The organism is Brevibacterium sp. LAARM2_SD2, assembly GCF_057364785.1.
The window spans coordinates 1-54,014 of the sequence record NZ_JBNFOM010000010.1 but is presented as its reverse complement, the minus strand read 5'-3'; the positions used below and the strand labels follow the sequence as shown (position 1 = coordinate 54,014).

Below are 54,014 nucleotides of genomic sequence, written 5' to 3'. Positions count from 1 at the left end.
CGAGGAGATCAAGGTCCTCGTCGAGGCGGGGAAGTCGGTGGCGGTCCTCGTGAACTCGGCTCCACGCCCGCCTTTGAGCGGCGCGGCGCTCGACGAGCGCCGGCGGCTCAATGCCTACCTGGACGAGCTACGTAAGTCGGCCCTCGTCTTCGAGTACGGCAACGACGGGGCACTCATCGGTCACCTCAACAACTTCCTCAGTCGAGCGACGGCGCAGTTCCAGCAGTCGGTCGAGTCCATGAAGGACGCACCGCCGGAGGGGCCGGACCCCTCTGAAGGCGTTTGGCCGCGCGCCGAGGTGCGCGAGAGCGTGAAGACCGACAGCAAGGGTCGCGTCAACACCAAGCGGAACTGGTCACTCGTGCTCCACAACACTTCCCGCGGGCCAGCCGCCGACGTCGACTTCGAGTTCGTGGACCTGCCGGAGAACGCGCTGTTCCGCGTGCATCGTGAGGACGGTCCACTCGGAACCATCCCGCCCGGCCAGGAAGCGCGGTTTCCCCTGTTGCTCGCCGCGGGGTCGCCGGATGCGGTCGATTGTGTGGTCACGTGGACCGACGCCTCGGGAAACGCCCGGGAGACGAGGGCGACAGTCCGAACCTGACGTTCCTAACCGTGGCGACGTGGTGGAGTTCCGGTTCAACCTGTGACCGATCGACCTCGATCAGAAGTTCGAACGCCTCGGACTCTCGCTGCGAGGTTAGGGCTTTCGAGCTTCGGTGCAGGTGATCATTCAGGAGACGACTCGAGCAGATTGTAGCGTCGGATGGAATAGGGTCTGTTGTCATGGTCATCCCATCCCGTGTTGCTGCCCGAGTGATCGTTCTCGACCATTCGGACCGAGTGCTGCTTTTCGAAGGTCGGGATCTTTCTGACAGGAGCGACTCTGTGCGCTTCTGGTTCACGGTAGGCGGTGGCGTCGATGTGGGCGAATCACTTCTGCACGCTGCTGAAAGAGAGTTGGCGGAAGAGACCGCCATGACTGAGATTGCGATCGTCGGCCCCTTCCACCGCAGGGCCTTTGATTTTCTCGATCACGGCGAACCTCTCCATCAGATCGAGCACTTCTTTGCGGCAAGAGTTCCCGCCCCATCGAAACTGAACTGCGATGGCTGGACGGACTTGGAACGAACGGCGGTGACTCGGTCACGTTGGTGGTCGGCTGAGGATTTGAGAGTTGCTGACGTGACCTACTTTCCCGAGGATCTGCCTGACCTCATTGAGAGAGCAGCAGAGCTCGTCTAGGACCCTCCCTGCGAGGTCGAAGGTCGACCTTGTGCGGCCTGATTGCTTACGGAAATCCTGTGCTGCCGGCTCATCGTGGCTGGCATTGGTGCCATCTTTCGGGGGAGGGCAGTGCGATGTCGTGGATCGTCGACCGCGGGCTGGACAAGTCTGGCAAGGCCCGGCTTGCCGCTCGTGCGAAACAGCACCGCCGTTCAAAGGATGCTGGGGTCCGTGGGATCCAGACCAAGGACGTGTCTCGGCCGGGCGGGTGGTTGGCACTCCTGCGGATAGGGCAGTCGGTCGGAGTTGTCGACGAGTCGTCGATTCCGGCAGGAGAGAATATCGCTCGGGTCGCTGAGTTGTCGTGGCCATCACCGCAGTCACCCTTTGCCGAGCTCTTGGCGGGTCGTGCGTCGCATCCGGATGGCAAGTGGAAGTGGCTGCGCAGGACGGCGAATATGGGTGGGGAGGGATGCTCGACGGAGATCGTTTCCCCGATCGTGACAGCGAGGTCTGGATCGCTGTCAGACTGAGACTCCGCGGCGAAAGCATCCCAGAACCGGTAGTAGTCGGTGACCAGGAGCTCGGCAGTGCATCTCCAACGCCGCTCACAGGGTTACGGACGGACAAGGACCTTCAGACTCCGTCGCTCGTCCATGTCTCGGTATCCGCCCGGGACACCGTCGAGATCCGTCTCGACATCGAAGACCTTGCCGGGGACGATGGTGCCGTCGAGGATGTCAGGCATGAGTTCCTCGATGTAAGCGCGGACCGGAGCGGGTCCGCCGGCGAGGCGGATGTTGTGCCGGAACAAGCTGCCGAATCCGATCGGGGCGTTTTCGTACTGCGGGACACCGACTCGGCTGATCACACCGCCTGGGCGGACGACGCCGAGCGCCTGCTCGTAAGCCGGCAAATGGCCGACGGCCTCGAGCACGGCGTGGGCGCCGTGGCCGGCGGTGAGGTCTCGGACCTTCGCGATGCCCTCCTCGCCGCGCTCGGCGACGATGTCGGTGGCCCCGAACTCGCGTCCGAGGCTAGTGCGGCCAGTGTGACGACCCATCAGGATGATCTGTTCTGCGCCGAGTCGCTTGGCGGACAGTACTGCCATGAGGCCGACCGCGCCGTCGCCGATCACCGTCACGCGCTGACCGGGCGTGACTCCGGCCATCTTCGCGGCGTGGTGACCGGTGCCGAGCACGTCGGCCAGGGTCAGCAGCGAGGGGACGAGCGCTGAGCCTTCGGCGACGGGCAGCTTCACCAGGGTGCCGTCCGCGAGCGGAATGCGGATGGCTTCGGCCTGGCCGCCCTCGTCGGCGATGCCGTCGAGGAAAGTCGCCTCGTGGTGGATGCAGGAGGTCTGGAGACTCTCACGGCAGAACTCGCACACGTTGTCCGAGATAGCGAACGGGGAGACGACCAAATCGCCCTTCTTCAGAGTGGTGACCTCGCTGCCGAGATCTTCGATTACGCCGATGAGCTCGTGGCCCATGCGGGCAGGGCCGTTCTCATGGGTCATCTGGTGGTAGGGGTGCAGGTCTGAGCCACAGATGCAGGACGCGGTGACACGCACCAGAGCGTCTGTCGGATGCTTGATGATCGAGTCGGGGACATCCTCGATCCGGACGTCGCCTGCTTTGTACATGAGCGTTGCGCGCATGGTGTGTTCTCCTTCGTGGGGTGATGTTGAGTGGTCAAACGGACCGGGTTGGCTCGGCGATGCTTCTGCGTGTCATGACCGCGAGGACGAATGCCGGAATCAGGGACAGCGCGACGATCACCGTGCCCACGACCGGGGGACCGGACAGGCCCAGCGAAGTGGTCAGGGTGGCTCCGGCGATGGTGGTGCCGATGGCGGTACCGGCGTTGAATGCTGCGACAGCGAGTCCTGAGCCGAGAGTGGCCGCGCGGCCGGCGTAGCCGACGGCGAGGTGGATGAGCACACTGTTGGCGCTGAGTCCGAATGCCCCCAGCAGCACGACGAGCACGACGGTGGTCCAGGTCGACCCAGGCAGCAGGGGCATCGCCAGCAGCAGGAGCGTCGTCAGCGCGGGGGCCGCGATCGTCACGGCGTGGGCATGCTTGTCGCCCAGTCGTCCGCCGAGCAGGGTGCCGAGGAAGGAGCAGATGCCGAAACCTGCCAGCACCAGCGGCACGAGACCAGCAGAAACTCCGGCCTGGATGGTGAGAATCGGTGCGATGAACGAGTACGTGGCGAGCACGCCGCCCGTGGTGGTCAGGCAGGCGGCCAACACCAGCCAGAGGCGCGGTGTTCGCAGGTCCGCGAGCCCGGACAGCATTGAAGACCCCTGGAGATGTGAGTCGTCCGCCGGGACCAGCCGGGCGACGAACACCACGGCGACCGTCGCGGCGATCCCGAGCGTCCAGAAGGTGCCCCGCCAGCCCACATGTTGGGCGAGGTAGGCTCCGATCGGGACACCGAGCACTGTGGCCAGCGACCCTCCGGCGGCGACGACTCCCACCGCGGAGGACTTCAACGACGAGCCGACGACGTTCGAGGCCACGACTGCGGAGACGGCCCAGAAGGCGCCGGTGGCGAGTGCGGTGACGAAGCGCGCGCCGGTGAGGACTGTGAGGTCCTCGGCGAGCGCGACGACCAGATGCCCGGCGACGAACACGATCAGTGCGATGAGGAGCGTGAGCTTCTTCGACAGCCGCATTGTCACCATAGTCAGCAGCGGTGCGCCGATGACCATGCCGGTTGCGAACACTGTGATCAATGACCCGGCTTGGCCGAGCGAGATGTCCAGGTCGCCGGCGATCTCGGGCAGGATGCCCGCGATCACGAACTCGGTCGTGAGCATCAGGAACGTGCCCAGCGCCAGGACGTAGACGACGAGCGGAAGGCGGAGTTTGGGCGTGTCGTCACTGGGTGCGGTTTGCGTCGGGATGAAAGCCGTGGCGGCTTCGTTGTGCATGGATACCTCGTTGACGGTTGGACGATGTTTGCTCGATATCCATTTGGCATCCGTTCGCGCAGGCGGGGAAGGTCGAGTTCATAGGGGGTAGAAGATCGACCCCTTTCGCGCATGGGAATCCTTCTACTCTTGAACCATGGACAATCGCGACGACATCAAAGGCTTCCTCGCCAGCCGCCGCGCGAAGCTGACGCCCGATATGGTCGGGCTTCCTACCGGCACTCGCCGGCGGGTGCCGGGACTGCGCCGCGAAGAGGTCGCTGTCCTCGCTGGGGTGAGTACCGAGTGGTACACCCGCCTGGAGAAGGGCCACATCGGCGAAGTGTCTGCCGAGGTCCTCGACGCGGTCGCCGAAGCGCTGCGACTCGATGACGACGAACGCACCTACCTGAACGACCTCGCCCGCGCCGCCAAGCCCACCCATCGGAGGTCTGTCCGTCGCCGCGACGTCCCGATCGCGCCACAGGTGCAGTGGATGCTCGACTCGATCACCGGCTCCGCCGCTTTCGTGCGCAATGGACGCCTCGACGTCATCGGCTCCAATGCCCTCGGCCGCGCTCTGCACTCACCGATGTTCGCCAGCCCTACCTCTATGGATGGGACAGCGAACTTCGCCCGCTACCACTTCCTCGACGAAGGATCCAAGGACTTCTTCATCGACTGGGAGTCAGGAGCCGCCGCAACTGTGGCGCTCCTGCGGGCCGAGGCCGGGCGCGATCCTTACGATAAGATCCTGCGCGAGCTCATCGGCGAGCTGTCCACGGCAAGTGAGGCGTTCTCCGCCTACTGGGCCTCCCACGACATCCGCATCCGACACGAAGGCACTAAGCGCCTGCAGCACCCCGAGGTTGGCGAGATCGAATTGACATACCAGTCAGTCGGTCTCCCCACAGGCAAGCGCGCCAGGCATGACCTGTCGATCTACACGGCTGAACCCGGCTCGCCGCACGAGGAAAGCTTGAAGCTGCTGTCGAGCTTGGCGGCTCCGAGCGAGGGAGCGCACCCGACGACGCGCTGACGGCTGACGCGCGTCCGCCAAGCTGCAGAGGTTGGAATGTGCCGGAACTCGGTAAATCCGGTTTGACGTCTAGCGTTATTGACGGAACCCGTCATACACTGGAGTCGTGATCAGACCGTTCGGCGACAAGGAGACCGAGCGGCTGTGGCACCGTGAACGCGTGCGCTCGATCGATCCGCGGATCCTCCGAGTCGCGTTGCGCAAGCTGCGTCAGCTGGGTTCTGCGGAGGCTCTCGAAGATCTCCGTGTCCCGCCCGGCAATCGGCTCGAGGCACTCAAGGGTGATCGGGCCGGTCAGCACAGCATCAGGATCAACGACCAGTGGCGGATCTGTTTCGTGTGGACCGACGCCGGACCAGAGGAGGTGGAGATTGTTGACTACCACTGACAAGATCGAGCCGATCCACCCAGGGGAGGTCCTCATGGAGGACTTCATCGAGGGATTCGGTATCACCCAGAACAAACTCGCCGTGTCGATCGGCGTCCCTCCCAGGCGGATCAATGAGATCGTGCACGGCAAGCGCGGGATCACCGCAGACACAGCACTGCGTCTCGCGAGGTACTTCGGCACGTCTGCGGAGTTCTGGATCAACCTGCAGAGTCACTACGAGCTCGACCGTGCGGAAGAACTCGCGGGGGAGCAGATCGCTTCGATCACTCCATTGAGCGTCGCGTAATGGGCGAAGCGACGAGGAACTCCGCCCCCGACACGTCCGGCTTCACTCTGCAGGTCTACGTACCTGCTGATCAAGTCGCATCGGCGCGGCCGTTCTATGCCCGTCTCTTCGGCCGAGATCCCGACTTCGAACCACACGACGACTTCCTTGAGTGGGCACCGATCGCCGGGCAGGAATGCTTTTTCCAGGTGGCGGGCCGGTCGCCGGCATCCGCTCTGGGAAACCGAGTGCGGTTCCGTGTGCGCGATCTTGCGGCAGCTGTCGTGCTCTTGGACGAGTGCGGCATTGCGCATTCAGTTCCGTCTCGGTTGCCGGATGTGGTCGCCTTTCTCAACTTTGCCGATCCATGGGGCAATCAGCTCGGCTACTACGAGGACCTTGTGCCGACAGAACAGCAACGGACGTACCCGGGTACTTCGGTATCCGACGAATCACAGTTCGAAGACCATCAAGTCTGAGGGTCGTCTGGCGTCATTGACAAGCGAAAGCTCTTGCATGCCGAGGGCACCGCGAGACTGCCCAATGCCGAGGAAACGGGACTGTGCTCCGGGCTTCCGTGCATGTCGGTGTGGTCATCCGCAGGCTGTGACACTCACACTCCGCTGGCATTTGCAGTGGCAAGCGGGCAACACGTTCGCTTGCCATCGGGCGCGGATCCGTCGGCACAAGCACATCCCTCAAGCACGCCTATGAATGCGATGATGGTGAGCCGATATTCGGCCCGACCATCCATCGCTCCGAAGGGATCGAATGACGATGACATCCAATCGCGAGAGGAATGTGCGCCGACTTGTCGCCGTCAGCATCACCATTTCCGGGTGGGCGATCGCACTTCTCGTCGTCCGCGTGGGGTTGGATTGGTCAGATTCGCAGCCGTATGCGCCCTGGGTTGAGACGTACCACATCGTTCTTGCCATCACGGCTGTGCTTCTCGCTGTCGTGGCAACCGTCACCGGAGGACTGCTGTGGCATCGAGCCCGACGTCGCCCTGAGTGAACCGAGACACCCGACGGAGGTGAATCGGTCGCCTGAGACGCGTGACGGTCATCGTTGACCGGCGCGATGCCCGACCGGGAGCGCACGTTTCCTTGCCGATTCCGACGCAACCGTTTTCTGTGCACTCCTCATCGCTTCTTGAGCATGTCCCCTTGACTGGGAGCGGTCGGGTCTACTGAGTCGAGGCCGGAGAGACCTGGCTGATGAGACGCTCACTGTGCTGCGGCCCGTGGGCACCAGATGGTGAACGTCGATTAGACTGAACTCGGTGACGCTCAGCGTCACCTCCTGCACTTCCACGTGAGGACCACGTGAATCATCGCGGAGAGACTTGAATTCCTCAGGACAAGTCCGGATGGGGTGCGGCGCGTCACCGCGCCGACTGCTGCCCGCCGATGCTCGACATCGGCCGATGAAAGGACAAGACATGTCATCGAAGGATGAGAAGAACCTCAGCCAGGTCATCGACAAGATCGCAGGCATGGATGAGCCGAGGCGCTCGATCATGCGACAGGTGCACGACCTCATCGTGGCGACCGCACCGGAGCTCAAACCCCGGATCTGGTACGGGATGCCTGCTTACGCCGCCTCCGCGAGCACTCCGGCACTGATCACCCTGCGCAACGACGAACGGCTGAACCTCGCACTCACCGAGAAAGCTCCGTTCCACCCCGCCGGTGGTGGGGACGGCTCGCTCATGCCTGCGGCTTGGTACTTCGAGACCGTCGATGCCGCCACGGAGAAGCGGATCGCGGAAATCGTTCGCTCAGTAGCTGGCTGACAGCATCGCACGGCGCTCTTCCCGGCGATGGACCCTCGCCGGGAAGAGCACGGGTCGGAGCCGGCGTTCACCTGAGCAGACCTGGTCAGCCGATACGGGCATGTGGCAATATGGCTTTCCTCGGATGCAGCACCGGGGTCGGAGAGTGCGGTGACTCGAACGGCGGCTGAACGCCGTGCCCGCTCGATCCGAGAATTCCGTATTCCTCGAAGGAGAGTGTGCGATGTCAGAGTCAACGGTTCGCTTCAGCCCGGACAACAGCAATGTGCTCTCGTGCCTGGGCGGTCTGCAGGAACTCGCAGGCTCCTGGCGCGGACACGGATTCAACCTGATCTCCCGACCCGACTACTCCGGGCGCGCGAATCTCTATCTCCAGCTCAACCAGACCGAGGAAACCTACGACGTCACGCCGATCGGCTCACCGGTGCCCAACCGTGCCTGCGGCGGAGACGGCGTCGATCTCCACGGCCTCACGTACCTGCACAAGGTCAGCGACAAGGACACCCACAGCGCGCTGCACATCGAACCCGGCATGTGGATGATCCAACCGCCGGCCGAGTATCCGCCCCTGCGCAATCCCTCCAACGGACAGATCGTCTACCGCATGTCGTCGATCCCGCACGGCAACACCCTCAACGCCCAGGGAACGGTCGTGCCGTTCTCCGGTGCGCCACCCGTGCTTCCGATCCGCGACCAGCCCTACGGATACTCGGATTTCCTCTCCTTCAACAGCACCCCGATCACCGGGGTGACACCTCCTGATGAGGCGATCATGAACGCAGCCGGCAGCTCGGAGGCTGGGACCTCACGCACCGATCACCTCAAACCGTTCCAGCAGTTCGACCTCAGCGTCGCCGAGGGCCCGGAGAATCCCCGCACTCCCTACAACACGCACCCGCCGGAGCCACCGCTTCCCGACCACATCCTCGGCGTGCCCATGCAGGATGTCGTCAACGATCCCATTCGCCTTCTCCAAGCCGATATCCATGACAAAGTGGAGGCCGGTTACTCGATCGACGGGGTCGCGATCAACGTGATGACGCAGGCCAAGGTCGGCTTCCGCAGACACCGGAACGATCCGTACGGTCCGCACGTCACCATCGAACCGCAACTCGCTGACGGTGGCCTGACGAACTCGCCCTTTCTGCTCGGGGGAGTGCCGACGGGAGACAAAGGGCCGAACGCGCAGACCACGCTCGTCTACGCGACCATGTGGGTCGAGAGGCTCACCCATCCGGACCAGCCGACGATCATGCAGATCCAATACGCGCAGATGTGCGTCCTCAACTTCCGCATCCTGCTCATGCCGGACCAGGGCATCGTCGGCTGGCCGCACATCTCGGTGGCCACGCTTCGCAAGACCTTCGGCTGATTGTGCAACGCCGTGAACGAGCGCCCTACGGCATGAACGAGCGCCAGCGGCCCTTCCGTCGCTCGAAGGCGAAGCGCTCCGAGCGCAGCCGACGGATGCGAGTGACGACATCCGGGGCGTAGCCGAACGCCGCGTCGGTGTCAGCGAGTCCTTCGAGGACAGCAGAATACCTCTCGACGGCCAGTTCGATGCGACGGCACAGAACCACGCGATTGTCCGCCGTTGACGGTGACCGCTCGAAGTCGAGGATCATCCGATCATGCGCGGAGAGTTCGTTGACGGTGCCTGGAACCACTCGTCCCTTTCTGTGTCTGTCTAGCGTCGGGTCGATGACGCAGAGTACTCGCGACGAAATCTAGCCATCAGCAGACAGGAACATTTGGCGCAGAACTTCGTCGATTGCTGATGACGATCGATCCCATACTCTGTCAACTGAGTTTGATGAAACCGTGGAGCCTTGGCGCGGTATCGTCAAAATCTGCGAACCCCAGGGATCGGTAGAAGTCGTGTTGCCTCGGTTCATCATCTGTGACGAGAACCTTCTGGCGCACGTCCTCGAACTTCTCGAACACCGTGGAAACCAGTGATCTGCCGATTCCTTGCCGCTGGAAGTCAGGCGCGACGAGGACGTCTTGGAGATACGCAATCGTCGCGCCGTCTCCGACCATACGGGCCAATCCGCACAGCTGACCGTCGATCCGGGCGGTGACGACACACCTCGATCCGTGTATCGCTGCGACAAGACGATCCGGATCGGTGGTGTAATTCGACCAGCCAACCGATTCGTAAAGCGCGAGCAGTTCATCCCGCGCGGGACGGTCGTCCAGCTGATAATCCACTGTCATGCTGCCATGCTAGCGATGTGTCCATCGCTCAGGGGAGATTCCGCGGCCCTCGAAACGCGATCGAGAACGCCCCGAGTGTTTCAGCAATCGAACTGTTCGACGACCACGATCCAGCCGCCGCACCGCCGGCGACACATATCTTCGACATCGCGCCCGCAACCTGACTGACCCGACCTGGACGACCGGTAGGTTCAGTGCCCCTTCGCCTCGTACTTCTTCGGCTCGGGGAGTCCGCGCTCGGCCCGCACCCGGCGGGAGACGGATTCGACCGCGCGCAGGGCGTCGACGACCATCTCCGGGGTCACCGGGAACGGCATATTGTGGATCGTCTCCTCCCGCACGGTCGCCGCCTTCGCCACCGCCTCGAGCTCCTTCGCGTCATCAGGACTCAGCCCCACCTCGGTGAGGGTGTTGGGCAGACCGACACGGGTCGTGAACTCGATGAAGTCCTCGATCTCCTCGGCATCGGCGCCTTCCATGATCAGCTGCGCGAGAGTGCCGACGTTGACCTTCTGCCCGTGGGCGAGACCGTGGGTCTGCGGAGCCGCCGTCAGCCCGTCGTGGATCGCATGGGCAGCCGCCAGGCCGCCGGCTTCGAAGCCGAGTCCGGAGAGCAGGGTGTTCGCCTCGACGACGGCCTCGAGGGCCGGGGTGACGGTCTTCGCGTTGACCGCGTCGATCGCTGCGAGGGCGTTTTCGTGGAGGATCTCCCAGCTCAGATGCGCCAGCGCGGTGCCCGCCTGGGTCGGGCGCCCACCGGACATCGTCTCACCGGTGCCGCGTGCCGTGGCCCGCGCTTCGATCCAGGTCGCGAGCGCATCGCCGATGCCGGCGATGAGGAAGTTCACCGGTGCGTTGGCCACGAGCTGGGTGTCGATGAGGACGAGGTCGGGGTTCTTGTGGAAGAAGCGGTACTCGAGGAACTCGCCGTCAGCGGTGTAGACGACCGACAGCCCCGAGGTGGGGGCATCCGAGGACGCCGCGGTGGGAATCGATGCCCACTTGATGCCGGCTTTGTGCCCGGCGGCCTTGGCCGAATCGATCGCCGACCCTCCGCCGAGGCCGACGATGACATCGTGACCGCCTGACCGGATTCGCTCGACCAGTCCGTCGATCGTCTCGGGGGTGGCGAAGCCGCTGAACGACTCGCGGACGACGTCGATGCCCGCGTCGGTGAAGCTCTTCTCGATCGGGGCTTCGACGAGACCCCACACGGTGTCGTCGGCGATGAGCAGAGGGGTGGTGCCGAGGGGTGCGAGATGGTCGGCGAGGTCGGCGATGACGTTCTTCCCCTGGACGTAGTGCGAGGGGCTGGAGAATGCGTACATGGGGTCTGTCCTTCCTGCGTGCGGCTTCCCGAGCCGACGCGGCGAGCCGTGGATGAGACCCGTCGGTCAGCCGATGGGGATCGCTCCTGTGCCGGAGCGCGCGGCCAGTCTATGCCCGTCGCCGAGGCGTCTCCACCTGACAAGGTGACTGTTCGATCACGTCAGCGACGTCCGGCACTGCGTGGACCCCCATGGCCGGCGGCTTCGCCGCCGTCCTCCGCCTCGGCGTCGTCGAGGAGTCCGATGAGAGCGCCGAGGGCGGGAGGCTGCCACCGGCGGGCATGGCAGATGAGCGAGACGGTCCACGTCAGGTCGGCGTCGCTGAGGGCGAGGGTGACGATTCCGGGCTGATCGCCGACAGCGGATTCGGGGAGCAGGGCGATGCCGAGGCCGTTGCGGACGAACGCGAGGATCATCGCCGCCGTCGATGATTCGACCATGACCGAGCGGCGCAGCCCGGCCGCGCGGAAGGCCTCGTCGGCGATCGCGCGGAGCCCGAATCCCGGTGGGAAGTCGATGAACGGCTCGGCCGCGATGTCGGCGAGCGCCGCGGAGCGCCGGGACACCAGCTCATGGTCGCCTGCGACGACGAGGACGACCGGAGTGCGCGCGATCTCGCGCACCGACAGCGCCGGATGGGGCGCGGAATCCGAGGAGAACGCCGCATCGAGCTGGTTGTTGACGACGTCCTGGCGCATCCCCACCGACCCGGTCGGTGAGGAGATCAGCTGCAGCTCGACCGCCGGGTAGCGCTGCCGGAAGCGGGCGAGGAGTTCGGGGAGATCGAACGGAGGCTCGAACGTCGGCGCACCGAGGCGGAGCCGACCGCTGACGACCCCGTCGACCTGCCGGACGGCCGCGAGCGCGGCCTGCTCGTCGGCGAGAAGCCCCTGCCCGCGGACGAGGAGTTCCTGTCCTGCGGGGGAGAGATGGAACTGCCTCGTCGTCCTGATGATGAGCGGCACGCCCACCTCCCGTTCGAGGGCCTTGATCCCCGCCGAGACGGTCGACTGCGAGACGTGGAGGGACTCGGCGGCACGGGTGAAGCTCTGCGCATTCGCGACGGCGACGAAGTACTCGAGCTGGCGAAGATCCATCCGCCAATTATCGCACGAGGCGATTTCTCATATCCGAATTATTCGTTGGACACGATGGCCGAGCGGGTGGACAGTGGAAGAAGCGCCCCTCCAATGGGCGCCCCTGACGACCGAGAGGCACGACCCCGCATGACGACGACACTGCACAGCACGCCCACGACGACGAGCACCCGACATGGCCTCGGCTTCTGGCTCGTCGCCGCCGCCTTCCTCATCGGCATGGCCTACTCGACGCTGCCGACCCCGCTCTACCCGCTCTACGCCGAGCGGGACGGCTTCTCGACATTCGTCGTCACCATCGTCTTCTCCGTCTATGCCGTCGGCGTCGTCATCAGCCTCATCCTCGTCGGCCACATCTCCGACTGGGTGGGACGCAAGCGCATCATCATCCCCGCGCTCGCCCTCGAGGCCGCCTCGGCGGTCATCTTCCTCCTCTGGCCGGATCTGCCCGGGCTCATCGCCGCCCGGTTCATCTCGGGACTGGGCATCGGCATGCTCACCGCCACGGCGACGGCGCACCTCCACGAACTCCACAGCCGCCACCGCCCGCATGCGACCGACTCCGCCCGCTCCGAGGTCGTCTCGATCGCTGCGAACATCGGCGGGCTCGGACTCGGCCCGCTGATCGCCGGCTTCCTCGCCCAATACGTCACCGGCCCCCTCGTCGTGCCCTACCTCGTGTTCCTCGTCCTCCTCATCGCGTCGATCGTCGCCGTCGCCCTTGCCCCCGAGACCGTCGACGTGCAGCCGTCGCGTCCGAGCTACCGGCCCCAGCTTCCCGGCGGGGCCGGGGGCGGCTTCTGGCAGGCCGCCGTCGCGGCACTGGCGGCCTTCTCCGTCTTCGGTGTCTTCACCTCGGTGACCCCGGAGTTCCTCGCCGAGGCGCTCCACGAACCCAGCAGACTCATCGCCGGTGCGGTGACGTTCGTCGTCTTCGCCGCCGCCGCGCTCGCCCAGACCGCGACCCAGCGGATGGCACCCCCGGTGCGGCTGAGGGTCGGAGTGCTTGCCGAGATCCTCGGCTTCGGCTTCCTCGTCGCCGGCACGGTCTCGGCCAGCCTCGTGCTCTTCCTCGTCGGAGGAGCGGTCGCGCGCGCGCGGCTTCCTCTTCAAGGGCGCGGTCGGCACGATCCTCGCGACCACCTCGGCGGACCGTCGCGGAGCGGCCCTGGCCGGTCTCTTCCTCGTCGCCTACCTCGGTCTCATCGTCCCCGTCGTCGGCCTGGGCCTGGCGGTCACCGTCCTGCCGTCGACGACGGCGATGATCGGATTGAGCGCCATCCTCGTCATCGTGCTCGCCGGGCTCGGTCTCAGCACCGTCCTCGGCGCGGGACGGTCGGGGACTGTGCGCGGATGAGCGCCCGTGGTCGACTAAGGTGGTCGCCATGGCCGACTCCCTGCTCATCCGCCCGGCACGAGGCGCCGAGGACTACCCGCGGCTCGTCGACATCTGGCGTTCGTCGGTGCTCGCGACGCACGATTTCCTCGCCGACGACCACCGCGACGCCATCGAGGAGCGGCTGGCCTCGGACTACTTCCCGCATGTCCGTCTCACCGTCGCCGAGCGCGGCGGAGTCGCCGTCGGCTTCGCCGGCACCGCCGATGGAAGCCTCGAGATGCTCTTCATCGACGCCGACCACCGAGGCGAGGGAGTCGGGACGAGGCTTCTCGACCATGTCATCTCCGCCGACGATGTGACGGCCGTCGACGTCAACGAGCAGAATGAGCAGGCCTACGGGTTCTATCTGAGTCGAGGCTTCACCGTCACCGGACGCAGCCCCGTCGACGCCGCCGGACTGCCGTATCCGCTGCTTCACATGACATTGGCCCGGGACGGAGTGACGCGGGACTAAGTGCCCCGGGACAGCGTGCCCCGCAACTGAGCGCCCCGCGCCAACGCGCCCCGCGGCTGAGCGCCCCGGCACTGGCGACGGCGCCCGACCGGGGTCAGTTCCCGAACTGCTCGAGCAGCGCCTGCGCGGAGTCCTTTCCGAGCTGGTTCGCCGCGAGGGGGCTGTCGCCGGTGAGGAGGTTGCGGTCGCGCGTCGTCGCTCCGGTCATGTCCTTGTTCGCGATCTCGATGCCCGCCTTCGTCAGCGCCTTCCCCAGCGCCCACGGCATCTTGCCCGGCAGGTAGCCGATCTCGATGTTCGCGCCCTCGTCGAGGGTGTCCGGGAAGGCGACGATCCGGTATCCGGCGAAGGGGTTCTCATCGCGGCCGACACCGGAGGCCAGCAGTGCGGCCGGGCCATGGCAGAGGGTGATGATGAGCCGGTCGTTGTCGAGGAAGTAGTCGAGGGTCTCGCCGAGGACGGCGCTGAAGGGGATGCCGTTCATCGCACCATGACCGCCGGGGATGAAGATCGCCGCATAGTCGTCGAGACCCTGTTCGAGCACCTCGGTGAGCTTCTTCGGCGCCTTGAACGCCTCCTTCGTCGCCTCCCACTCCGCGGTGACGGCCTCGTCGTCCTTCGGGTAGGCCCACCATTCGAACTTGCCCGGTTCGCCGTCGAGGGTCGCGATGTCGATCGCGTAGCCGGCCTGGGCGATGTGGTACATCGGCAGGAGCGTTTCGACGGGGTGGTTGCCGGTGGAGAAGAACGTCTCGTTCTGCATGAGCATGTAGCGCTCGTCGGTGGCGATGACGAGCACCTTCCACTTGCCGCCCGTGTACGTCTCGTCGGTGCCGAGGCCGTCGAAATCGGTCGTCGGCGCCGTGTACTGCGACAGCGAGTACGGCGACGGGAAGTAGGCGTTGTTCTCCGCCGGGTCCGGGGTGGGCTGGCGGTCCTGTGCTGAGTTGGCCATGGGATTCCTTCCGCAGAGTGTCGCCGAGGTTGTCCCCGGCTGGCAGCAGATGTGCAAGGCATCTTGCTGCTCGGTACGGCTTCAACCTAGTTGACCGTGAGTGCGTACACAAGGGACCGGCGGCGCCCCGGGGGCCGGGAATCGGCTGTGAGCCCAGCGGATGTGACACGATGAGCCCATGTCACCGGCGACAACGATGCTCCCGACCCCGACGCTCACCACGGACCGTCTTCGCCTGCGGCCGTTCGCTGATGCCGACGCCGAGGCGCTCTATGAGTTGCAGTCGAATGCGCGGGTGCTCGAGTACTGGGATTCACCGCCGTGGACCGACCGGACGATGATCGCGCGCTTCATGGCCGGCTGCCGGAGCATGGCGGAGAACGGGACCGGTGCACGGGTGGCCGTCGAGCGGAACGAAGACGCCGCGTTCATCGGCTGGGTCACGTTCAACAGCTGGAACCCCGATTTCCGGAGCGGATCCCTGGGATTCTGCTTCGCCGAGGAGGTCTGGGGACGCGGTTACGCGACCGAGGCGGCCCGGGCTCTGCTGGCATGGGCGTTCGACGCCCTCGACCTCAATCGCGTGCAGGCCGAAGCCGACACGCGCAACATCGGTTCGGCCCGCGTGCTCGAGAAGCTCGGCTTTCGCCGGGAGGGGACCCTGCGCGAGGACTGCATCGTAGCTGGTGTGGTCTCCGATTCCTGGGTCTACGGTCTGCTGCGGAGGGAGTGGGAGCATGACCCGGATTGAGCTGCGTCCGCTGCGCGTCGAGGACGCCGAGGTGATGGCCGCAGTCCTCGCCGATCCCGCGCTCTACGAGTTCACCGGCGGCCGCCCGCCGACCCGCGAGGCCCTGGTGAAGCAGTACGCCGCCCAAGTGCGCGGACGCTCATCGGATGGCAGCGAAGAGTGGATCAACCTCATCATCGAATGGGGTGTGCAGCGTCAGCCCGTCGGCTATGTTCAGGCGACCGTGACCGAGGCCGGCGGCACAGCGGAGATCGCCTGGGTGGTCGGAACCCCGTGGCAGCGGCAGGGCATCGCCACGCAGGCGGCGACGAGGCTGATGACCGACCTCGTCGATGACGGAGTCGGTGAGATCATCGCCCACATCCACCCCGCCCACACGGCCTCGCAGCGGATCGCGGAGAGCCTCGGCATGAACGCCACCGACACCGTCGTCGACGGGGAGGTGCGATGGATGCGGACGGCCGAGCCGCCGCTCCGTCCTGGCCGTGGACGACGTTCAATTTCGCTGGCGAGTGATGATGGTTGACTACCATCCGTGGATCGTCGAGCTCTATGACAGCGACAATCCCGGCGGCGCCGACCACGAGCACTTCCGTGCGCTCGCTCACCGAATGGGTGCCCGACGGATCCTCGACCTCGGCTGCGGGACGGGATTGCTCACGCGCTCACTCGCCGTGGACGGACGCCGAGTCGTCGGAATCGATCCGTCGGCCGCGATGATCGACTTCGCGGCGAGTCGAGATGAAGGACAGCGCGTCGAATGGATCAACGGCGATTCGACTGCGGTCCCGGCCGAGCGCTTCGACCTCGTCATCATGTCGGGAAACGTCGCCCAGCACATCAGCGACCCCGACTGGCAGGGCACTCTCCTCGACGTCCGCGCTGCACTGCGCACAAATGGAGTCCTGGCCTTCGAGAGCCGCAATCCGAGTGCCCGCGCGTGGGAGACGTGGTCGCAGCCCGAGGCGACGACGCGGATGACCGGACACGGGCCGCTGGAGGAATGGGCCGATGTCGACGACCTCGGCGAAGGTCGCATCCACGTCCGGTTCTCGAATCGTTTCGCCGACACCGATGAGGTCCTCGTCGAGGACGAGACCTTCGTCTTCCGCAGCAGGGAAACGCTGGAAGCACAGCTGACCGTAGCCGGGTTCACCGTCACCGAGGTGTGGGGTTCTTGGTCACGCCGACCATTCGTCGGAACCGAACCGCTCATCATCATCGAGGCGCAAGCAGTGTGATCGGCGCGTAGACTGCGTCGGGTCAGCCGTCCGCGCAGAAGGGGGTCTGCCGTGTTCACCGCGCCGCCGCTCGTCATCGCCGTCGTCCTGCTCCTGGTGCGCGGTCTGCTCGCCTTCACGTTCTTCCACGAATCACTGCTCAAGCTCAAGGACGTGCGCCGCTTCGCGAAGAACGACGGCCTGCCCCTGCCGCTGGCCTGGTTCGTGCCGATCGCGGAGTTCGCCGCCGCCCTGTCCTTCGCCACCGGTGTGCTCGCCCAATTCGCCGGCATCGGCGTCGTCGTGCTCATGCTCATCACGATCTCGATGCAGAACTTCCGGTGGCACAGCAAGTACTGGGCCGCCGACAACGGGTGGGAGTACGACCTCTTCCTCCTCACGCTCGCCGCGGTGATCGCGGTCTTCGGTGCCGGTCCGATCGCGATCCCGACGCTCGTCGGATTGGCGTAGAGGGATCAGCAGAGGTCAGCGCGGCATCCCGGCGGCATAGGCCGCCTGCCCGGCGTGCTGGGCGGCATCGTCGACGATCGAGACGAGACGGACGCCGCGGGTCACCGGGGGAGTCCAGTGCTCGTCGATGACGGCGTCGAAGTCCTCCGCGCTCAGCCGGTTCGCGTAGTCGATGAGGGCGCTCAGCGCAGCAGTGGCGTAGTCGACGAGGAGTCCCTGGTCGTTGACGACGATCTCCGAGGCCTGCTCGGGTGTGTGCCCGTAGCCGATGGTGTCGCCGATCGGACCGAGGTCGAAGCGGTCGCGGAACCGCTCCCACACCTGATCCTCCCCGGTGAGGCCGGCGAGCTGGACATCGACCTCGCGCCCGATGTGCCACAGCAGCCACGCGACCGAATTGGGATGGGACCCGGGGTGAGCGTTGAGCTCCTCGGGAGTGAGAGTCGGCAGGTTCTCGATCGTCTCGAGGGGACGCTTGGCGACATCGGCAAAGAGCTCAGTGATCGTCATGCCTCCCATTGTGCTCCGGCAGGGCCGGTTCGAGAGGCGCCGCGCACAGAATTCTTCAGACCGTCCCTTCCCCGGGATGACAGCGATCGCACGCGATCGGCACCAAACGCCGGGCCGCCTCGGCGGAATAAATCATCGCCGGTCGCGGCTGTTGTGGGCACCACCCATCGTCAACGAAGGAGCAAGCACATGTCTGACTCAGGTCGCGTCGTCATCCTCGGCGGACACGGGAAGGTCGCCCTGCTGGCGGCCCCGAAGCTCACGGCCGCCGGCTTCACCGTCGACTCGGTCATCCGCAACCCCGACCAGGCCGGTGACGTCGAAGCCGCCGGGGCGAATCCGGTCGTCCTCGACATCGAAACCGCGGACACCGATGCCCTCGCCGAGGTGTTCGCCGGTGCCGCGGCGATCGTCTTCTCCGCAGGGGCCGGCGGTGGCAGCCCCGAGCGGACCAAGGCCGTCGACCTCGAGGCCGCCAAACGCGCGATCGACGCCGCCGAACAGGCCGGAGTCAAGCGCTTCGTCATGGTCTCCTTTGCCAGTGCGAGCGTCGACCGCGACCGCGTCGATCCGTCGAACGCGTTCTACCCGTACGTCGAGGCCAAGCACGGCGCGGACGCCTACCTGCGTGAGAGCCCGCTCGACTACACGATCCTCGGGCCGGGTCATCTCACCCTCGATCCCTCGCCGGGCGCCGTCGTCATCGCCGATGAACGCGGTGACATCGACGGCCGCACCCCCGGTGAGGGGCAGGCGGAGACGTCGCGTGAGCTCGTCGCCGATGTCATCACCTACGTCATCGCCAATGACGCCGACGTGCGGGAGACCGTGAACTTCTACGACGGTGCGACCCCGCTCGCCGAGGCGCTCAGCTGAGCCGATTCCACAGCCGGTGAGTCAGCCCGCTCGGCGTGCTCACGACTCGAGTGCGAAGCGCTCGTCGAGCACGCCGGGATCGTCCCACAGGTGCACCCTGGTGCCGAGGACGACCGGCACCGTGATCGTGTGCATGAAGTCGACGAGGTCGGCGTCGAGGAACTGCCTGATCGTCGACGGGCCGCCGCCGAGCCGGACATCGCGTCCGCCCGCGGCGGCCCTCGCCGTCTCCAGGGCCGTGGCGGGGTAGGCGTCGATGAAGTGGAAGACGGTGCCGTTGGCGAATTCGATGGGCGGCCGGGGATGGTGGGTGAGGATGAAGCACGGAGTCGCGAACGGCGGCGCATCATCCCACCACCCCTGCCAGCCGTCGTCGGGCCACGGCCCGGTCTGGGGGCCGAACTTCTTGCGGCCCATGATCTCGGCGCCGATGCCCTGCCCCCACATGCTGAAGAGCGCACGGTCGACGGTGATCGGAGCATCAGCGCGATCGATGCCCATGATGACGCGACCGTCGAAGCGGGAGAAGAGCGCCGCCGCGTCGCCGATGGGCTCATCGAAGGTGACGTGATCGCCCGCGGCGAAGCCGTCGAGGGAGACGAAGAGATTGTGAATGCGCGTGCGGAACATCGTTGGCCTCCGGAGCAGGTCGATTGTCGGTGACAATGGAACCCAGCGTAGGATGATGCACTTGCAGAACACAATCACTTGAAGGAGGATGCGTGGCTGGGCAACCGAGGTCGGGCTGTGCGATCAATGCCGCCGTCGAGGTGCTCGGCGATTCGTGGAGCCTCATCATCCTCCGCGACATCGTCTTCGGCGGTCGCCGCCACTTCCGGGAGCTGCTCACGCAGAACAACGAGGGCATCGCCTCGAACATGCTCGCCAGCCGACTGAGGAAACTGGTGGACGAAGGGCTCCTGACCAAGGCGGAGGCGGTCCGCGGTCAGAAGGCGAAATACTCGCTCACCGAGGCGGGGATCCAGACCCTGCCGGTCATGGTTGCACTCGGAACCTGGGGGATGACCCACCGCGAGACCTCACCGGAGCTGACGATCCGATCCAGACTCATGACCGACGACCCCCAGCTCGTCTCCGGCCTCATGGAGGAGCTGAGGGAGACTCACCTCGGCGTTCCGCGTCCCGATCCGGCTTCACCGCGCGCTTCAGAACGGCTGCAGGCTGCTGTCAAAGCGGAGATCGCCGGAAGCTGAGTCGGTCGTCGAACCTGGTTGCGGCCGGCACCGGTGATCGGGGATTGCCGTGCTGAGGTCGCTGGGACGATTCTGTTGTCCGATCCTTCAAGGTGTGGTTCCATGGAATAAGCAGTTGCATAATGCAATCGCTTTGATCCCGATACTGATCCCGAAGGAGCGATCATGGTGAGCGGACTCATGGCCGACATCAGAGTCGGCAGCGAGGAGCAAGCGACCGAATGGCATTCCCGGCTCTTCGTGCCGCATTCTCCCGAGCGCCGGTCCGGACGGAAACCAGGTGGTGGTCTTCGGTGAGTGAGCTCGCAGACGCTCAGGGAGCACCTGTGGCCGCGACGATCAGCCTCGGTGCTGATATCGAACACCCGGTCTCGACAGTGTGGGCCGCCTTCGCCGATACAGATCAGCGTGTGCAGTGGGGAGTCCCCGAAGGGGAGGAGATGGTCTGCGACATCGACGAATTCCGCCCCGGTGGATCGATCAGCGCCCGTTGCGGGGCGCCTGGAGCACTGGAGTTCGCATCGACTGGGCAGTACTGCGCTGTCTTGCCGCAGCGTTACATCGTGACCACCGAGACTCTCACCAAAGACGATGAGATCCTCTCGACCGCCATCATCACCTGGACCCTGACAGCCACCTCAGCGGGCACCAGAGTCGAGCTCGTCGACCAGGTCGTCTCCTTCGTCGGTCAGGGAATGATCGACGGCCACCGGAACGGCCACGACATCTGCCTGCGACAGCTCGCCGAATTCCTCAGTTCGTGAGATCCGCAGCCCACGGAAGATCGGCGCCGGTACGGCCGACGGTGATCCCGGCCAACGCCGACGCCCTGTCGCCCAATGACGTCAGCTCCGCAGTGCCGAGGTCGGACACCGCTGACGTCGCGGCATGCAGATCGTGGATGAGGGAGACCATGAACGTGTCCCCTGCGCCGATCGTATCCGCGACGTCGACCGGAGCCGAAGCCACCGTCACCCGCGCCGAGGCGGTCGCCAGGACTGCGCCCTCACCTCCGCGCGTCATCGCCACCAGGTCCGGACCAAGGCCGAGCAGACGATCGACCTGCGCTTCTTCAGCGAGGTCGGGATAGAGCCACTCGGCATCGACATCGCTGAGCTTGAGGACGTCGACGCGTGCGGCGAGCTCCTCGAATCGGGCCAGTGCCGCCGTCCGCTCGCCGATGATCGTCGGGCGGATGTTCGGGTCGAACGTCACCAGTCGAGTGGATGGGTGACGGTTGTCGAGCAGGGCGTCGATCGTCTCCGCGCCGGGTGGGAGGAATGCCGCGATCGAGCCGATGTGGATGGCCTCCCACGGCTCCTCTGCGACCGGTGTCGGATCGGGATTCCAGCGCAGGTGGAAGTCGTATTCGGCCGACCCGTCGGCGGAGAGGGTCGCGCGCGCCGTCGAGGTCGCACCCTGAGGGGTCGCATGGACGGTGACGTTCGAGGCCCGCAGGTGGGAGAGGACGAATCCGCCGTGGAAGTCATCTCCGAGGTCCGTGAGCAGGGCGACCTCGTCACCGAGGCGACCGAGGCCGAGCGCGACATTGGCCGGCGCGCCTCCAGGGGCGTACCTGTCGGGTGCGTCGGGAGTCGAGACGATGTCGATGAGGGCCTCACCGATGACGAGAGTGGTCATCACCCCAGTCTATGGAGCGGCGGTGGTCGTCGACGCCGGTTCCTCCGATCGCGCGGGGACCGCGCCCGATGCGCTGTCCGGGGCAGCGGCCGGTGCGGGCGTCTCGAGCAATCGCACATCGGGGAAGGAGAATCGCACGCGACTCGAAACTCTCTGTGGCCTGAATCTCTCTCATGTCAGTGCCGGATGGCACCGTGAGGTCATGGACAACATCACGGAGAACCCAGAGATCAGGCAGGTCATCGACACGGCGTCGGCTCGCATCCTCAATCCCCGACCAGGCGAATGTCTCGTGTGCTACGTCTTCCGACAGCTCGGGGAGTTCGGCTGCAACGGCACGCACCGCTTCGCCGAGAGCTTCCGCGACAGCACGGCACCACGGGCGACGGCTCTCCTCGCACGTCTGGGCAGCATGGGCGCATGCTGCTGTGACTGCGAGATGTTCCTCAATGCGTATGCGTTCGCACAGCGACCGCTGCTCATGCGCGGGCCTCTGGCCGAGGCCATCGGCACGCGCATGAGCGTTGAGGAGCTCGAGGCCGCAGGTGCGCTGCCGATGGATCCGGCTCGTGCTGACACCACGGGCGGGCAGAATGCACCCTCCGACATCTACCTCTGCTGTCAGTTCGTGCGGCGCGGATCCACGCAGCCGTGCGGAAACTGGAGGAGACAACGCCGATGGTGAGGCGAACCCCCGGGGGACCGCGCAGGCAATGCGGCACCGGGGTGTGCAGAGAGGCTGCGCGGACAGGCTGCGCGGAGTCCCTCAGCAGCCGGTCCGAAAGAATGCTCACTTCTGCCGATCCGGCAGAATGAACATATGACTCTGCTGCTCTTCCTCGACTGCGACCCGGGCATCGACGACGCGATCGCGCTCGCCTACCTCCTGTGCCAGGACGACGTCGATGTCGTCGGCATCGCCGCCTCGGGCGGGAACGTTCCCACTGCGCAGGTCGTCGAGAACACGCGGAGATGGCTCACGCTCGCCGGAGCCGACGACCTCCCCGTCCACGCGGGCCATGCCCTGCCGCTGGCTCGCCGGAGATCAGCAGCCGCACAGATGCCATCCGGACCGGTCGTGGGGGAGCCCGACACCGTCGACATCGAGTACGCCGACCTCACCCACGGCCAGACCGGTGCCGGCTACGCCACCCTGCCGGAACCGACGGTGCCGCTCAGCCCCACCTCGGCGGCACAGGCGTGGGTCGACGCCGCCCGCGCGCACCCCGGCGAGCTCATCGGCATCGTCATCGGGCCGTCGACGAACCTCGCGCTCGCCCTGGAGATCGAACCCCGGCTGCCCCACCTGCTCCGCCGCCTCTTCATCATGGGCGGGGCCTTCAACTACCGCGGCAACACGCACCCGACGACGGAATGGAACGTCACCTTCGACCCCGAATCGACCGCCGCCGTCCTCGCGGCCTTCGACCGGGCCCGTCACGAGCACCCCGACATCGCTCTGCCCGTCATCGCCCCGATCGAAGCCACCGAAGCCGTGGCAATGACCCCCGAACGCTGGGCGGCCATCCTCTCAGGCGATGCGGACGACCGGTGGCACACAGTGCTCCGTGAACTCGGCGCGGCCCTGCGCTTCTACTTCGAGTTCCACGAATGGGACGGACTCGGCTACCTCGCCCACATCCACGACCCCTTCGTCGTTGCCTGCGCCCTCGCATGGGCCCGCGATCCTGACCGGTCGGAGAGCACCCTGCCCTGGTCGCAGACTGCCACAGCACCGGTCGACGTCGAACTCACCGGTACACTCACACGAGGCGAAACCGTCGCCGACTGGCTGGGGCGGTGGGGGAGAGAACCCAACGCAGAGATCATCCGCTCGATCGATGCCGAACTCTTCCTCGACCACCTCGGCGCCACACTGAAGAAGGGACCACACCATGGTTAGAGACACGACCACCCGCACTCTGTCTGGGCAGGGGCCAGCCGCACCGACTGGTCCCGGACAAACCCCCATCACTCTCACCCTCACCGTCCTCGGCACCGCCGTCATCCTCGCGACCTACCTCGTCGTCCTCCTCACCCAGCCCGCCAACCTCGGCACCGACCTCGGCCACACCACCCTGTGGGTCATGGTCGGGTACCTCGCCGGCGGCATCCTCCTGGCGGCCGGCACCCTGCCGCTCATTCCGCGCAGCATCATCGCGCTCATCCCCGTGGCCATCGCCCTCAACATCGTCATCGGCCAGGTCGTCGGCACGCTCACCCCGATCCCGCTCTACCTCGACTCCATCGGCACCGTGATGATCGGCGTTCTCGCCGGACCGGCAGCCGGAGCGTTCACCGGCATCATCTCGAACCTCATCTGGGGAGTGACCCTCAACCCCAGCGTCATCGCCTTCACCACCGGCGCTGCCTTCATCGGCGCCGCCGCCGGATGGGCCGCCCGCCTCGGCGCCTTCCGCACCCCCTGGTTCGCGGTGCTCGCCGGTGCGCTCGCGGGAATCCCCGCCGCGGCTCTCGGCGCCCCGGTGGCCGCCTACGTCTTCGGCGGCGGACTCGGGGCCGGCACCGGCGGCATCGTCGCGATCCTCCAAGCGGCCGGGCAGGAGATGCTCGCCGCGACTCTCGCCCAGAGCATCGTCTCCGACATCATCGACAAGGCGCTGATCTTCGGCCTCGCCTATCTCGTGCTCCGCACCCTGCCCCGCCGGATCCTCGACAGGTACCCGTTCACCGAACACAGCCGTCCCCCGCAGGCGCGCGCCCAGCGTCTGAGCTGAATGACGACAGCGATCCCGGAATCCCGAACCCGCTGGCACCCGGCCACCGACCTCATCGTCATGGCCTGCGCCCTCTTCCTCGTGTTCGGGATTCCGTCACCGGTCGTCCCCGCCGCCGTCATCCTCGGCACGCTCATCGCAGCGGTGGCGACAAGGCGGGTCTCGCTCACCCGGTGGGCGCTGACGGTGGCGGGCCTGAGCCTGCCGCTGCTCATCGTCGTCGGCCTCGTGCAGGGCCTCTTCTACCCCGGGACGGCGGTGACCGTGCTCTGGCAGTCCGGGGCCGTTCGCGTCACCGTCGAAGGCCTCGCGATCGCGGCCCAGATCTGGCTGCGGGTCACCGCGCTCATCGCCCTCGGTGCGCTGCTCGGGCTCGGCAACGACTCCGCGCAGCTCTTCGACGGCCTCATCGCACTCCGCCTGCCCGCAGCGGTGGCCTACATCTGCGCCTCCGCGCTCAGCCTCATCCCGTTGGTGCGCCGACGCACCACCGACGTCCTCGACGCCCTCGCCGCCCGCGGATGGCCGACACACCGGTGGGGAACGCGCATCCGGCTTCTCCCGCGCATCGTCGCAGGCCTCTTCACCTCCCTGCTCGTCGGCGTCGACCAACGCCACGAGGTCCTCGACCAGCGTGGCTTCGCCCGCTCCGACCACGCCGTTGACCTGCAGGATCACCGCGACGACCGGGTGCAGTCCCTCATCCGCCGAGGCGGTCCCCTCCTCACCGTCGCCCTCATCGTCACCTCGGTGGCCGGCTTCCTGCCCCTGCCGAGTGCCGACACGATCCTCGGAGGTCGAGGATGAGCGCCGTGCTCGACCTCGCCGGGGTCGACGTCACGTACCGGGCTGCGCAGGCGCCGGTGCTCACCGACATCAGCCTGCGGCTCGATCCCGGACGGATGCACGCGGTGCTCGGTCCGCAGCGGTCGGGGATCTCGGCACTGGCCCGGCTCACCGTCGGACTCCTCGCCGAGCAGGCGACCGTGACCGGCCACGCGGTCGTCACCGACAGCGCCGTCATGCTCGGAGACGATCCCGAGGCGCAGCTGTCGGGGATGACGAGCATCGTCGGCGACGAAGTGCAGCTGCCGAGCCGACTCCACGGCGTGACCGCCGACCGCTCGCGGGTGGCGGCGGCCGCCGCGCTCAGCACTTTCGGTCTCGGCGAACTGTGGGACCGACGCCTCGACACGCTCTCCGGTGGACAGCGGCAGCTCGTCGCGCTCGCCGGTCTCCTCGCCCTCGACCCCGTGCTCCTCGTCCTCGACGAGCCCGCGCTCTCGCTCGACCCGCGGATGCGCCGGAGTCTCATCGCCGGGCTGCGCGCCCACACGGACTCCGGGGGCGCGGTCCTCCTCACCGGCCACCAGTTCGACGACGTCGCCGAGGCCTGCGACGCCGTCAGCTTCCTCTCCTCGGGCACGCTGGGCGCCGCGGTGGAACCGGCCTCGCTCGAGGACGCCGCGATCGCCGGGCACGGCGTGTGGACATCGGTGCCGGCGCGTGCGTCCGCCCGGTCCCGAGACGCGGCGGCCCTCGCCTCCGAATCCGATGAGCCGAAGCCTGCTCTTCCCGACGACGGACAGCAGACCCCGCGACCGGCGCCGTGCTCACGATCGATGGCCTGCGGGTGGAACGGGGTGAGGCGGTGATCCTCGACGGCGTCGATCTCCGGCTGAATCCGGGAGAGCTCCTCGCGCTCACCGGTGCGAACGGTGCCGGGAAGTCGACGCTGCTGCGCGCTCTCCTCGGCCTCCTCGACCGCGGCGCCACGGTGACGGGTGCGATGACGGTGCACCGCCTCGGCGAGGACATCGTGCTGCCGGGCATGCCCGCGTGCCGGCGAGCCGCGCACCTCGGGTGGGTCGGTCAGGATCCGGGCACCCAGCTCTCGGCCTCGACGGTCGCCAGCGAGCTGCGGCGAGCCGCACCCCTGCCCCGACATCGGAGGCGTGAGCGTGAGGCCGTCGTCGCGGAGCGGGCAGCGGCGGTCGCCTCGGCGATGGCGACGCTGGGCCTCGCCGAGGCGGCCGAGTCCCATCCCTTCGACCTCGGGACTGCGCGGCGGAAGGACGTCGTCATCGCCTCGGCGCTCATCACGGAACCGACGGTCCTTCTGCTCGACGAACCGACACAGGGCAGGGACGCGGCGGCGATGGCGAGGCTCAACGATGTCGTCGCGGACTTCTGCGGGCGAGGCGGCGCCGTCATCGCGGTCACCCACGACCGGCGGTGGGCGGGATCGGCCGCCGATCGGATCGTCACTCTCGACAGGGGTCGCCTCGGCGCGACGGGCGCCGACGTCTGAGCGCGGCTGGCGCCGACGCCTGAGCGTGGGCGGTGTCGCGAGACCAGTGGTGGGTGGTCGGTGTCGAGTGGTCGGTGGTGCGTGGCCGGCGGTGGCTCAGTAGTCGTAGGACGATTCGGTCGTCAGCGTGCCCGGGGTGCGGAATTTCTGCAGGTGGATGTGGCGGGCGAAGCGGATGACCGGGCGGATGAGCATCTCGATGCTGCCGAGGACGAAGAGGCACGTGCCGGCGAACATGAGCGAGTCGGAGAAGAACATGAAGCTGCCGATGAGGAACCACAGGCCGATGAGGACATCGTTGGCGATGCTGATCATCTGGTAGCGCTGGCGGATGACGATCTCGTCGTGTCCGATGTGCATGATGAGGTCGTGTTCCTGCGTGGTCAAGCAGTCCTCCAGAGGGTGGGTGGGAAAAGGGCCGTTGCGATTTTATGCGGGGCTGCGGTGCGCGCGCCATCTGAGATAGAGCTCGGCGGTGGACTCGCAGGAAGACTCAGCTCGCGCGGAGACTCGATGGTTGTCGGTGGTTTGCCGGTGGTTCGCCGGTCGTCGGCGCAGACGCCGGACATGCGGCTCTTCCGACCGGGCTGTTCGGCAGCGACAGCGGGAGAGCGGTGCGACGCTTCGGGACCGTGGGCGTCGGATTCTGCGGCACATGACCGTCACGCATGCGTCACCCGTGGGACGCGTCGACGCTGCCGTGTCAGTGGCGTCGGCTACAGTCGGCATCACCGACACTCACCACGCGCCAGACTCTCGATGAGGAGACATCATGAGCCGTTCCGTGCAGATCACCGTCGACTGTCATGACCCGATCCTCGTGGCGAGGTTCTGGGCGGAGGTCCTCGGCTACGTCATCCCCGGGCCGCCCGGTGCCTCGCTCGCCGACGGGCAGGATCCGTTCGACGCGTGGAGGGAGTTCCTCGAGGGACTCGGCGTCGAGATGAGACCGGAGGACATGCGCGCCGCGATCGAAGACCCGGCCGGGCGCGGCCCGCGGGTGTTCTTCCAGACGGTCCCCGAGGAGAAGACGGTGAAGAACCGCATCCACCTCGACGTCCGTGCCGCACCCGGACTGCAGGGTGCCGATCGGATGGACGCCCTCGAGGCCGAATGCAATCGGCTGGTCGCCCTCGGGGCGAAACGTCTGCAGCGGTTCGAACCGAAACCGCCGATGGAGACCGGTTTCATCGTCATGGCCGATCCCGAGGGCAACGAGTTCTGCCTCGACTGAACCGTCTGACTGGACCGACCCGGCTGCCTCGACTGGCTCGGCTGCCCGGACCGACGATGTTGCCTCGATCGACCACGGTGTCTCGACTGAGCCTGCCGACTCGGGTCGATCCGATGATAGTTCTCTTATTTTCCTGACGGGCCTCCGGTCGCATTGCTACCGTGACTGGTATGAAGACTGCGAAGCCGACCTATCTCGCCGCTGTCGTCACGCTCGCCTTCAGCCTCGCCCTGACCGGGTGCGCCGGCGGGAATGCCGAATCCCAGACCGCAGACGCCGCGTCGAGCCAGCCGACGCAGGCCGGAGCGGTGAGCTCCGAATCGGCTGAGGAGAGCGCACCTGCCGACCCGTCCGCGCAAGCCGACCAGTCCGAGCAGACTGGCCAGTCCGGCCAGTCCGCACTGTCGGCCGACGCCGACCTGAGCCGGGTCCAGCCGCAGGTGACCCCCGAGGACGCGATCGCCGCAGCGCAGGCCGACGTCGGCGACGGCACCGTCCACGCCATCGAACTCGACCACGACCGCCGTGACGACGCGTGGCAGTACGAGGTCAAGATCCTCTCCGGCACGACGGACTACGACGTCACGGTCGATGCGGACTCCGGCGACGTCGTCAGCCGCGACGAGGACACCACCGACGACTTCGAGCAGGCCATCGACCTCAGCTCGCCGATGACGTTCGACGAGGCGCTCGGCCTCGCCGCCGGGCAGGGCACAGGGCGCCTGACGAGCTGGAAGCTCGAATCCGACGACGATCGCATCGAGTACCAGTTCGACTACGAGGACGGCAATGCCGACACCGAGGTCACCGTGGACGTGGACTCGAAGACGGTCACCGTCGACAACTGAGGTCAGGGCAAGTGAGGCCATGGCACCTGAAGTCGCGCCCGGTCCGACGAGGTCGCGACCGGTCCGCCGCCTGTGTGTCACCGCCTCGGGCTAGGCTGATCCCATGCACTCAAGCGCTGCGCCCCCGGTCGGCCGCCTCGAAGTCATCACCGGTCCGATGTTCTCCGGCAAGTCCGAAGAGCTCATGCGCCGTGTCCGTCGTGCCCGCATCGCGGGCGTCAACGCGCTCGTCATCAGCCATTCCCTCGACACCCGCGCCGAACTCTCGGCCGTCACCTCGCACATCGGGGTCAACATCCCCGCGATTCCCGTCGGCAACGTCACCGACCTCGCCGCGGTCGCCGCGGCGGAGGATTTCGACCTCATCGCCATCGACGAAGCGCAGTTCTTCGGTCCCGACCTCGTCCCGGTCGTCGACGACTCCTGGCCACGGGTGCCACGGTCATCGTCGAAGGCCTCTGCGTGACCTTCGACGGTGCACCGTTCGAACCATTGCCGACCTTCATGGCACTCGCCGAGGACGTCACGAAGCTCACCGCAGTCTGCACGATCTGCGGTCGCGACGCCGTGTTCCATGAGCGCATCGCCGCGCAGCCGACCGGTGCCGCCACTGACATCGACGCCAGCCACGTCGGCGGCCTCGACTCCTACGTCGCCCGCTGCCGGGAGCACTTCGGTCAGGGAGCAGCAACGCGCCCCGTGACAGACGGGTGATGAGCCCGAAACCGGCCTCACCATGACCCCGGCAGCGGCCTCACCCTGATCCGGCGGAGGCCCTGTCGTCAGCCCGGCGAGGTCACGACTCGATGGCAGCCCACGTCTCCCGCCAGATGTCGGCGAGGGCCGCGATGTTGTAATGCGCGTTCAAGCCGCTCGGCTGCGGCACGACGCGCAGAGCGACGTCCTCCGGCCACCCGGGAATGAGCGAAGTGTCCTGAACGCCGAGCGTCGCCTTCGGCTGGGAGAACGCGATCCGGAACGAGGTGATCCCGGCGATCGCCACGGCTGCCGGCCGAAGATCGGCCAAACGCGCGACGAGGCGGGCACCGCCGTCGCGCAGCTCCTCGTTCGTCAGCTCATCGGCCCGGACCGTGGCCCGCCCGACGAGGTTGGTGATCCCGATGCCCCGGGAGAGCAGATGCTCCTCATCCTCTGCGGAGAGACCGAGCGAGGCATCGACGAGGTGATCGGTCAGCCCGCCCCGATGGAGCGAGGGCCAGAAGCGATTGCCCGGACGGGCGAAGGGAGCGTTGACCGCCGCTGTCCACAGGCCCGGATTGATGCCGACGATGAGCAGGGAGAGTCCTCCCGGCCCGGCCGGGAGGACATCGTCGATGGCATCGGGATCGTCGGTGGCGAACTGCGCGAGGTCGTCCTTCGTCGGCTTCCGCCCGCCGAGCGGCGATGGTCTGCGGGGTCGGCGATTTTCGGCTGGCACGCCACCCAGACTACCGTCGAAGGACGACGCGTCGAACGGAGGCCCGCCATGAGCCACGAGCACACCCGCCCCCGCCCCGGTGAGTCCGCGCCCTTCCACTTCGAGTCGGTGTGGCGGGTGGCCGATCCCCTTCCTGCGGTGTGGTCGGTCCTCACCGACGTCGAGGCCTGGCCGCAGTGGTGGCCGGGCATCGCCGCGGCCACCACTGACGACTCCGGAGTCCACCCCGGCAGCCGCGCGGGGATCACCGTGCGCAGCCCCCTCGGCGTCGCGTTCGACATCACGCTGTCCATCGAGGGTCTCACTCCACCGCGGCAGGTGCGCCTCCTCGCCGACGGCGACCTGCGCGGGGTCGGCGTCTGGACCCTGGCGCGCACCGGGCCGCTCACCGCGATCTCCGCGACCTGGTGCGTGACGACCAGGCGGCGATCCGTCCGGGCCCTCAGGCCGATCTCCGCCGGCATGCACGGCATCGTCATGCGAGCCGGCGAGAGCGGACTGCGTCGCCGCCTCAGCGAACTGGCGTAGTCTCCGTCGCCGTCCACGCCTCGATGCCTCCGGCCAATGACCGGATGCGGACGTTCGGCGGCGCTTCGCTGCTCACTGCCGAGACGGCGCGAGCCGACCGCACCCCCGACCTGCAGTGGACGACGATGTCGGTGGCCGGGCCGACCGCCTCGGCGAGGGACGGCCAGCCGCGGTCGACGACGTCGTCGAGGGGGACGTGCACGCTGCCGGGAATCGCCTCGAGCTCCCGCTCCCACGTCTCCCGGACATCGACGATCACCGGCGCCGAGGTGAGCGCGCGAACCTCGTCGGCCGTGACCTCCGCCACCCCGGACGGAGCCGGCGCCCCCACCGCGGGTGCCGCACACGCTGCGGCCACCTCGGCGAGATCGGTGACAGCGGGGCGGTCCGGGTCGGGCGAGAAGCGCAGCGTCGTCACGGTCGTGCTCAGCGCATCGACCCGCAGCAGGCGGCCGAGCAGGGGATCGCCGATGCCGCAGATGAGCTTGATCGCCTCGGCGGCCATGAGCGACCCGACGAGCCCGCAGAGCACCCCGAGCACTCCGCCCTCGGCACAGCTCGGCACGGAATCGGCGTCGGGGATGTCGGGGAAGAGGTCGCGCAGCATCGGACCGTGACCGGGGGCGAACGTGCTCACCTGCCCCTCGAAGCGGAAGATCGTTCCCCACACCAGGGGTGTGCCGGTGAGTTCGGCAGCGTCATTGGACAGGTAACGGGTCGCGAAGTTGTCCGCCCCGTCGATGACGAGGTCGTGGGCGGCGAAGAGCTCAAGGGCGTTGTCCGGGCTCAGGCGCTCGGCAACCGTCTCGACGGTGAGGCCGGGATCGAGCCGGAGCAGGGCATCGCGCGCGGATTCGACCTTGGGACGGCCGACATCGGCATCCCGGTGGAGGATCTGGCGCTGCAGGTTCGACACGTCGACGACATCGTCGTCGATGACGGTCAGCTGCCCGATCCCGGCCGCCCCGAGGTATTGGAGGACCGGGGCGCCGAGACCGCCGGCGCCGATGACGAGGATCTTCGCCGCGCGCAGGCGGCGCTGACCGGTCACCCCGACATCGGGCAGGCTGAGATGCCGGGAGTAGCGTGCGATCTCCGCGGGGCTGAGCTCGGGTCCGGGTTCGACGAGCGGTCTCACGGTCCCATCACCAGGTTCTCGACCGAGGTCGTGCGGGCGGTCTCCGCGGTCACCCGCCCGTCGTCGGGCGACGATGCGAGCGCGAGCGGACGTCTGGGGATCCGTCCCGCCCCGGCCGCGAGGCGACCGGCGTCGACGGCGAGCCGCATCGCCTGCGCCATCGCCGGGCGTCGTGCGCGCGGGTGACGGCGGAGGCGAGCAGCACCGCGGTGCACCCGAGCTCCATGGCCAGGGCGGCGTCCGAGGCGGTGCCGATGCCCGCGTCGAGGATGACCGGCACCTGGGCGCGGGAGACGATCGTCTCGATGTTGTGCGGGTTGAGGATGCCCAGGCCCGAACCGATCGGGGCGCCGGCGGGCATGACCGCGGCGACCCCGGCGTCCTCGAGCCGCTTCGCCAGCGCGGGATCGTCGTTCGTGTAGGCGAAGACCGTGAAGCCGTCGAGGACGAGCTCCTCGGCGGCGCGGAAGAGTTCGACGGGGTCGGGCAGCAGGGTGTCCTCGTCGGCGATGACCTCGAGTTTGACCCAGTTCGTCTCGAGCGCCTCCCGGGCCAGCTGGGCAGTGAGCACGGCATCGCGGGCCGTGTAGCAGCCGGCCGTGTTCGGCAGCGAGCGGATGCCCAGCCGCTCGAGGAGCGCGAACACCGAATCCCTGGCCGCGGCGTCGAAGCGGCGGATCGCGACCGTCGTCAGCTCTGTCGCCGAGGCGGTCAGGGCGTCCTCGAGGATGCGCAGAGTGCTCGCCCCACCGGTGCCCATGACGAGGTGGGAGTCGAAGGTGACGGTGTCGATGGTCCAGCTCATGTCAGCCTCCCTGGACTGCGGTGACGATGTCGACGGTGTGGCCGTCGGTGATGGTGAAGCCGGCCCACAGGCCGCGTCGCACGACCTCGCCGTCGACGGCGAGGGCCACCCCGAGGCGGCCGCCGTCGACCGGGGTGCCGTCTTCGCTCAGCTGCCGACCGGTGATGTCCTCGACGAGGGTGCGGGCGGTCGTGCCCGCGGTGATGTCCCGGCGGTCGCCGTTGAGTGTGATGGTCATGATCCCTTCCTTGCTGTCAGCAGTGGTGCAGCCGGTGACTGCGGTGATGATGGCGAGTGGTCGGACTCGAACCGTGCCGGTGCCACGGCCTCGCGCGCACCGACGGGCAGCCACGCGGAGTCCGCGCCGACGACGAGATCCGCGCCGAGGCGGGCGCCGAACGGTGCGAGGAGCACCCCGTGGCGGAAGTACCCGGTGGAGACGACGAGACCGGGGTCGGTGCGACCGAGGAGGGGGAGGTCGTCGGGCGAGCCGGGCCGGGCCCGTGCCGTGATCTCCGTGATCTCACATCCGAGGAGCCCGGGCACGAGGCGTTCGGCGTCGTGGAGGAGACGGTGGACGCCCTCGGCGAGGATGCCCGACTGGCCGTCCTCCCGGGAGGTCGCCCCGAGGACGAGCTCCCCATCGGGCCGCGGCACGACGTAGACGGCCGACCGGCGACGAGTCCCCGGATCGTCCGGGTGAGCAGCGGGGGAGCGCCGGGATCCGAGCGGAGCCGGATGACGTCGCCGTGGACGGCTCGCAGCGGCAGCGCGGGAGCGCCGGCGATCGCATTGTGCGCCATGCCTGCGGCGAGCACGACCTGATCGGCGTACAGCCGACGTCCCGAGGCGAGCTCGACTCCGGTCGTCCGAGCCGGGGCACCGGTCGGTGATCCCTCATCGCCGACCAGTCCCGTCACCCGCTCCTCGATGACGCGGTCGCCGAGGACGGTGAGCAGCGCGCGCGTCACCCGCCGGGGATCGATCGCATGATCGCCGGGAATGAGGACGGCCCCGCACACACCGGGGGCCAGGGCTGGTTCGAGGTCGCGGGCGCGGGATCCGGTGAGCAGGTCGAGGTCGGAACCGGCCGCGGACTGGAGGGCGCTGAGTTCGCGCAGGGCCGTGAGATCCGCGCGGTCACCGGCGCAGACGAGTGTGGCGGTCGCCGTCTCCCCGAGGTCGGCCCCCGATTCCCGGGTCAGTGCCGCAGTGAAGTCCGGGTAGAGGTCGGCGGAGACGCGCATGAGCGGAAACAGCGGAGTCTGGCCCCACGCGATCTCGGCGGCAGGGGCGATCATCCCGGCCGCGGCCGCGGTGGCGCCCGAGCCCGGATGCGGATCGATGACGGTGACGGCCGCCCCGCGCCGGTGGAGCTCCCACGCCGTGGCCAGGCCGATGATCCCGGCGCCGACGACGATGACGTCCATGCGATTCTCCCTCCGGCGGCATGACCCGCATCAGGTAAGGCGGTCGGCACGAAGCCCTCTCAGCCTCCCAGCGAGGCTCCCGCGAACTCCTCTACTCTAGGAGCATGGTTCCCACGATGCCAACGTCTCCCGCAGTGCAAGACCCCGTGACCGCCCTTGCTGAGAACGTGGGGCACCCGGTCGACCGCGACTCCACCGGCCGGGATGCCGCGCGGACCCGTGCGCTCGCCTCCGCCCGGCTCTACCTCTGCACCGACGCCCGCACGCAGCAGGGCGACCTCGGTGAGTTCCTCGATGCCGCCTACGCCGGGGGCGTCGACATCATCCAGCTCCGCGACAAAGGTCTCGAAGCCAGGGAGGAGATCGCCGCCCTCGAGATCCTCCGCGATGCCGCCCACCGGCACGGGAAGCTCTTCTCCGTCAACGACCGCGCCGACGTCGCCCTCCTCGTCGGCGCCGACGTCTTCCATGTCGGGCAGGGCGACCTGACGAGCGCGCAGGCCCGCACGGTGCTCGGCGACGACGTCATCCTCGGCCGGTCGACGCATTCGGTCGAGCAGGCGCTCGCCGCTGCCGCCGACCCGGAGATCGACTACTTCTGCCTCGGCCCCGTGTGGGAGACCCCGACGAAGCCCGGTCGCCCGGCGGCCGGGCTCGATCCGCTGGCGGCGGTGAGCGGGAGGACGGTCAAGCCGTGGTTCGCGATCGGCGGGATCTCTGCCGGTGACCGTCTCCAGGCCGTGCAGGAGACCGGGGCGTCACGCATCGTCGTCGTCCGCGCGATCACCGAGGCGCCTGACCCCGCCGAGGCGGCCGCTCGGCTGCGTGCGCAGCTGGCTTCCGCTGACCCCGACACGACCGCTGGCACGACCACTGGCACGACAACTGGCACGACCACGAAGGACGGCACCCTGTGACAATCCTCATCGCCGGAGCCGGCGCGACCGGCGGCGCCTTCGGCACCCGCCTCGTCGAAGCCGGACGCGACGTCACCTTCCTCGTCAGGCCCGCACGCGCCGAGGCGCTGAGAGAGAACGGTCTGCGATTCATCGCCCCCGACGAGGACCGGACGAACCCGGTGACCGTGACGACGGCGGAGGAGCTCGCGGCCGACTCGACCCCGGTCGACCTCATCCTCGTCGCCGTCAAGGCCGGTGCCCTCGAATCGATCATCGCCGACCTCCGGCCGGCCGTCGGACCCCAGACTCTCATCATCCCGTTCCTCAATGGGATGGCGCAGATCGGTCGCCTCGAGGCGGAGTTCCCCGGGCAGGTGCTCGGTGGGCTCGTCAAGATCGTCGGCACGATGCGCGGAGCCGACATCGTCCAGATGACGGATCTCGCGACGATGACGATCGGCCGCCTCGGCGGGGGAGAGGTCCCACCCGCGGTCGTCGACGCGCTCGACGTCCCCGGCTTCCGGCTGCAGGTCATCGACGGCATCGACGACGCCCTGTGGGAGAAGTGGGTGTTCATCGCCGCGGCCGGTGTCGTCACGTGCCTCTTCCGGGCACCGGTCGGCGCGATCATGGCCGCCGGTGGCGAACCCCACGTCGTGGGGATCATCGACGAACTCGAAGCCGTCGCCATGGCCGCCGGCCACCCGGTCTCCGCGCGGGCCAGGGCGGCCACCCTGTCGATGCTCACCGCCGAGGGCTCCGCCTTCACCTCCTCGCTCTACCGGGACGTCACGGCCGGACTGCCGAACGAGACCGAGCACATCCTCGGCCACCTCCAGACGACGGCGCGCGACCTCGGCGTGCCGACCCCGCTGCTCGATCTCACTCTCGTGCAGCTGCGAGCAGGCGAGTTCGACCGGAGCGCATGAGGCGGGCGCGCTCTGCGGTCGGGACGCACCTCCGTGGCCCGACCGCAGCTGCCGTGGGCTCGGGCACCGCGGGCTCGAGGGCAGCGGTGCCGTCAGATTCGAAACCTCCGGATACGGGCTCGGCAACAGCGGCCCTCCGCTTCGCCCGGAGACGGCGGGCCACCTCGGCGATGCCGGTGAGGGTGAGCGCGATGCCGACGCCGAGGACGACACCCCACAGCGGCTGATCGGCGAACACTGCCCCGCCGAGGAGCCCGATACCCGTCGAGTAGACCGCCCACGCCAGCGCCCCGAGGAAGTCGACGGCGAGGAACCGCGGCAGGGGATAACGGAGCATCCCCGAGGCGATCGTCGTCGCCGTCCGCCCGCCGGGGATGAACCGTCCCGCGACGAGCATCGCGCCGCCCCGGACGGCGAACATCTCCGCCGTCGAGGCGAGCAGCCGGCGCAGCCGGGCCGACCGGACCCACCGGTCGGTGGCGCGACTGCCGCCGCGACCGACGAGGTGGGCGGCGAGATCGCCGAGGAGCGCACCGACGGCCGCCGCCGCGATGATGCCCACCGCCGCCGGACTGCCGGTCACGGCGTACGCGGCGGCAGTGATGACGACGGTCTCCGAGGGCACGATCGGGACGAGGGAGTCGAGGGCCGCGACGACGGCGATGAGGAGGTAGAGCCACGGGGAGGTCAGCGTCTGCTGGATGAGGTCGAGAGCGAAGTCCATGGTCATCGACCCTAGTGACGCGGCCGTGCTCGCCGATACGAGGCGGAGCGCATTCCAGGGACGGGTTCACCTGCCGACACGCTGCGGAAAACCGGAACGAGATGTGAGGTCTGACACCTCCAGACGCCCTGACCTGCGTTGCTACGATCGAGCCATGCCGTGGCCCGCGACGATCCCGCGCGAACCCCGCATGTTCCTCAGGCGGTGGTCGCTCTCCGTGCTCGGGGTGCTGTGGGGCGGCCTCCTCTGCCTGCCGCTGCTGCTCGCCGCGTGCCTCCCGCCCGCCTCGGCGCTCTCCCGTCGCGTCCTCACCTGGGAGCGGACCCGGCAGGAGCGGACTCTGGGCATCGTGCTCGCAGACGTCCGGCCGGGGCGCGGCTTCTTCGCCCTGACCGGCCTCGTCGCCCTCCTCATCGCCGTGCCCGTGGTCAACCTCCTCACCGGATTCGTCTTCGTCACCCTCGGCGCGCTCATCCAGGGCCTGTTCTCAGGCGGCGGGGTGACGATCAGCTTCTCGCTGTGGACGATGAGCCAGCCGCTGCTCCTCGTCGGCGTCCTCTACGGGGCGGCGAACCTCATCGGCGCGGTCCTCCTCGCCGAACTCGGCAACTGGCTGCACGGACGCATCGACGCCTCCGCCGGCGAGGTGAGCCGACCGACCGCGGTCCACAGCCGCATCACCGAGCTCATCACCACCCGCCGCGGGGTCGTCGTCGCCATCGACGACGAACGCCGCCGCATCGAACGCGACCTCCACGACGGGGTGCAGCAGAACGTCGTGTCCCTGTCCGTCCTCATCGCCCGGGCCCGCAGGGCCCACGACCCGGAGAAGGCGGCAGCCCTCCTCGACAGTGCGCTCGTCCAGTCCCAGGACCTCATCGACGAGATGCGGGAAGTGGCGTGGCGGGTCTATCCCACCGCACTCGACGAGCACGGGCTGGCGTCGGTGCTCACGCGCATCGCCGACCACTGCCCGGTGCCGGTGACGATCCTCGAGCAGCCGGCCGGGCGCATCCCGCAGGCCGTCGAATCGGCCGCGTACTTCGTCGTCCGCGAAGCCGTGACGAACGTCGTCAAGCACGCCGCCGCCTCGGCGATCACCATCCGCGTCCACGACGGCGGGACCGCGCTGGTCGCCGAGGTGGTCGACGACGGCCAGGGAGGCGCCGACCTGCGCGGGGGCGGGCTCCAGGGCCTCTCCCGGCGGGTCAGTGCACTCGACGGCCGACTCGAGATCATCAGCCCGGTGAGTGAGGGCACCACAGTGAGAGCGGAGATCCCCTATGACTGAGCCCACCCGCACGAATGCGCCGACGCCGGCGAGCCGTGACGCGCTGCGCGTCGTCCTCGCCGACGACGCCGTCCTCCTGCGGGAGGGCGTGCGCAGTCTCCTCGAGGACGAGGGGATCTCCGTCGTCGCCTCCGTCGATGACGGAACCCAGCTGCTCGCGGCCGTCGACGCCCTGGTCCCGCAGCTGGCGATCGTCGACGTGCGGATGCCGCCGACGCATACGACGGAGGGGCTCGAGGCGGCGTTGACGATCAAGCGCACCCACCCGGACATCGGGGTGCTCGTGCTCAGCCAGTACGTACTCCACGAGTACGCGACCGAGCTGCTCAGCTCCGAATCGGTCGGTGTCGGCTACCTGCTGAAGAACCGGGTCACCGACATCGACCGGTTCCTCGACTCGGTCATGCGCATCGCCGCCGGCGGCACCGTCATCGACCCCGAGGTCGTCCGGCAGCTCCTGCGCACCTCGGAGCGGCAGTCGACGCTCGAGGCGCTCAGCCCCCGGGAGCACGATGTCCTCGCGGCGATGGCCGAGGGACTGTCGAACCGCGGCATCGCCGAGCGCCTCTACGTCTCGATCAGCTCGGTGGAGAAGGCGATCAGCGCGATCTTCGACAAACTCGACCTCCAGGCAGGGGAGACGACGAGCCGTCGGGTCGCGGCGGTCCTGCGCTTCCTCGACCGGACGTGAAGGCTCGCTGATCTCTGCCGGTGCTCGGGTCTCCGCCCGGGCTGGTGTCGAGATGCCCAGACCATCCTGCATGCCCCGCTCCCGTCGCCTTCATGTGATAAGAATGGCCGGGGCCCGCAACCGGGACCCGACCGAATGCGAGCAGGGGACACAATGCAACAGCCGACCACCTCGGCGACGACCACCCGGAACGAGAACTCCCGGGAACTCAAGCGGGGACTGCGGTCGCGTCACCTGCAGATGATCGCGATCGGCGGCGCCATCGGCACCGGCCTCTTCCTCGGATCGGGCGGCACGATCTCCCAAGCCGGCCCCGGCGGGGCGCTGCTCGCGTACGCCGTCATCGGGATCATGGTCCTCTTCGTCATGCAGTCCCTCGGCGAGATGTCGACCCATCTGCCCGTCGCCGGGTCCTTCCACACGTACGGCTCGAAGTACGTCAGCCCCTCCTTCGGCTTCGCGATGGGCTGGAACTACTGGTTCAACTGGGCGATCACCCTGGCTGCCGAACTCGTCGCCGCCGGCGTCATCATGTCCTTCTGGGTGCCCGACGTGCCCGCATGGATCTGGGCGGCCGTCTTCCTCGCCCTCCTCACCGGCCTCAACTTCCTCTCCGCCCGCGCCTTCGGCGAAGGCGAGTTCTGGTTCGCCGCGATCAAGGTCACGGCCGTGCTCGCATTCCTCGTCCTCGGCGTCCTCATGATCGCCGGCATCATCGGCGGCAGCTCACCGGGACTGAGCAACTGGACGACCGGGGAGGCGCCGTTCGTCGGCGGGTGGGTCTCGATCATCTCCGTGTTCATGATCGCCGGCTTCTCCTTCCAGGGCACCGAGCTCGTCGGCGTCACCGCGGGCGAATCCCGGGACCCCCGCCGCGACATGCCGCGGGCCATCCGGACCGTGTTCTGGCGGATCATGCTCTTCTACATCGGAGCGATCGTCGTCATCGGATTCCTCCTGCCCTACACGGATCCGTCCCTGCTGGCCGCGGCGGACAACGACGACATCACCGCCTCCCCGTTCACCCTCGTCTTCGAACGCGCGGGCATCGCCGTGGCCGCGAGCGTGATGAACGCCGTCATCCTCACCGCGATCCTCTCCGCCGGCAACTCCGGACTCTACGCCTCGACCCGGATGCTCTACGCGATGGCGAAGGACGGCACCGCCCCACGACTGTTCGCCCGTCTCAACGCCCGCGGCGTGCCCGTCATGGCCCTCTTCGCGACCGCCTTCATCGGGCTCTTCGGATTCCTCACCGAGGTGATGGGCGACGGGGCGGCCTACACCTGGCTCATCAACGTCTCCGGTCTCTCCGGGTTCATCGTGTGGATCGGCATCGCCTGGTGTCACTTCCGGTTCCGTCGCGCCTACGTCCGCCAGGGTCACAGCGTCGCCGACCTGCCCTACCGGGCACCGCTCTTCCCCATCGGGCCGATCATCGCGCTCATCATGCTTATCGTCGTCGTCGCCGGACAGAACATCGAGGCCGTCGTCGACGGCCGCGTCCTCGAGGTCGCCTCCGCCTACATCGGCCTGCCCGCCTTCCTCCTCGTGTGGGGCATCTACCGGCTCGTCAAGGGCCGCCCTGCCGGACTCGTGCCGCTCGAGAAGGTCGACGTCGACGGGCTCGAGATCAAACCCGAGCGCTGAGCGACCCGATCGTCGGCGGCTGGTGGCGTTCACCCCACACCTCGCTATGGATTAAGCTAGGCTTGCCTAAACTCCGACGAAAGAGATCCATGCGCAGAATCCTCGCCCCCATCCTCGCCTCTGTCCTCCTGCTCACCGCGTGCTCGGGCGGCGGCGCCGGCGATGCGGAGACGACCGCGACGGGGGCCAGCGTCGACACGAAGTTCGGCGCCGTCGAGGTTCCCGCCGACCCGCAGCGCGTCGTGGCTCTGGGCTGGGGCGATGCGGAGACGGCACTCGCGCTCGGCGTCCAGCCCGTCGGCGCCTCCGACTGGGTCGAGTTCGGCGGTTCCGGCGTCGGGCCGTGGGCGGCGGACCTCTACGACACGCCTCCGGAGATCATCGCCACCCTCGAACCCGACTACGAGGCGATCGCCGCACTCGAGCCCGACCTCATCCTCGACACGAAGAGCTCGGGCGAGCAGGAGCGCTACGACCGCCTCAGCGAGATCGCCCCGACGGTGGGCCCGCCCGAAGGCGGCGACAACTACCTGACGTCGATGGATCAGCAGGTGACGATGGTCGCCGAAGCACTCGGCGAGGAGGAGAAGGGCAAGAAGCAGCTCGAGGACCTCGACGCCGAATTCGCAGTCGCCCGCGACGCCAACCCCGAGTTCGACGGCAAGACCGTGACCGTGGCGGCGAAGACCTCCGAGGGCTGGGGCGCCTACATCAAGGGCACCGAGCGCGTGCAGTTCATGGAGAACCTCGGATTCACCCAGTCTCCGACGATCGACGCACTCCAGCCCGAGGGCTTCACGGTGCCGGTGTCGGAGGAGAAGCTCGACGACCTCGACGCGGATCTCCTCCTCGTCTTCCCGATCTACATCCCCGACACCGAGGTGACCGAGGATTCCGCATTCCAGCGGATTCCCGCGGTCGCCGACGGCCGCTCGGTCGTGCTCACTCAGGACAACGACGAAGTGCGCAAGGCGTTCTCGCTCAACTCGGTGCTCTCGGCGCGCTATGCCGCCCAGACGATGCCGGAGCTCCTCAAGCCCGCCGTCAAGTAGCGGCGCGCGGCAGGCGGCGGGAGACCCTCACCGGCTGTTCTGCCCCTTCGCCGCATCGGTCCGCCACGCCTCGAGGCCAACGTCGATGATGCGGGCGTGGCGGATGCGCGCGAGCGCGGGAATCGAGATCCACTCGGCCCTGTCGGTCGTGCCGTCGACCTCGAGGGTGCCGAGGCTGCCGCCGACGATCCGCGCGAGATAGACGACTCGCACACCCTTGAAGGGGCGCCCGCTGCGGCGGTGCTTCTCCGTGAAGCTGTGCGTCGTCAGCGGGCGGACGAGCTCGGCGTCGAACCCGGTCTCCTCCCGGATCTCCCGCACGGTGCCGTCCTCGATGCTCTCCTCGTAGTCGATGCCTCCGCCCGGCAGCGTCCACAGGGCACGGTTGGGCTCGCCACCGCCGTTGAACCAGCTGAGCAGGATCTCATCGCTGTCGTTGACGATCACGGCGTAGCCGGCGACGCGCGTGTCGTATTCGGAGAAGTGCAAGTCCATGTCCACACCCTACCCATGAGTTCACGGCGCCCTCGGCGCGGACTTCCCAATTCCCCTCCCCGTGCCTAGGCTGAGGCCATGGCCGACACGCGCGCAGCCCGCTCCCAGACGACTTATCCCGGCGACAAGATGTCGAGCACCCGCGTCATCGCAGCATCACCGGCGGAGATCTTCGCGGTGCTCGCCGATCCCGGGCGCCACCAGGACACCGAACCCGGCGACTGGGTGCGCTCGGCGATCTCGGCCGAACCGATCACCCGCGTCGGGCAGGTCTTCTCGATGAACATGTTCCTCGAACAGGCCGGTGGGGCCTACCGGATGGACAATGTCGTCACCGCCTTCGAACCCGACACGGCGATCAGCTGGGATCCCGGCCAGGACGACGGCACGGGCGACGTCGCCGTCGGCGGCTGGCGCTGGCGCTACGACCTCGCGCCCGTCGACGGAGGCACCGAGGTGACCCTGACTTACGACTGGTCGGGGACGACGCAGGCGGTGCGCGACGATTTCGGCGGCTTCCCTGTCTTCCCGCCGGCCTTCCTCGACGCCTCCCTGGCCGCGCTGGCGTAGACGGTGACAGGGCGCCGCTGACGGGTAGGCTGGTGGCGTGAGTGAGATCGCCAGCAGACGCATCGGAGACACGGGGAAGCTCATCGTCTTCCTCCACGGACTGTTCGGGCGCGGCAAGAACTTCGCGTCGATCGCGAAGGCCCTGAGCCCGGAGTTCTCGAGCCTCCTCGTCGACCTCCCCGATCACGGGGAATCGGCGTGGACGGACGCCTTCAGCTACGTCGCGACCGCGGATGCCGTGGCCGCCGCCATCACCGAGGCGACCGATCCTGAGGATCGCCCCGTCCACCTCGTCGGCCATTCCCTCGGGGGCAAGGTGGCGATGGTGCTCGCGCTCCGCCATCCCGACCTCGTCGACCGCCTCGTCGTCGTCGACATCGCTCCGAGCGGCGGGGGAGACGTCGGCACGTTCGACCACCTGCTCACGAGCCTCGCCGAACTCGACCTCGACACCGTGTCCTCGCGCACCGAGGCGGATGCGGCCCTGCAGGAGACGATCCCCGACCCCACGGTGCGCGGCTTCCTCCTGCAGAACCTCAGACCGGATTCGGGCGGCTATGCGTGGCAGCCGAACCTCACGATGCTGCGGGCGAACCTCCCGGTCATCGGCGGCTTTCCGGAGGCGTCCGACCTCGTCGCTGCGGACACGGGTGCGAGGCAGTTCCCCCGCCCCGTGCTCTGGGTCGCCGGCGCGGAATCGGACTACATCGACCGCACACAGCTGCCGCTCATGCGCTCCCTCTTCCCCCGAACCACACTCGTCACCGTCAAGGGATCGGGGCACTGGGTCCATTCGGAGAAGCCGGAGGCGTTCGTGACGGCCCTGCGGACGTCCTCAACCGACCGGAATATGCTGGCTGAACACGGCGTTGTCGCCACAGAGGACGCTGCACCGGCCGCCGAGGCGGCCGCAGCGACCTCGGACACGCTGAACTGACATCGATCCCACAGGAGGAACGCGTGAGCGCACCCATCGACCAGACTCCCAAGTTCGCCGACTACGCCGACGGATCCCGACTGGTGAGCACCGACTGGGTGGCCGAGCATGCGAGCGATCCCGGCGTCGTCATCGTCGAAAGCGACGAGGACGTCCTCCTCTACGAGACCGGCCACATCCCCGGTGCCGTCAAGGTCGATTGGCACACCGAACTCAATGACCCCGTCTCTCGCGACTACGTCGACGGTGCGGGATTCGCAGCGCTCATGGCCGCCAAGGGGATCTCCCGGGACGACACGATCGTCTTCTACGGCGACAAGTCCAACTGGTGGGCCGCCTACGCGCTGTGGGTGTTCTCGCTCTTCGGCCACGCCGACGTCCGGCTGATGGACGGCGGCCGGGCGAAGTGGGAGGCCGAGGGTCGGGAGATGACGACCGAGAAGCCGCAGCGGGAGACCACCGACTACCCGGTCGTCGAGCGTGACGACCAGACGCTGCGGGCCTTCCTGCCCGAGGTCAGGGACGGACTCGGCACACGCCCGCTCATCGACGTCCGCAGCCCCGAGGAGTACAGCGGCGAACGCACGCACATGCGCGCGTACCCCGAGGAGGGCGCCCTGCGCGGCGGTCACATCCCCGGGGCGCAGTCGGTGCCGTGGGCGAAGGCCGCGAACGAGGACGGCACGTTCCGCACCGCGGATGAGCTGCGCGCCATCTACACCGACGGGGCGGGTCTCGGCACCTCCGACGATGTCATCGCCTACTGCCGGATCGGAGAGCGCTCGAGCCACACGTGGTTCGTCCTCCAGCACCTGCTCGGCTACGACCACGTCCGCAACTACGACGGGTCGTGGACGGAGTGGGGCAACGCGGTGCGCGTGCCGATCGCCACGGGCACCGAACCGGGCGAGGTGCCGGCACGCTGATGGCCGCGGACATCACCACCTCCGACCTGCCGGACTCGCTGGCCGAGATCGTCACCGACTTCGCCGAGACCGAGCCGGCCGAGCGGCTCCAGCTGCTCCTCGAGTTCTCGAATGAGCTGCCCGAGCTGCCGGCGAAGTACGCCGATCATCCCGAGCTCCTCGAACCGGTGCCCGAATGCCAGTCGCCGATCTTCCTCGTCACCGAGGTCGACGACCCCGACAGCGGTGAGCAGGCGACCGTGCGCCTCCACTTCTCCGCCCCACCGGAGGCGCCGACGACCCGCGGGTTCGCCGGTATCCTCTCCGAGGGCCTCGACGGGCAGACCGCTGAGACGGTGCTCTCCGTCCCCGCGGACCTGCCTCTGCGGCTGTCGCTGACCGACGCGGTGAGCCCGCTGCGACTGCGGGGCATGAGCGGAATGCTCTCGCGCATCCAGCGTCAGGTTTCTGAGAGGATCGGCAAGATCACATCCGCATGAGCGCGGAGGCGGTTGGCTGAGGGGCGCAGTTGGGCTAGATTGTGGTTAGCCTGTCCTTAATCAATCGACCTCCGAGGATCTTCCGATGACTGCTCTCGCCACCCCCGCCTCGGCGACAGCAGACTCCACTTCGAAGCCCTCGACCTCGGCCGCACTCAAGGCGCGACGGGCCATCGGCCTCGTCATCGCGCTCATCGCCCTCGTCGTCGTCATCCTCGCATCCCTGGCGATCGGCACGCGGGACATGCCGGTCTCGGAGGTCATCGGCGCTTTCGTCGCCCCCTCCGGCAGCGACGATCAGCTCGTCGTCCTCGAGCTGCGGTTCCCGCGGACCGTGCTCGGCATCATCGTCGGCATGGGACTCGGGCTGTCCGGGGCGCTCATCCAGGCGCTCACCCGCAACCCGCTCGCCGATCCCGGCATCCTCGGCGTCAATGCCGGAGCGTCGTTCGCCGTCACCGTCGGCATCGGATTCTTCGGCATCACCTCGATCAGCGGCTACGTCTGGTTCGCCTTCCTCGGCGCCCTGCTCGCAACGACCGGCGTCTACGTCATCGGCTCCGCCGGGCGCACCCGCACGGTCGATCCCATCCGTCTCACCCTCGCCGGGGTCGCCGTGGCCGCCGTGCTCACGGGACTGACGAAGGGCATCCTGCTCACCAACGAACGTGCGTTCGACGCGTTCCGCTCGTGGGACGTCGGTGCGATCGCCGGCCGCGACTTCGACACGGTCTCCGCGGTCGTCCCGTTCATCGCGATCGGCATCGTCCTGGCCTTGGCGCTCTCGCACTCGCTCAACGCCGTCGCCCTCGGTGACGATCTCGCCGCGAGCCTCGGCACCTCGGTCAATCGCACGCGGATCCTCTCGATCATCGCCGTCACCCTCCTCGCCGGAGCCGCCACCGCAGCGGCCGGTCCGATCGGCTTCATCGGGCTGATGATCCCGCACATCGCGCGGTGGATCGTCGGTCCCGACCAGCGGTGGATCCTCAGCTATTCGCTCATCCTGTCCCCGATCCTCCTGCTCGCCTCCGACATCATCGGCCGTGTCGTCATGAAGCCCGGTGAGCTGCAGGTCGGCGTCGTCACCGCCTTCGTCGGCGCCCCCGTCCTCATCGCGCTCGTGCGCCGGAAGAAAGCGAGCGGCCTGTGAGCCCGACATCGGCAGCCGCAGACACCAGCCCGGTCCGCGAACTCGTCCCCGGCAAGGGCGTGGCCGCGGGGGAGCGGATCGACTTCGGTCGGCCCATGGCCCGGGTGCTCGGCCACCGCATCGACGTCCGCGTCGTCGTGGCCGCCGGCATCGTCGCGTTCCTCGCCCTCGTCTGCGGCTTCTTCGGCCTTCTTCTCGGGGAGTTCTCCCTCACCCCCGCCGAGGTGTTCGAAGGTCTTTTCGGGGCCGCTGACCAGCGCATCGTCAACACCGTCGTCGGCGAATGGCGGGCCCCGCGGATCGTCGCCGGCATCGTCCTCGGCGCCGGCCTCGGCGTCTCCGGTGCCGTCTTCCAATCGCTGACGCGCAATCCGCTCGGCAGCCCGGACATCATCGGCTTCTCCACCGGCGCCTACACCGGCGGCATCGTGACGATCATCTTCTTCGGGACGAGCTTCGTCTCCACCGCCTTCGGCGCGATCCTCGGCGGCATCCTCACCGCCGTCCTCGTCTACGTCCTCACGTGGAAGGGCGGAGTCCAGGGCTTCCGGCTCATCATGTCGGCATCGCGCTCACTGCGATGCTCAGCGCCTTCAACACGTGGCTGATCATGCGCGCCGACCTCGATCTCGCGATGGCCGCCGCCACGTGGGGCGCGGGCACCCTCAAAGGCATGGGCTGGTCGACGATCCTGCCGGCGACGATCGCCACGATCGTCCTCGGCATCGCCTGCGGACTCTTCTCCCGCGACCTCGGCACGCTTGAGCTCGGCGACGACACCGCGAAGGCCCTCGGGGTGCGCAACGAACCCGTGCGGGCGGCGCTCATCCTCGTCGCCGTCGCTCTCGTCGCCGTGGTCACCGCCGCTGCCGGCCCGATCGCCTTCGTCGCCCTGGCCGCCCCGCAGATCGGGCGGCGCATCGCGAGGTCGCAGGGCACGAGCCTGCTCATGGCCGCCGCCGTGGGCGCGCTCCTCCTCGTCGGGGCCGACCTCATCGCCCAGCACGCCCTGGGCGAGATCCAACTTCCCGTCGGAGTCGTCACCGTGTGCATCGGCGGCGTCTACCTCATCTGGCTACTCGTCCAAGAAGCTCGGAGGGCACAATGAGCGCTCACACCATGGCCGCAGACCTCGCATCCTCAGGGGTCGACGCCCCGGCGCCGCTGATGGCGGAGCACCTCGACCTCGCCTATGACCAGCGCCAGATCGTCACCGACCTCGACGTGCGGATCCCGGAGGGGAAGTTCACCGTCATCGTCGGTCCGAATGCGTGCGGCAAGTCGACGCTGCTGCGCGCCCTCGCGCGTCTCCTGCCGCCGGCGAAGGGAACCGTCCTCCTCGACGGCACCGACATCACGAAGCTGAAGACGAAGCAGATCGCCAAGCGTCTCGGCCTGCTGCCGCAGAGCTCGATCGCCCCGGAGGGCATCACGGTCGGCGAACTCGTCGCGCGTGGGCGCCACCCGCACCAGTCGTTCCTCAAGCAGTGGACGGATGCCGACGAGATCGCCGTGCTCTCCGCGCTGCGAGCGACGAACACCGAGGAGCTCTCGGCGCGTCAGGTCGATGAGCTCTCCGGCGGTCAGCGGCAGCGGGTGTGGGTCGCGATGGTGCTCGCCCAGGAGACGCCGCTGCTCCTCCTCGACGAGCCGACGACGTTCCTCGACGTCGCCTTCCAGATCGAACTGCTCGACCTGTTCGCCCAGCTCAACCACGAGCACGGGCACACGCTCGTCGCCGTGCTCCACGACCTCAACCAGGCGTGCCGCTACGCCGACGAGATCGTCGCGATGAAGGACGGCGCGATCGTCGCTCAGGGCGCCCCCTCGCAGATCGTCACCGCCGAGCTCGTCCACGACGTGTTCGGCATCGACTGCAGCGTCATCGACGACCCGGTCACGGGCGCGCCGATGATCGTGCCCGGGCCGCCGAAGAAGACCTTCGCCGACCGTGCGGAGAAAGCCAGCGCCTGACGTTCGCGCGGCTCCTCAGCTGAATCCGGGGGTGCCGCCTACCGCTTGTCGGCCCCGTCGCCGTCAGGCCCGTCGGTGTCGGGCCGGGCGGTGTTGGTCCCGTCGGTGTCGGTCCGGCTGCCGTCGGTCCCGCCGGTGTCGGGCCGGCTGCCGGCCTGTGTGCCGTTGTTCGACGTGTCCGGTGCAGTGCCCTGCGCGCTCCGCGCCTCGGCAGTCCGGGCGCCGGTCGCGGCCGTGTGATCGGCACTGTCGTGGTTCGGCTTCTTCACGAGCTTCTGGATGCCGATCGCGATCGCCGCGACGATGGCGCCCCAGATCGCACCGAGGATGAGCGAGAAGAACGTGTTGACGAGCCAGCCGAGGATGCCTGCCACCTCGGCGGCAGGAGCCTCGAGGCTGTGGACGAAGTCGTAGATGGCGGTGAAGCCGAGTTCGTCGGTGCCGACGAGGATGATGTGGCCGCCGACCCAGAGCATCGCCAGGGTGCCGATGACGGAGAGCCCGCCGAGGAGCTTCGGCATCGACTGGACGAGGAAGCGACCGAACTTCTGCGTGCCCGGATTCTCGCGACCGGCGAGGTTGAGGCCGATGTCATCCATCTTGACGATGAGGGCGACGACGCCGTAGACGCCGACGGTGATCGCGAGCGCGACGACGACGAGGATGATCGCCCGCGACAGCAGCGGCTCCTGGGCCACCTCGTTGAGGGCGATGACCATGATCTCGCAGCTGAGCACGAAGTCCGTGGTGATCGCCGAGCGCACGATCTTCTTCTCACGACCGGCCTCATCCTCCGGAGCCTGCCCGGCGGCCTCGTCCTTGTCGTCGTGCGCCTCGACCCAGCCGAGCTTCTCGAAGATCTTCTCGGCCCCTTCGAAGCACAGGTACGTGCCGCCGACCATGAGGAGGGGAGTGAGAAGCCACGGCAGGAACTGACTGAGCAGGAGGATGATCGGCAGGATGATGACGATCTTGTTGAACAGCGAGCCGATCGCGATGCGCTTGATGATCGGCAGTTCGCGCTTGGGATCGACGCCCTCGACGAACTTCGGGGTGACAGCGGCATCGTCGACGACGACGCCGACGGTCTTGGCGCCGGCGCGCGAAGCACCGGCGGCCACGTCGTCGAGGCTGGCAGCCGAGAGCTTGACGAGTGCTGCCACATCGTCGAGGAGGGCGAAGAGGCCGCCGGCCATCTACTTCTCCCCGCCGTTGTCGTGGATCAGCTCGCCGAGGCGGTTCCCGCTCTGGTCGAAGACCGCGAGGACATTACCGTCGACCTCGACCCGGCGCACTCCACCCACCCATGTCTGCATTCCTTTGGCGGCCATCTGCGTGGTGAGGAACGGGGCGACGACTGCGCTGCCGTCACCGTCAGGCTGCCAGGTCGTCACTATGCGGTTGGCGCCGTCGCTGCCCGTGACAGATCCGTCCAAAGCGAATTCGAGGAAGGCGTGGGGATTGCTCTCAGCAGCCCACCTCCCACTGGCGCTGTGTGTCATTTCTCCTTCTCCAATCCGCCGATGACTGATCCCTGATCGTCTTTGAACGTCATGACTTCGCCGTCGATCGTCGCCGTCGAGGCCTTCGACAGCCATTGGTCCCCGGGGCAGGCTTTCTGCGTCGTTGCGAACGGCTCGATCGTGATCTCGTCTCCCTCGACAGTCCAGGTCGTATCAATGGCGTTGCATCCGTCCGAACCCGAGACTGCACCGTCGTCACTGAAATCGAGGAAGGGGTTTCCTGCCTCAGGGGACGTCCATTTCCCGACAGGATCGAGCTCGGCCGCGGCGGTCTCGGTCGGTGAGCTTGTTTCGCTGGCAGCCGAACTCGTGGGCGACTCGGCAGGAGAGCCTGTGCTGCACGCGGCAAGGGGCAACGTCGCCGCAAGGGCGATCGCGCCGAGGACACGCCTGAGGCCGGGGGACAGTCGGTGCACGCTGAGGGTCGTCATGCACCGATCATAACGGGGAGGCCCGAGAGGTCGATCCTCGTCGCCGACGAAGCGCGCGATTCCACGTTTTGTTCGTTTTGTTCACCGGCAACACGCAACCTTGTTGCTTCGCACCGTTGCCGATCCGTAACCTGGCACACGGTTGAGAGACGTATTCGTGATCTGTTCGTGACAGCACATATGACTGCTGAGCGAGCGAGGCCGCGAGTACGGCCGACAATCACACCAGACAATCCGACCAAGGGAATCCAAGAGTATGCAGAAGAAACTCGTGCAGAGTTCGCTCGCCCTGTCCGCTGTCGCAGCGCTCAGCCTCGGCAGCGCCTTCTTCGCGTCGCCTGCGATGGCCACCGCCGCCCCGCAGAAGCTCGACGTGCAGAGCGACACCCAGATCCAGAAGGCGCTGTCCGACATCGAAGGCGTCAACGCCTACGGTGAGCGGGGCGGCAAGCTCAGCCTCGGCGTCGAGAAGAAGACGCCGGAGATCGAGGATCTCGAGAAGAAGTACTCGAACATCACGATCACCGAAGGCATCAAGGAGCTCGAGCCGTACGCGAAGAACGACCTCGTCGGCGGCGCCGGGTACCTCGTGCAGACCCCGGCCGGCGGCGGAGTCTGCTCGACCGGATTCTCCGGCTGGGACGATGCGGGCAAGCCCGTCGTCCTCACGGCCGGTCACTGCGCGAAGAACTACAACGCCGACACCGGTGAGATCAACGGCGACTCGACCGTCGACCAGACCGAGCGTCCGAGCACCGCGCAGGCCAACGGCGGCGAGGGCTTCGATCCGTCGGGCCTCGGCATCGCCGGCGAGTGGGGCTACTCCAGCTACGGCAGCGGTGACCTCCTCGACCCGACGGACCCGAATCCGCCGCTCCCGAAGGACAGCGACATCGACTTCGCCGTCATCAACGTCGACGAGTCGAAGTACAACGTCAAGAACGGTGTGACCGACTGGACCTCCGCGGACACCGAGGACCTGTCCTCGAGCCTCGCCACCGACATCGCGAAGGTCGGCGCCCACACCGAAGGCAAGATCCAGAAGTCCGGACGCACCACCGGTCTGACCGAGGGCGAGGTCATCCCGCGCGAGGATTACAACTTCGACTTCACGAACGTCGGCGGATACTGGGTGCACGGCTTCGGCGTGACCTCGCCGGCCGACAAGCCGTTCTCGCAGCCGGGCGACTCCGGCGGAGCCGTCTTCCAGGGCGACACCGCTGTCGGCGTCATCTCCGGCGGCGGACCTGCCGGCGACGGCACGCAGTTCGGCTGGGTCGCTGACCTCGACTACTCGCTCGAGCAGTCCGGCCAGTCGTTCAACATCGAGAAGCCGGGCACGGAGACCCCCGAAGCCCCGGCCGCCCCCGTTGTCGAGGATCAGACCATCAAGCCCAACGGCGACGTCAAGGGCAAGGCTGCGGCGAATGCCGAGGTCAAGGTCGACTGGAAGCCGGCCGCCGATGCCGGCACGAACAGTGCTCAGGCCGCGACGGAGGGCTCGGAGACGGTCAAGGCCGACGCCGATGGCAACTTCGTCCTCGAAGGCCCCGAGGCCGCCGGCGACTACGACTACACCGCGACGGCTGTCGTCGACGGTCAGGAGTCGGAAGCCGCGACCTTCACGGTGACCGTCGAAGAGGAGAAGACCGAGACCCCGGCTCCGGTGGAGCGCGGAATCACGGTCGACCCGAAGGAGATCGCCGCCTCGGACTTCGTCCAGCAGGACAAGGCCGTGAAGATCACCGTCAAGGGCTTCGACGAGGGCGAGAAGGTGTCGCTCAAGCTCGTGTCCGGACCGGAGAACGTCAAGGGCATCGAACTCGACGAGACGGCCAACGCCGATGGCGTCGCAGCCTTCTCGATCTACGGAACGAGCGCCTCCGACCCCTCGGTCTACATCGGCCAGTACGATGTTTCCGTCACCGGCGCCAATGACACCGAGGACGAGTCGGCTCTGACCGGGTCGTTCAAGGTCGTTGCCGATGAGAAGGGCAACGGCGGCGGCAGCGATGATGGCAAGGACGGCGGTGACGGGGGCGGCGATCTGCCCCGCACCGGTGCCGAGCTCACCGGTCTCGCAGCCGGTGCAGGTCTGCTCCTCGTCGGCGGCGCCGCTGTGGTGCTGACGATGCGTCGCGCGAAGAAGAACTGAATGCGCTGAGCTGCGCACAGTGACTGACTCTGTTCAGTTGCGGTGTGAGCACAGCTGACAGGGCGCCCTCGGTGGAGACACCGGGGGCGCCTTTGTTTTCCGTTTCGTGATGCTGTACCGCGGCACGCGCCCGATGAGTCGAGAGGTTGCCGCGCCGGAGCCGAGCGGCTTTCTGGTGCGGTTCTCACGACACCGCAGTGGTCTGAACAGCAACGAAGACAATTCGGTTGCTCGGTCTCGTTCGAGCAGTCTTCTGTTTCGTTCATTTAGTTCACAGGAACAGACCCCATTTCTTGGTGGTCCATGGATGCGGCCCGTAACCTATTTGTGACTAAGGTCATCACTTTGTGACATTGGTAACTCCCCGAAGAAGAGAGACGGAAAGTATGCAGAAGAAGCTCGTGCAGAGCTCGCTCGCTATGACCGCCGCTGCGGCGCTTGGTCTGGGCAGTGCGTTCTTCGCAGGTCCCGCAATTGCTGCGGACAAGCCGGCGATCAATGTGAAGTCCGAGTCAGCGGTTCAGGACGCAGTCGCTGAATATCTGGCGAACGACAAGGGCGAACTGCCCACTGAGATCGGTCGATTCGGCACGTCCGGCGACACCCTCTACCTTGGCGTATCGGAGAAGACGGACAGCGTCGAGAAGCTCGATTCCAAGTACAAGAACGTAGAAGTCAAGGTGTCCAGCGAGTTCACGGCTGGCGAACCGCAGAGCAAGAAGGACCTTGTCGGCGGAGCAGGCTACCTCTTCAACGTTCCTTCGCTCAACCGAACCGCCGTCTGCTCGACCGGATTCTCCGGCTGGGACGCGAATGGAGCGCCGATCGTGCTGACCGCTGGTCATTGCGCCGATGATGGTGGTGCGTCTACGCAGATCGTCGACACGGAGCGCCCGTCCACGGCCTCTGCAGTCGGCGGCGAAGGCTTCGATCCGAACGGCACCGGAGCCCCCGGAACGTGGGGAACGTACCAGTATGGTTCGACCATTTCAGGCTCAAATGTGGACGACCCCGATAAGGCTTACGATTTCGGTGTCATCAAGGTTGCTGAGGGATTCACCGTGAAGCCCGAAGTCACCGACTGGACGACTGCGAAAGATGATGATCTGTCGCTTTCCACCACGAAGATCACCTAGCTCGGCACCGAGACGCCAGGAGCTTCCATCACCAAGTCCGGTCGTACGACCGGTGTGACCACGGGCACGGTGTCGACTGATACCCAGTTCCAGTTCGCGAACATCGGTGGTCGTGCGGTTCATGGTTTCCAGGTCGATTCAGGCTCCAAGGCGTTCTCGGCCTCGGGCGATTCCGGTGGAGCTGTCTATCAGGGCGATGCCGCCATCGGCGTGATCTCCGGCGGACCCGGTGAGGACAGCCCTGAATTCGGTCAGTGGTCGTGGGTTGCCGACCTCGACTACTCGCTGGAGAAGTCGGGCCAGTCGGTCACCTTCAAGGACCCCAATCAGACGCCTGAACCGCCTGCCGCTCCGGTCGTGAGCGATCAGACGATCAAGCCCAATGGAGCCGTTACCGGTAAGGCTGCGCCGAACACCGATGTTCAGATCACCTGGGGTCCGGCTCCTCAGGCCGACCCCAGCGGCGATCAGACGGTGAAGACCGATGCTGACGGCAACTTCAGCATCGAGGGCCCCGCCAGTGTCGGCGTCTACGACTACGCCGCGACTGCCAAGAATGAAGGCGGCTCTTCGGAAACCGTCAACTTCAAGGTGACGGTCGAAGACGATTCGGCGGCGAACGCTGACGCTGGTGCGACCGGTGCTGAGGCTGACGCTGGTGCGACCGGTGCTGAGGCTGACGCTGGTGCGACCGGTGCTGAGGCTGACGCTGGTGCCACGGGTGCTGAGGCTGACGCTGGTGCCACGGGTGCTGAGGC

Annotated in this window: 61 protein-coding genes, 5 pseudogenes and 1 riboswitch (1 of these 67 running past the window's edge); of the genes and pseudogenes, 44 read left to right on the top strand and 22 right to left on the bottom strand. The window is 67.5% G+C overall.

Going from position 1 to position 54,014, the window contains the following annotated elements:
* Together AC2W7K_RS08315 and AC2W7K_RS08310 are read left to right on the top strand one after the other, a co-directional pair.
* On the top strand, window positions 1–604 hold the 3' portion of the coding sequence (locus AC2W7K_RS08315; RefSeq protein WP_198498444.1) for a hypothetical protein. 224 nt of this gene lie to the left of the window's left edge; 604 of the gene's 828 nt are visible here — the last part of the coding sequence; its start codon lies beyond the left edge, outside the window; it ends in the stop codon at window positions 602–604.
* Between the two features lie 182 nt (window positions 605–786).
* Window positions 787–1,245, top strand: coding sequence for an NUDIX hydrolase (locus tag AC2W7K_RS08310; RefSeq protein ID WP_198498445.1), 459 nt, complete (start codon window positions 787–789; stop codon window positions 1,243–1,245).
* 598 nt (window positions 1,246–1,843) lie between these two features.
* Here AC2W7K_RS08310 and AC2W7K_RS08305 read toward each other — a convergent pair.
* Both AC2W7K_RS08305 and AC2W7K_RS08300 read right to left on the bottom strand, forming a co-directional pair.
* The gene (locus AC2W7K_RS08305) at window positions 1,844–2,887 is read right to left on the bottom strand and encodes a zinc-binding dehydrogenase (RefSeq protein WP_198498446.1); all 1,044 of its coding nucleotides are present in this window, start codon (window positions 2,885–2,887) and stop codon (window positions 1,844–1,846) included.
* Window positions 2,888–2,921: 34 nt separating this feature from the next.
* A complete protein-coding gene (locus tag AC2W7K_RS08300; RefSeq protein WP_198498447.1) occupies window positions 2,922–4,166 on the bottom strand; it encodes an MFS transporter in 1,245 nt (414 codons plus the stop codon).
* Window positions 4,167–4,302: 136 nt separating this feature from the next.
* Between AC2W7K_RS08300 and AC2W7K_RS08295 the strand changes: the two genes are divergently transcribed.
* From AC2W7K_RS08295 to AC2W7K_RS08270, 6 genes are all read left to right on the top strand, one after another.
* The gene (locus tag AC2W7K_RS08295) at window positions 4,303–5,184 is read left to right on the top strand and encodes a helix-turn-helix transcriptional regulator (RefSeq protein ID WP_198498448.1); all 882 of its coding nucleotides are present in this window, start codon (window positions 4,303–4,305) and stop codon (window positions 5,182–5,184) included.
* Between the two features lie 106 nt (window positions 5,185–5,290).
* Window positions 5,291–5,572 (top strand): type II toxin-antitoxin system RelE/ParE family toxin, encoded by a 282-nt coding sequence (locus AC2W7K_RS08290; protein WP_198498449.1) that lies wholly within the window; start codon window positions 5,291–5,293, stop codon window positions 5,570–5,572.
* Window positions 5,559–5,861: a HigA family addiction module antitoxin gene (locus tag AC2W7K_RS08285; RefSeq protein ID WP_198498450.1), complete on the top strand. Its 303-nt coding sequence runs from the start codon at window positions 5,559–5,561 to the stop codon at window positions 5,859–5,861. Before AC2W7K_RS08290 ends, AC2W7K_RS08285 begins: the two co-directional genes overlap by 14 nt.
* Complete coding sequence (locus AC2W7K_RS08280) at window positions 5,861–6,319, top strand: VOC family protein (RefSeq protein WP_198498451.1); 459 nt, start codon at window positions 5,861–5,863, stop codon at window positions 6,317–6,319. The genes AC2W7K_RS08285 and AC2W7K_RS08280 overlap by 1 nt, the downstream gene beginning before the upstream one ends.
* A 965-nt stretch (window positions 6,320–7,284) precedes the next feature.
* A complete protein-coding gene (locus AC2W7K_RS08275) occupies window positions 7,285–7,638 on the top strand; it encodes a DUF1801 domain-containing protein (RefSeq protein WP_232623556.1) in 354 nt (117 codons plus the stop codon).
* Window positions 7,639–7,861: 223 nt separating this feature from the next.
* Window positions 7,862–9,010 (top strand): heme-binding protein, encoded by a 1,149-nt coding sequence (locus AC2W7K_RS08270; protein ID WP_486005996.1) that lies wholly within the window; start codon window positions 7,862–7,864, stop codon window positions 9,008–9,010.
* A 25-nt stretch (window positions 9,011–9,035) separates the two neighbouring features.
* On the opposite strand, the gene AC2W7K_RS08265 is transcribed toward AC2W7K_RS08270, so the two are convergent.
* The 4 genes from AC2W7K_RS08265 to AC2W7K_RS08250 all read right to left on the bottom strand — a co-directional run bounded on the left by AC2W7K_RS08265 (window position 9,036) and on the right by AC2W7K_RS08250 (window position 12,280).
* Window positions 9,036–9,305: a DUF3263 domain-containing protein gene (locus tag AC2W7K_RS08265; RefSeq protein WP_198498454.1), complete on the bottom strand. Its 270-nt coding sequence runs from the start codon at window positions 9,303–9,305 to the stop codon at window positions 9,036–9,038.
* Window positions 9,306–9,438: 133 nt separating this feature from the next.
* Window positions 9,439–9,855 carry a GNAT family N-acetyltransferase gene (locus tag AC2W7K_RS08260; protein WP_198498455.1) on the bottom strand — a complete coding sequence of 139 codons (417 nt, stop codon included), beginning with the start codon at window positions 9,853–9,855 and terminating at the stop codon, window positions 9,439–9,441.
* Between the two features lie 191 nt (window positions 9,856–10,046).
* The gene (locus tag AC2W7K_RS08255) at window positions 10,047–11,183 is read right to left on the bottom strand and encodes a glycerol dehydrogenase (protein ID WP_486005995.1); all 1,137 of its coding nucleotides are present in this window, start codon (window positions 11,181–11,183) and stop codon (window positions 10,047–10,049) included.
* Window positions 11,184–11,344: 161 nt separating this feature from the next.
* Window positions 11,345–12,280 carry a LysR family transcriptional regulator gene (locus AC2W7K_RS08250; RefSeq protein ID WP_486005994.1) on the bottom strand — a complete coding sequence of 312 codons (936 nt, stop codon included), beginning with the start codon at window positions 12,278–12,280 and terminating at the stop codon, window positions 11,345–11,347.
* 54 nt (window positions 12,281–12,334) lie between these two features.
* On the opposite strand from AC2W7K_RS08250, the pseudogene AC2W7K_RS08245 reads away from it, so the two are divergent.
* Window positions 12,335–13,351: pseudogene (locus AC2W7K_RS08245) on the top strand (MFS transporter); the annotation flags it as partial.
* 314 nt (window positions 13,352–13,665) lie between these two features.
* Entirely contained in the window at window positions 13,666–14,133 is a 468-nt protein-coding gene (locus AC2W7K_RS08240; protein WP_198498459.1) for an acetyltransferase, read from the top strand.
* A gap of 94 nt (window positions 14,134–14,227) precedes the next feature.
* Here the strand turns inward: AC2W7K_RS08240 and hchA are convergent, their stop codons facing one another.
* Window positions 14,228–15,088 carry a glyoxalase III HchA gene (gene hchA, locus AC2W7K_RS08235; RefSeq protein ID WP_198498460.1) on the bottom strand — a complete coding sequence of 287 codons (861 nt, stop codon included), beginning with the start codon at window positions 15,086–15,088 and terminating at the stop codon, window positions 14,228–14,230.
* 178 nt (window positions 15,089–15,266) lie between these two features.
* Here hchA and AC2W7K_RS08230 point away from each other — a divergent pair, with 178 nt between their 5' ends.
* From AC2W7K_RS08230 to AC2W7K_RS08215, 4 genes are read left to right on the top strand one after another with little or no spacing between them, the layout of a single operon-like run.
* Entirely contained in the window at window positions 15,267–15,839 is a 573-nt protein-coding gene (locus AC2W7K_RS08230; protein WP_198498461.1) for a GNAT family N-acetyltransferase, read from the top strand.
* Window positions 15,826–16,365: a GNAT family N-acetyltransferase gene (locus AC2W7K_RS08225; protein WP_198498462.1), complete on the top strand. Its 540-nt coding sequence runs from the start codon at window positions 15,826–15,828 to the stop codon at window positions 16,363–16,365. Before AC2W7K_RS08230 ends, AC2W7K_RS08225 begins: the two co-directional genes overlap by 14 nt.
* Complete coding sequence (locus tag AC2W7K_RS08220) at window positions 16,358–17,080, top strand: class I SAM-dependent methyltransferase (protein ID WP_198500939.1); 723 nt, start codon at window positions 16,358–16,360, stop codon at window positions 17,078–17,080. The genes AC2W7K_RS08225 and AC2W7K_RS08220 overlap by 8 nt, the downstream gene beginning before the upstream one ends.
* Before the next feature lie 51 nt (window positions 17,081–17,131).
* Window positions 17,132–17,530 (top strand): DoxX family protein, encoded by a 399-nt coding sequence (locus tag AC2W7K_RS08215; RefSeq protein WP_198498463.1) that lies wholly within the window; start codon window positions 17,132–17,134, stop codon window positions 17,528–17,530.
* Window positions 17,531–17,545: 15 nt separating this feature from the next.
* Here the strand turns inward: AC2W7K_RS08215 and AC2W7K_RS08210 are convergent, their stop codons facing one another.
* The gene (locus AC2W7K_RS08210) at window positions 17,546–18,040 is read right to left on the bottom strand and encodes a mycothiol transferase (protein ID WP_198498464.1); all 495 of its coding nucleotides are present in this window, start codon (window positions 18,038–18,040) and stop codon (window positions 17,546–17,548) included.
* 189 nt (window positions 18,041–18,229) lie between these two features.
* On the opposite strand from AC2W7K_RS08210, the gene AC2W7K_RS08205 reads away from it, so the two are divergent.
* The gene (locus AC2W7K_RS08205; protein WP_198498465.1) at window positions 18,230–18,916 is read left to right on the top strand and encodes an SDR family oxidoreductase; all 687 of its coding nucleotides are present in this window, start codon (window positions 18,230–18,232) and stop codon (window positions 18,914–18,916) included.
* A gap of 39 nt (window positions 18,917–18,955) precedes the next feature.
* On the opposite strand, the gene AC2W7K_RS08200 is transcribed toward AC2W7K_RS08205, so the two are convergent.
* The gene (locus AC2W7K_RS08200; protein WP_486005993.1) at window positions 18,956–19,546 is read right to left on the bottom strand and encodes a dihydrofolate reductase family protein; all 591 of its coding nucleotides are present in this window, start codon (window positions 19,544–19,546) and stop codon (window positions 18,956–18,958) included.
* 92 nt (window positions 19,547–19,638) lie between these two features.
* Here AC2W7K_RS08200 and AC2W7K_RS08195 point away from each other — a divergent pair, with 92 nt between their 5' ends.
* Both AC2W7K_RS08195 and AC2W7K_RS08190 read left to right on the top strand, forming a co-directional pair.
* Window positions 19,639–20,130, top strand: a complete 492-nt coding sequence (locus AC2W7K_RS08195) for a winged helix-turn-helix transcriptional regulator (protein ID WP_198498467.1) — start codon at window positions 19,639–19,641, stop codon at window positions 20,128–20,130.
* A gap of 221 nt (window positions 20,131–20,351) precedes the next feature.
* Complete coding sequence (locus AC2W7K_RS08190) at window positions 20,352–20,894, top strand: SRPBCC domain-containing protein (RefSeq protein ID WP_232623558.1); 543 nt, start codon at window positions 20,352–20,354, stop codon at window positions 20,892–20,894.
* On the opposite strand, the gene AC2W7K_RS08185 is transcribed toward AC2W7K_RS08190, so the two are convergent.
* Window positions 20,884–21,771: a carbohydrate kinase family protein gene (locus AC2W7K_RS08185; RefSeq protein WP_198498469.1), complete on the bottom strand. Its 888-nt coding sequence runs from the start codon at window positions 21,769–21,771 to the stop codon at window positions 20,884–20,886. The two genes, AC2W7K_RS08190 and AC2W7K_RS08185, sit on opposite strands and share 11 nt — an antisense overlap.
* A gap of 202 nt (window positions 21,772–21,973) precedes the next feature.
* Between AC2W7K_RS08185 and AC2W7K_RS08180 the strand changes: the two genes are divergently transcribed.
* The 6 genes from AC2W7K_RS08180 to AC2W7K_RS08155 all read left to right on the top strand — a co-directional run bounded on the left by AC2W7K_RS08180 (window position 21,974) and on the right by AC2W7K_RS08155 (window position 26,820).
* A complete protein-coding gene (locus AC2W7K_RS08180; RefSeq protein ID WP_211977852.1) occupies window positions 21,974–22,456 on the top strand; it encodes a DUF2695 domain-containing protein in 483 nt (160 codons plus the stop codon).
* 135 nt (window positions 22,457–22,591) lie between these two features.
* Complete coding sequence (locus AC2W7K_RS08175) at window positions 22,592–23,674, top strand: nucleoside hydrolase (protein ID WP_198498471.1); 1,083 nt, start codon at window positions 22,592–22,594, stop codon at window positions 23,672–23,674.
* The gene (locus AC2W7K_RS08170) at window positions 23,667–24,509 is read left to right on the top strand and encodes a histidine kinase (RefSeq protein ID WP_344258570.1); all 843 of its coding nucleotides are present in this window, start codon (window positions 23,667–23,669) and stop codon (window positions 24,507–24,509) included. Before AC2W7K_RS08175 ends, AC2W7K_RS08170 begins: the two co-directional genes overlap by 8 nt.
* The gene (locus tag AC2W7K_RS08165) at window positions 24,510–25,316 is read left to right on the top strand and encodes an energy-coupling factor transporter transmembrane component T family protein (RefSeq protein ID WP_344258568.1); all 807 of its coding nucleotides are present in this window, start codon (window positions 24,510–24,512) and stop codon (window positions 25,314–25,316) included. It begins immediately after the preceding gene.
* Window positions 25,313–26,164, top strand: a complete 852-nt coding sequence (locus tag AC2W7K_RS08160) for an ATP-binding cassette domain-containing protein (RefSeq protein ID WP_486005992.1) — start codon at window positions 25,313–25,315, stop codon at window positions 26,162–26,164. Before AC2W7K_RS08165 ends, AC2W7K_RS08160 begins: the two co-directional genes overlap by 4 nt.
* Window positions 26,119–26,820: an ATP-binding cassette domain-containing protein gene (locus tag AC2W7K_RS08155; RefSeq protein WP_486005991.1), complete on the top strand. Its 702-nt coding sequence runs from the start codon at window positions 26,119–26,121 to the stop codon at window positions 26,818–26,820. Before AC2W7K_RS08160 ends, AC2W7K_RS08155 begins: the two co-directional genes overlap by 46 nt.
* Window positions 26,821–26,916: 96 nt before the next feature.
* Here AC2W7K_RS08155 and AC2W7K_RS08150 read toward each other — a convergent pair whose 3' ends face one another.
* On the bottom strand, window positions 26,917–27,207 hold the full coding sequence (locus AC2W7K_RS08150; protein WP_198498475.1) for a YrhK family protein: 291 nt from the start codon (window positions 27,205–27,207) through the stop codon (window positions 26,917–26,919).
* A 385-nt stretch (window positions 27,208–27,592) separates the two neighbouring features.
* Here AC2W7K_RS08150 and AC2W7K_RS08145 point away from each other — a divergent pair, with 385 nt between their 5' ends.
* The 4 genes from AC2W7K_RS08145 to AC2W7K_RS08130 all read left to right on the top strand — a co-directional run bounded on the left by AC2W7K_RS08145 (window position 27,593) and on the right by AC2W7K_RS08130 (window position 29,616).
* Window positions 27,593–28,054, top strand: coding sequence for a VOC family protein (locus tag AC2W7K_RS08145; protein ID WP_344258564.1), 462 nt, complete (start codon window positions 27,593–27,595; stop codon window positions 28,052–28,054).
* 170 nt (window positions 28,055–28,224) lie between these two features.
* Window positions 28,225–28,902 carry a PepSY domain-containing protein gene (locus AC2W7K_RS08140; RefSeq protein ID WP_486005990.1) on the top strand — a complete coding sequence of 226 codons (678 nt, stop codon included), beginning with the start codon at window positions 28,225–28,227 and terminating at the stop codon, window positions 28,900–28,902.
* A 103-nt stretch (window positions 28,903–29,005) separates the two neighbouring features.
* A complete protein-coding gene (locus tag AC2W7K_RS08135) occupies window positions 29,006–29,368 on the top strand; it encodes a thymidine kinase (RefSeq protein WP_486005989.1) in 363 nt (120 codons plus the stop codon).
* Window positions 29,365–29,616 carry a hypothetical protein gene (locus AC2W7K_RS08130; protein ID WP_486005988.1) on the top strand — a complete coding sequence of 84 codons (252 nt, stop codon included), beginning with the start codon at window positions 29,365–29,367 and terminating at the stop codon, window positions 29,614–29,616. Before AC2W7K_RS08135 ends, AC2W7K_RS08130 begins: the two co-directional genes overlap by 4 nt.
* Before the next feature lie 82 nt (window positions 29,617–29,698).
* Here the strand turns inward: AC2W7K_RS08130 and AC2W7K_RS08125 are convergent, their stop codons facing one another.
* Window positions 29,699–30,340, bottom strand: coding sequence for a mismatch-specific DNA-glycosylase (locus AC2W7K_RS08125; protein ID WP_486005987.1), 642 nt, complete (start codon window positions 30,338–30,340; stop codon window positions 29,699–29,701).
* A gap of 48 nt (window positions 30,341–30,388) precedes the next feature.
* Between AC2W7K_RS08125 and AC2W7K_RS08120 the strand changes: the two genes are divergently transcribed.
* Complete coding sequence (locus AC2W7K_RS08120) at window positions 30,389–30,868, top strand: SRPBCC family protein (protein WP_486005986.1); 480 nt, start codon at window positions 30,389–30,391, stop codon at window positions 30,866–30,868.
* Here AC2W7K_RS08120 and moeB read toward each other — a convergent pair.
* The 5 genes and pseudogenes from moeB to AC2W7K_RS08095 all read right to left on the bottom strand — a co-directional run.
* Window positions 30,852–32,006 carry a molybdopterin-synthase adenylyltransferase MoeB gene (gene moeB, locus AC2W7K_RS08115; protein WP_486005985.1) on the bottom strand — a complete coding sequence of 385 codons (1,155 nt, stop codon included), beginning with the start codon at window positions 32,004–32,006 and terminating at the stop codon, window positions 30,852–30,854. The genes AC2W7K_RS08120 and moeB overlap by 17 nt on opposite strands.
* Window positions 32,003–32,811: pseudogene (locus tag AC2W7K_RS08110) on the bottom strand (thiazole synthase). The gene moeB and the pseudogene AC2W7K_RS08110 overlap by 4 nt, the downstream one beginning before the upstream one ends.
* A 1-nt stretch (window position 32,812) precedes the next feature.
* On the bottom strand, window positions 32,813–33,049 hold the full coding sequence (gene thiS, locus AC2W7K_RS08105; RefSeq protein WP_137824667.1) for a sulfur carrier protein ThiS: 237 nt from the start codon (window positions 33,047–33,049) through the stop codon (window positions 32,813–32,815).
* On the bottom strand, window positions 33,046–33,468 hold the full coding sequence (locus AC2W7K_RS08100) for an FAD-dependent oxidoreductase (RefSeq protein ID WP_486006007.1): 423 nt from the start codon (window positions 33,466–33,468) through the stop codon (window positions 33,046–33,048). Before AC2W7K_RS08100 ends, thiS begins: the two co-directional genes overlap by 4 nt.
* Window positions 33,469–33,575: 107 nt before the next feature.
* Window positions 33,576–34,241: pseudogene (locus AC2W7K_RS08095) on the bottom strand (FAD-dependent oxidoreductase); the annotation flags it as partial.
* Window positions 34,232–34,334: riboswitch (TPP riboswitch) on the bottom strand. (Overlaps the previous pseudogene by 10 nt.)
* Before the next feature lie 74 nt (window positions 34,335–34,408).
* Here AC2W7K_RS08095 and thiE point away from each other — a divergent pair.
* Both thiE and AC2W7K_RS08085 read left to right on the top strand, forming a co-directional pair.
* Window positions 34,409–35,158 carry a thiamine phosphate synthase gene (thiE, locus tag AC2W7K_RS08090; protein ID WP_486006006.1) on the top strand — a complete coding sequence of 250 codons (750 nt, stop codon included), beginning with the start codon at window positions 34,409–34,411 and terminating at the stop codon, window positions 35,156–35,158.
* Window positions 35,155–36,069 (top strand): ketopantoate reductase family protein, encoded by a 915-nt coding sequence (locus AC2W7K_RS08085; RefSeq protein ID WP_486005984.1) that lies wholly within the window; start codon window positions 35,155–35,157, stop codon window positions 36,067–36,069. Before thiE ends, AC2W7K_RS08085 begins: the two co-directional genes overlap by 4 nt.
* Here AC2W7K_RS08085 and AC2W7K_RS08080 read toward each other — a convergent pair.
* Entirely contained in the window at window positions 36,023–36,799 is a 777-nt protein-coding gene (locus tag AC2W7K_RS08080) for a DedA family protein (protein ID WP_486005983.1), read from the bottom strand. The genes AC2W7K_RS08085 and AC2W7K_RS08080 overlap by 47 nt on opposite strands.
* Window positions 36,800–36,947: 148 nt before the next feature.
* Here AC2W7K_RS08080 and AC2W7K_RS08075 point away from each other — a divergent pair, with 148 nt between their 5' ends.
* From AC2W7K_RS08075 to AC2W7K_RS08060, 4 genes are all read left to right on the top strand, one after another.
* A complete protein-coding gene (locus tag AC2W7K_RS08075; RefSeq protein ID WP_486005982.1) occupies window positions 36,948–38,084 on the top strand; it encodes a sensor histidine kinase in 1,137 nt (378 codons plus the stop codon).
* On the top strand, window positions 38,077–38,775 hold the full coding sequence (locus AC2W7K_RS08070) for a response regulator (protein ID WP_486005981.1): 699 nt from the start codon (window positions 38,077–38,079) through the stop codon (window positions 38,773–38,775). The genes AC2W7K_RS08075 and AC2W7K_RS08070 overlap by 8 nt, the downstream gene beginning before the upstream one ends.
* Window positions 38,776–38,928: 153 nt before the next feature.
* Window positions 38,929–40,425 (top strand): amino acid permease, encoded by a 1,497-nt coding sequence (locus tag AC2W7K_RS08065; protein WP_198498487.1) that lies wholly within the window; start codon window positions 38,929–38,931, stop codon window positions 40,423–40,425.
* Window positions 40,426–40,514: 89 nt separating this feature from the next.
* A complete protein-coding gene (locus tag AC2W7K_RS08060) occupies window positions 40,515–41,477 on the top strand; it encodes an iron-siderophore ABC transporter substrate-binding protein (protein ID WP_198498488.1) in 963 nt (320 codons plus the stop codon).
* Between the two features lie 27 nt (window positions 41,478–41,504).
* On the opposite strand, the gene AC2W7K_RS08055 is transcribed toward AC2W7K_RS08060, so the two are convergent.
* Entirely contained in the window at window positions 41,505–41,972 is a 468-nt protein-coding gene (locus AC2W7K_RS08055; protein WP_198498489.1) for an NUDIX hydrolase, read from the bottom strand.
* Window positions 41,973–42,050: 78 nt separating this feature from the next.
* Here AC2W7K_RS08055 and AC2W7K_RS08050 point away from each other — a divergent pair, with 78 nt between their 5' ends.
* From AC2W7K_RS08050 to AC2W7K_RS08020, 7 genes and pseudogenes are all read left to right on the top strand, one after another.
* Window positions 42,051–42,542, top strand: a complete 492-nt coding sequence (locus AC2W7K_RS08050; RefSeq protein ID WP_486005980.1) for an SRPBCC family protein — start codon at window positions 42,051–42,053, stop codon at window positions 42,540–42,542.
* Between the two features lie 37 nt (window positions 42,543–42,579).
* Window positions 42,580–43,479, top strand: a complete 900-nt coding sequence (locus tag AC2W7K_RS08045) for an alpha/beta fold hydrolase (protein ID WP_486005979.1) — start codon at window positions 42,580–42,582, stop codon at window positions 43,477–43,479.
* Between the two features lie 23 nt (window positions 43,480–43,502).
* Entirely contained in the window at window positions 43,503–44,405 is a 903-nt protein-coding gene (locus AC2W7K_RS08040) for a sulfurtransferase (RefSeq protein WP_486005978.1), read from the top strand.
* Entirely contained in the window at window positions 44,405–44,884 is a 480-nt protein-coding gene (locus AC2W7K_RS08035) for a SufE family protein (protein WP_198498492.1), read from the top strand. Before AC2W7K_RS08040 ends, AC2W7K_RS08035 begins: the two co-directional genes overlap by 1 nt.
* Window positions 44,885–44,969: 85 nt before the next feature.
* Window positions 44,970–46,037: an iron chelate uptake ABC transporter family permease subunit gene (locus AC2W7K_RS08030; RefSeq protein ID WP_198498493.1), complete on the top strand. Its 1,068-nt coding sequence runs from the start codon at window positions 44,970–44,972 to the stop codon at window positions 46,035–46,037.
* Between the two features lie 95 nt (window positions 46,038–46,132).
* Window positions 46,133–47,145, top strand: a pseudogene (locus AC2W7K_RS08025) (FecCD family ABC transporter permease).
* Window positions 47,142–48,011, top strand: coding sequence for an ABC transporter ATP-binding protein (locus tag AC2W7K_RS08020; RefSeq protein ID WP_486005977.1), 870 nt, complete (start codon window positions 47,142–47,144; stop codon window positions 48,009–48,011). The pseudogene AC2W7K_RS08025 and the gene AC2W7K_RS08020 overlap by 4 nt, the downstream one beginning before the upstream one ends.
* Window positions 48,012–48,049: 38 nt before the next feature.
* Here the strand turns inward: AC2W7K_RS08020 and AC2W7K_RS08015 are convergent, their stop codons facing one another.
* From AC2W7K_RS08015 to AC2W7K_RS08005, 3 genes are all read right to left on the bottom strand, one after another.
* A complete protein-coding gene (locus tag AC2W7K_RS08015; RefSeq protein ID WP_486005976.1) occupies window positions 48,050–49,207 on the bottom strand; it encodes a DUF808 domain-containing protein in 1,158 nt (385 codons plus the stop codon).
* Window positions 49,208–49,447 carry an META domain-containing protein gene (locus tag AC2W7K_RS08010; protein ID WP_486005975.1) on the bottom strand — a complete coding sequence of 80 codons (240 nt, stop codon included), beginning with the start codon at window positions 49,445–49,447 and terminating at the stop codon, window positions 49,208–49,210.
* Between the two features lie 62 nt (window positions 49,448–49,509).
* Window positions 49,510–49,965: an META domain-containing protein gene (locus AC2W7K_RS08005; RefSeq protein WP_211977845.1), complete on the bottom strand. Its 456-nt coding sequence runs from the start codon at window positions 49,963–49,965 to the stop codon at window positions 49,510–49,512.
* A 256-nt stretch (window positions 49,966–50,221) separates the two neighbouring features.
* On the opposite strand from AC2W7K_RS08005, the gene AC2W7K_RS08000 reads away from it, so the two are divergent.
* From AC2W7K_RS08000 to AC2W7K_RS07990, 3 genes and pseudogenes are all read left to right on the top strand, one after another.
* Window positions 50,222–52,120 carry a S1 family peptidase gene (locus tag AC2W7K_RS08000; RefSeq protein ID WP_486005974.1) on the top strand — a complete coding sequence of 633 codons (1,899 nt, stop codon included), beginning with the start codon at window positions 50,222–50,224 and terminating at the stop codon, window positions 52,118–52,120.
* 386 nt (window positions 52,121–52,506) lie between these two features.
* Window positions 52,507–53,256 carry a chymotrypsin family serine protease gene (locus AC2W7K_RS07995; protein WP_486005973.1) on the top strand — a complete coding sequence of 250 codons (750 nt, stop codon included), beginning with the start codon at window positions 52,507–52,509 and terminating at the stop codon, window positions 53,254–53,256.
* Window positions 53,257–53,310: 54 nt separating this feature from the next.
* Window positions 53,311–54,014: pseudogene (locus AC2W7K_RS07990) on the top strand (hypothetical protein); the annotation flags it as partial.

Coding starts and splice junctions, on each gene's coding strand:
- AC2W7K_RS08190 (WP_232623558.1), top strand. CDS start 20,352: ATGGCATTCCCGGCTCTTCGTGCCGCATTCTCCCGAGCGCCGGTCCGG.
- AC2W7K_RS08175 (WP_198498471.1), top strand. CDS start 22,592: ATGACTCTGCTGCTCTTCCTCGACTGCGACCCGGGCATCGACGACGCG.
- AC2W7K_RS08250 (WP_486005994.1), bottom strand. CDS start 12,280: ATGGATCTTCGCCAGCTCGAGTACTTCGTCGCCGTCGCGAATGCGCAG.
- AC2W7K_RS08145 (WP_344258564.1), top strand. CDS start 27,593: ATGAGCCGTTCCGTGCAGATCACCGTCGACTGTCATGACCCGATCCTC.
- AC2W7K_RS08030 (WP_198498493.1), top strand. CDS start 44,970: ATGACTGCTCTCGCCACCCCCGCCTCGGCGACAGCAGACTCCACTTCG.
- AC2W7K_RS08070 (WP_486005981.1), top strand. CDS start 38,077: ATGACTGAGCCCACCCGCACGAATGCGCCGACGCCGGCGAGCCGTGAC.
- AC2W7K_RS08225 (WP_198498462.1), top strand. CDS start 15,826: ATGACCCGGATTGAGCTGCGTCCGCTGCGCGTCGAGGACGCCGAGGTG.
- AC2W7K_RS08275 (WP_232623556.1), top strand. CDS start 7,285: ATGTCATCGAAGGATGAGAAGAACCTCAGCCAGGTCATCGACAAGATC.
- AC2W7K_RS08055 (WP_198498489.1), bottom strand. CDS start 41,972: ATGGACTTGCACTTCTCCGAATACGACACGCGCGTCGCCGGCTACGCC.
- AC2W7K_RS08000 (WP_486005974.1), top strand. CDS start 50,222: ATGCAGAAGAAACTCGTGCAGAGTTCGCTCGCCCTGTCCGCTGTCGCA.
- AC2W7K_RS08255 (WP_486005995.1), bottom strand. CDS start 11,183: ATGTACGCATTCTCCAGCCCCTCGCACTACGTCCAGGGGAAGAACGTC.
- AC2W7K_RS08230 (WP_198498461.1), top strand. CDS start 15,267: ATGTCACCGGCGACAACGATGCTCCCGACCCCGACGCTCACCACGGAC.
- AC2W7K_RS08160 (WP_486005992.1), top strand. CDS start 25,313: ATGAGCGCCGTGCTCGACCTCGCCGGGGTCGACGTCACGTACCGGGCT.
- AC2W7K_RS08050 (WP_486005980.1), top strand. CDS start 42,051: ATGGCCGACACGCGCGCAGCCCGCTCCCAGACGACTTATCCCGGCGAC.
- AC2W7K_RS08220 (WP_198500939.1), top strand. CDS start 16,358: ATGGTTGACTACCATCCGTGGATCGTCGAGCTCTATGACAGCGACAAT.
- AC2W7K_RS08180 (WP_211977852.1), top strand. CDS start 21,974: ATGGACAACATCACGGAGAACCCAGAGATCAGGCAGGTCATCGACACG.
- AC2W7K_RS08020 (WP_486005977.1), top strand. CDS start 47,142: ATGAGCGCTCACACCATGGCCGCAGACCTCGCATCCTCAGGGGTCGAC.
- AC2W7K_RS08310 (WP_198498445.1), top strand. CDS start 787: ATGGTCATCCCATCCCGTGTTGCTGCCCGAGTGATCGTTCTCGACCAT.
- AC2W7K_RS08120 (WP_486005986.1), top strand. CDS start 30,389: ATGAGCCACGAGCACACCCGCCCCCGCCCCGGTGAGTCCGCGCCCTTC.
- AC2W7K_RS07995 (WP_486005973.1), top strand. CDS start 52,507: ATGCAGAAGAAGCTCGTGCAGAGCTCGCTCGCTATGACCGCCGCTGCG.
- AC2W7K_RS08015 (WP_486005976.1), bottom strand. CDS start 49,207: ATGGCCGGCGGCCTCTTCGCCCTCCTCGACGATGTGGCAGCACTCGTC.
- hchA (WP_198498460.1), bottom strand. CDS start 15,088: ATGGCCAACTCAGCACAGGACCGCCAGCCCACCCCGGACCCGGCGGAG.
- AC2W7K_RS08305 (WP_198498446.1), bottom strand. CDS start 2,887: ATGCGCGCAACGCTCATGTACAAAGCAGGCGACGTCCGGATCGAGGAT.
- AC2W7K_RS08165 (WP_344258568.1), top strand. CDS start 24,510: ATGACGACAGCGATCCCGGAATCCCGAACCCGCTGGCACCCGGCCACC.
- AC2W7K_RS08005 (WP_211977845.1), bottom strand. CDS start 49,965: ATGACGACCCTCAGCGTGCACCGACTGTCCCCCGGCCTCAGGCGTGTC.
- AC2W7K_RS08060 (WP_198498488.1), top strand. CDS start 40,515: ATGCGCAGAATCCTCGCCCCCATCCTCGCCTCTGTCCTCCTGCTCACC.
- AC2W7K_RS08035 (WP_198498492.1), top strand. CDS start 44,405: ATGGCCGCGGACATCACCACCTCCGACCTGCCGGACTCGCTGGCCGAG.
- AC2W7K_RS08260 (WP_198498455.1), bottom strand. CDS start 9,855: ATGACAGTGGATTATCAGCTGGACGACCGTCCCGCGCGGGATGAACTG.
- AC2W7K_RS08170 (WP_344258570.1), top strand. CDS start 23,667: ATGGTTAGAGACACGACCACCCGCACTCTGTCTGGGCAGGGGCCAGCC.
- AC2W7K_RS08135 (WP_486005989.1), top strand. CDS start 29,006: ATGCACTCAAGCGCTGCGCCCCCGGTCGGCCGCCTCGAAGTCATCACC.
- AC2W7K_RS08200 (WP_486005993.1), bottom strand. CDS start 19,546: ATGTTCCGCACGCGCATTCACAATCTCTTCGTCTCCCTCGACGGCTTC.
- thiS (WP_137824667.1), bottom strand. CDS start 33,049: ATGACCATCACACTCAACGGCGACCGCCGGGACATCACCGCGGGCACG.
- AC2W7K_RS08185 (WP_198498469.1), bottom strand. CDS start 21,771: ATGACCACTCTCGTCATCGGTGAGGCCCTCATCGACATCGTCTCGACT.
- AC2W7K_RS08075 (WP_486005982.1), top strand. CDS start 36,948: ATGCCGTGGCCCGCGACGATCCCGCGCGAACCCCGCATGTTCCTCAGG.
- AC2W7K_RS08140 (WP_486005990.1), top strand. CDS start 28,225: ATGAAGACTGCGAAGCCGACCTATCTCGCCGCTGTCGTCACGCTCGCC.
- AC2W7K_RS08295 (WP_198498448.1), top strand. CDS start 4,303: ATGGACAATCGCGACGACATCAAAGGCTTCCTCGCCAGCCGCCGCGCG.
- AC2W7K_RS08280 (WP_198498451.1), top strand. CDS start 5,861: ATGGGCGAAGCGACGAGGAACTCCGCCCCCGACACGTCCGGCTTCACT.
- AC2W7K_RS08270 (WP_486005996.1), top strand. CDS start 7,862: ATGTCAGAGTCAACGGTTCGCTTCAGCCCGGACAACAGCAATGTGCTC.
- AC2W7K_RS08240 (WP_198498459.1), top strand. CDS start 13,666: ATGGCCGACTCCCTGCTCATCCGCCCGGCACGAGGCGCCGAGGACTAC.
- AC2W7K_RS08205 (WP_198498465.1), top strand. CDS start 18,230: ATGTCTGACTCAGGTCGCGTCGTCATCCTCGGCGGACACGGGAAGGTC.
- AC2W7K_RS08210 (WP_198498464.1), bottom strand. CDS start 18,040: ATGACGATCACTGAGCTCTTTGCCGATGTCGCCAAGCGTCCCCTCGAG.
- AC2W7K_RS08080 (WP_486005983.1), bottom strand. CDS start 36,799: ATGACCATGGACTTCGCTCTCGACCTCATCCAGCAGACGCTGACCTCC.
- AC2W7K_RS08065 (WP_198498487.1), top strand. CDS start 38,929: ATGCAACAGCCGACCACCTCGGCGACGACCACCCGGAACGAGAACTCC.
- AC2W7K_RS08300 (WP_198498447.1), bottom strand. CDS start 4,166: ATGCACAACGAAGCCGCCACGGCTTTCATCCCGACGCAAACCGCACCC.